The sequence below is a fragment of the Gracilibacillus orientalis genome (assembly GCF_900114645.1).
Classification (GTDB): Bacteria; Bacillota; Bacilli; order Bacillales; family Amphibacillaceae; genus Gracilibacillus; species Gracilibacillus orientalis.
In genome coordinates, this window is sequence record NZ_FOTR01000001.1 from 230,686 (window position 1) to 288,356 (window position 57,671).

Annotated in this window: 35 protein-coding genes and 3 pseudogenes (2 of these 38 only partly in view); 11 read left to right on the top strand and 27 right to left on the bottom strand. The window is 33.6% G+C overall.

Annotated elements, in window-relative coordinates:
- The 3 genes in view from BM121_RS01125 to BM121_RS01130 are tightly spaced (at most 4 nt apart) and all read left to right on the top strand, a layout consistent with a single transcriptional unit that may run on beyond the window.
- Positions 1-85 carry the 3' portion of a sce7726 family protein gene (locus BM121_RS01125; RefSeq protein ID WP_245780719.1) on the top strand. Its footprint begins 206 nt before the window's first position, so only the last 85 of its 291 coding nucleotides appear in the window; its start codon lies beyond the left edge, outside the window; it ends in the stop codon at positions 83-85.
- A gap of 4 nt (positions 86-89) precedes the next feature.
- Positions 90-254 carry a hypothetical protein gene (locus BM121_RS21890; RefSeq protein WP_175495266.1) on the top strand — a complete coding sequence of 55 codons (165 nt, stop codon included), beginning with the start codon at positions 90-92 and terminating at the stop codon, positions 252-254.
- Positions 251-535 carry a hypothetical protein gene (locus BM121_RS01130; RefSeq protein WP_091479912.1) on the top strand — a complete coding sequence of 95 codons (285 nt, stop codon included), beginning with the start codon at positions 251-253 and terminating at the stop codon, positions 533-535. The genes BM121_RS21890 and BM121_RS01130 overlap by 4 nt, the downstream gene beginning before the upstream one ends.
- A gap of 428 nt (positions 536-963) precedes the next feature.
- Here BM121_RS01130 and istB (BM121_RS01135) read toward each other — a convergent pair.
- The 17 genes and pseudogenes from istB (BM121_RS01135) to BM121_RS01210 all read right to left on the bottom strand — a co-directional run.
- Positions 964-1,545: pseudogene (istB, locus tag BM121_RS01135) on the bottom strand (IS21-like element helper ATPase IstB); the annotation flags it as partial.
- A gap of 12 nt (positions 1,546-1,557) precedes the next feature.
- Positions 1,558-1,722 carry a hypothetical protein gene (locus BM121_RS22235; RefSeq protein ID WP_217649289.1) on the bottom strand — a complete coding sequence of 55 codons (165 nt, stop codon included), beginning with the start codon at positions 1,720-1,722 and terminating at the stop codon, positions 1,558-1,560.
- A gap of 161 nt (positions 1,723-1,883) precedes the next feature.
- Positions 1,884-2,207, bottom strand: a complete 324-nt coding sequence (locus tag BM121_RS01140) for a Mu transposase domain-containing protein (protein ID WP_091479917.1) — start codon at positions 2,205-2,207, stop codon at positions 1,884-1,886.
- Positions 2,208-2,923: 716 nt separating this feature from the next.
- A complete protein-coding gene (locus BM121_RS01145; RefSeq protein WP_091479920.1) occupies positions 2,924-3,625 on the bottom strand; it encodes a ParB N-terminal domain-containing protein in 702 nt (233 codons plus the stop codon).
- Between the two features lie 87 nt (positions 3,626-3,712).
- Positions 3,713-4,672 (bottom strand): 2,3-diaminopropionate biosynthesis protein SbnB, encoded by a 960-nt coding sequence (locus tag BM121_RS01150; RefSeq protein WP_091479923.1) that lies wholly within the window; start codon positions 4,670-4,672, stop codon positions 3,713-3,715.
- Between the two features lie 42 nt (positions 4,673-4,714).
- The gene (gene sbnA / locus BM121_RS01155; RefSeq protein ID WP_091479926.1) at positions 4,715-5,671 is read right to left on the bottom strand and encodes a 2,3-diaminopropionate biosynthesis protein SbnA; all 957 of its coding nucleotides are present in this window, start codon (positions 5,669-5,671) and stop codon (positions 4,715-4,717) included.
- A gap of 43 nt (positions 5,672-5,714) precedes the next feature.
- Entirely contained in the window at positions 5,715-8,978 is a 3,264-nt protein-coding gene (locus tag BM121_RS01160; protein ID WP_091479929.1) for a non-ribosomal peptide synthetase, read from the bottom strand.
- A gap of 70 nt (positions 8,979-9,048) precedes the next feature.
- On the bottom strand, positions 9,049-12,135 hold the full coding sequence (locus tag BM121_RS01165) for a cyclic peptide export ABC transporter (RefSeq protein WP_091479933.1): 3,087 nt from the start codon (positions 12,133-12,135) through the stop codon (positions 9,049-9,051).
- Positions 12,136-12,190: 55 nt separating this feature from the next.
- Positions 12,191-16,651 carry a non-ribosomal peptide synthetase gene (locus BM121_RS01170; RefSeq protein WP_175495267.1) on the bottom strand — a complete coding sequence of 1,487 codons (4,461 nt, stop codon included), beginning with the start codon at positions 16,649-16,651 and terminating at the stop codon, positions 12,191-12,193.
- Between the two features lie 24 nt (positions 16,652-16,675).
- Positions 16,676-17,362 (bottom strand): thioesterase II family protein, encoded by a 687-nt coding sequence (locus BM121_RS01175; protein ID WP_091479940.1) that lies wholly within the window; start codon positions 17,360-17,362, stop codon positions 16,676-16,678.
- A gap of 5 nt (positions 17,363-17,367) precedes the next feature.
- The gene (locus BM121_RS01180; RefSeq protein ID WP_175495268.1) at positions 17,368-18,084 is read right to left on the bottom strand and encodes a 4'-phosphopantetheinyl transferase family protein; all 717 of its coding nucleotides are present in this window, start codon (positions 18,082-18,084) and stop codon (positions 17,368-17,370) included.
- A gap of 20 nt (positions 18,085-18,104) precedes the next feature.
- Positions 18,105-18,929, bottom strand: coding sequence for an alpha/beta fold hydrolase (locus BM121_RS01185; protein ID WP_091479947.1), 825 nt, complete (start codon positions 18,927-18,929; stop codon positions 18,105-18,107).
- A 108-nt stretch (positions 18,930-19,037) separates the two neighbouring features.
- On the bottom strand, positions 19,038-28,610 hold the full coding sequence (locus BM121_RS01190) for a non-ribosomal peptide synthetase (protein WP_175495269.1): 9,573 nt from the start codon (positions 28,608-28,610) through the stop codon (positions 19,038-19,040).
- Positions 28,611-28,784: 174 nt separating this feature from the next.
- The gene (locus tag BM121_RS01195; RefSeq protein WP_091479954.1) at positions 28,785-34,178 is read right to left on the bottom strand and encodes a non-ribosomal peptide synthetase; all 5,394 of its coding nucleotides are present in this window, start codon (positions 34,176-34,178) and stop codon (positions 28,785-28,787) included.
- Positions 34,179-34,191: 13 nt separating this feature from the next.
- The gene (locus tag BM121_RS01200) at positions 34,192-35,523 is read right to left on the bottom strand and encodes a serine hydroxymethyltransferase (RefSeq protein ID WP_175495270.1); all 1,332 of its coding nucleotides are present in this window, start codon (positions 35,521-35,523) and stop codon (positions 34,192-34,194) included.
- Positions 35,524-36,121: 598 nt separating this feature from the next.
- A pseudogene (locus BM121_RS01205) lies at positions 36,122-37,279 on the bottom strand (IS3 family transposase).
- A gap of 127 nt (positions 37,280-37,406) precedes the next feature.
- On the bottom strand, positions 37,407-37,586 hold the full coding sequence (locus tag BM121_RS01210) for an MbtH family protein (protein WP_091479960.1): 180 nt from the start codon (positions 37,584-37,586) through the stop codon (positions 37,407-37,409).
- Between the two features lie 349 nt (positions 37,587-37,935).
- On the opposite strand from BM121_RS01210, the gene loaP reads away from it, so the two are divergent.
- Positions 37,936-38,463 carry an antiterminator LoaP gene (gene loaP / locus BM121_RS01215; protein ID WP_091479964.1) on the top strand — a complete coding sequence of 176 codons (528 nt, stop codon included), beginning with the start codon at positions 37,936-37,938 and terminating at the stop codon, positions 38,461-38,463.
- A 235-nt stretch (positions 38,464-38,698) separates the two neighbouring features.
- Here loaP and istB (BM121_RS01220) read toward each other — a convergent pair.
- The 4 genes and pseudogenes from istB (BM121_RS01220) to BM121_RS01235 all read right to left on the bottom strand — a co-directional run bounded on the left by istB (BM121_RS01220) (position 38,699) and on the right by BM121_RS01235 (position 42,909).
- Positions 38,699-39,426: pseudogene (gene istB / locus BM121_RS01220) on the bottom strand (IS21-like element helper ATPase IstB).
- Positions 39,427-39,494: 68 nt separating this feature from the next.
- On the bottom strand, positions 39,495-39,764 hold the full coding sequence (locus BM121_RS01225; protein WP_091479968.1) for a hypothetical protein: 270 nt from the start codon (positions 39,762-39,764) through the stop codon (positions 39,495-39,497).
- A gap of 209 nt (positions 39,765-39,973) precedes the next feature.
- Entirely contained in the window at positions 39,974-41,392 is a 1,419-nt protein-coding gene (locus BM121_RS01230) for an alpha-amylase family glycosyl hydrolase (protein WP_091479972.1), read from the bottom strand.
- A 569-nt stretch (positions 41,393-41,961) separates the two neighbouring features.
- Complete coding sequence (locus tag BM121_RS01235; protein ID WP_091479975.1) at positions 41,962-42,909, bottom strand: zinc-binding dehydrogenase; 948 nt, start codon at positions 42,907-42,909, stop codon at positions 41,962-41,964.
- Positions 42,910-43,047: 138 nt separating this feature from the next.
- Between BM121_RS01235 and BM121_RS01240 the strand changes: the two genes are divergently transcribed.
- Positions 43,048-43,953, top strand: a complete 906-nt coding sequence (locus BM121_RS01240) for a hypothetical protein (RefSeq protein WP_091479978.1) — start codon at positions 43,048-43,050, stop codon at positions 43,951-43,953.
- Between the two features lie 532 nt (positions 43,954-44,485).
- On the opposite strand, the gene BM121_RS01245 is transcribed toward BM121_RS01240, so the two are convergent.
- From BM121_RS01245 to BM121_RS01260, 4 genes are all read right to left on the bottom strand, one after another.
- The gene (locus BM121_RS01245; protein ID WP_091479980.1) at positions 44,486-44,932 is read right to left on the bottom strand and encodes a hypothetical protein; all 447 of its coding nucleotides are present in this window, start codon (positions 44,930-44,932) and stop codon (positions 44,486-44,488) included.
- Positions 44,933-44,970: 38 nt separating this feature from the next.
- Positions 44,971-46,818, bottom strand: coding sequence for an asparagine synthase (glutamine-hydrolyzing) (gene asnB / locus BM121_RS01250; protein ID WP_091479984.1), 1,848 nt, complete (start codon positions 46,816-46,818; stop codon positions 44,971-44,973).
- Between the two features lie 199 nt (positions 46,819-47,017).
- Entirely contained in the window at positions 47,018-47,401 is a 384-nt protein-coding gene (locus BM121_RS01255) for a YisL family protein (RefSeq protein ID WP_091479987.1), read from the bottom strand.
- A gap of 91 nt (positions 47,402-47,492) precedes the next feature.
- A complete protein-coding gene (locus tag BM121_RS01260; protein WP_091479990.1) occupies positions 47,493-48,665 on the bottom strand; it encodes a DUF418 domain-containing protein in 1,173 nt (390 codons plus the stop codon).
- Positions 48,666-48,823: 158 nt separating this feature from the next.
- Here BM121_RS01260 and BM121_RS01265 point away from each other — a divergent pair, with 158 nt between their 5' ends.
- The 6 genes from BM121_RS01265 to BM121_RS01290 are packed head-to-tail and all read left to right on the top strand — an operon-like array spanning position 48,824 to position 50,667.
- Positions 48,824-49,042 (top strand): spore germination protein, encoded by a 219-nt coding sequence (locus BM121_RS01265; RefSeq protein ID WP_091479994.1) that lies wholly within the window; start codon positions 48,824-48,826, stop codon positions 49,040-49,042.
- 11 nt (positions 49,043-49,053) lie between these two features.
- Positions 49,054-49,257 (top strand): spore germination protein GerPB, encoded by a 204-nt coding sequence (locus tag BM121_RS01270; RefSeq protein WP_091479997.1) that lies wholly within the window; start codon positions 49,054-49,056, stop codon positions 49,255-49,257.
- A gap of 24 nt (positions 49,258-49,281) precedes the next feature.
- Positions 49,282-49,818: a spore germination protein GerPC gene (gene gerPC / locus BM121_RS01275; RefSeq protein ID WP_091479999.1), complete on the top strand. Its 537-nt coding sequence runs from the start codon at positions 49,282-49,284 to the stop codon at positions 49,816-49,818.
- A 6-nt stretch (positions 49,819-49,824) separates the two neighbouring features.
- Positions 49,825-50,031 carry a spore gernimation protein GerPD gene (locus BM121_RS01280; RefSeq protein ID WP_091480002.1) on the top strand — a complete coding sequence of 69 codons (207 nt, stop codon included), beginning with the start codon at positions 49,825-49,827 and terminating at the stop codon, positions 50,029-50,031.
- The gene (locus BM121_RS01285; RefSeq protein WP_091480005.1) at positions 50,012-50,395 is read left to right on the top strand and encodes a spore germination protein GerPE; all 384 of its coding nucleotides are present in this window, start codon (positions 50,012-50,014) and stop codon (positions 50,393-50,395) included. Before BM121_RS01280 ends, BM121_RS01285 begins: the two co-directional genes overlap by 20 nt.
- 53 nt (positions 50,396-50,448) lie before the next feature.
- Positions 50,449-50,667, top strand: a complete 219-nt coding sequence (locus tag BM121_RS01290) for a spore germination protein (RefSeq protein WP_091480008.1) — start codon at positions 50,449-50,451, stop codon at positions 50,665-50,667.
- Positions 50,668-50,687: 20 nt separating this feature from the next.
- Here the strand turns inward: BM121_RS01290 and addA are convergent, their stop codons facing one another.
- Complete coding sequence (gene addA / locus BM121_RS01295) at positions 50,688-54,392, bottom strand: helicase-exonuclease AddAB subunit AddA (RefSeq protein WP_091480011.1); 3,705 nt, start codon at positions 54,390-54,392, stop codon at positions 50,688-50,690.
- On the bottom strand, positions 54,392-57,671 hold the 3' portion of the coding sequence (gene addB, locus BM121_RS01300) for a helicase-exonuclease AddAB subunit AddB (protein ID WP_281244806.1). 194 nt of this gene lie beyond the right edge of the window; only the last 3,280 of its 3,474 coding nucleotides appear in the window; the start codon falls outside the window, past its right edge; it ends in the stop codon at positions 54,392-54,394. Before addB ends, addA begins: the two co-directional genes overlap by 1 nt.

A 57,671-nucleotide genomic window follows, 5' to 3' on the forward strand; every position in this document is an offset into this window, starting at 1 on the left:
CTTGACAAAAAGAAATACAATAAGGACACGTAAAGAACCTATCATGTTATATCAGATCCTGGCGAAAAATTTGATGAAGTTTTAAAAAAATGATAGATTGGCAAAAAAATCAAAATATTGATACGTTAGGCATGAAAGAGTTTGTAAAACATTTTGAAAAAGGTACATATCCTGGTTTAGGTACTGTAAAGAATCTTTCAATTATGCATCACGTTGAATTAGTTAGCAAATTTCTCGAGGAGAAAACGCAATGATATGCTGCGAAAAATGCTTTAAGGATCCTGAAATAAAAGGTATTATTAAATGTTTAAAGCAAGAAGGGAATTGTGGAACTTGTCATAGAGTTAATGTTCAAATATACGACACTGAAAAAGGTAGTGATTTAGTAGAAAGCTTTATAAAATTACTAAGTATTTATACACCACGAGATAGTCTTCCTGATGATTTCCCCAAAGAAAGGTTAAGCCTTCTTAAAGATATTTCACATGATAAATGGAACATTTTCAACATAAGTAGCGAACAAATATATAATTAAATTATTAATATTTGCAATGAAAAATATGAAGAATCTCCCGAATTATTTAATGAACCTATAGGTATCTTAGAGATACATGATGAATATCACAACTCAGTCCTTAAAACTTATAAATGGGAAGACTTTGTTATAGAAATAAAAACAAAGAATCGTTTTCACACTAATTATATTATTACTAATGTTTTAGAGATTCTTTGTTCTTATCTGGAAAGACCTTTAAAAAAAGGTAGTAAATTTTTTAGAGCGAGAATTTCTGAAAATGGATATTCATATAAACAGATGGGAGCTCCTCCTGTTGGAAAAGCTTCAGCTGGCAGGGTGAACCCACTTGGTATCAGTTATCTGCGAATGTCAAGAAAATAGTAGGCCACTTCCTCCAAAATATAGGCACCTACACGGTTCTTACGAACCTAGCAGATGCCATTCAATCACTTTCCCTTTTTCGTCTGTATTAACCGAAAAGAGTCATCAACATTCATGTCTAGAATATGTGAACGAAAAGTAATTCGATCAATTAGAGATGCAACCATAATTTCATTTTCAAATAACTCGGTCCATTTAGAGAATTCAAGATTTGTTGTTACAATAATACTTGCACGTTCAGATCGTTCAGAAATGACTTGGAACAGCATTTCTGATTGGTGACGATTAAATGTCAGATAGGATAATTCATCTAAGATTAATAGATCAATTTTGGCCAAGCTCTTTTCTATTTTTGAAAGACTATTATATTGTTGGGCTTCCGCAAGTTCATTAGCGAGATTAGCAGCCGTATAAAATTTCACTTTATATCCTGCTTGACACGCCTTCATTCCAATTCCTATAGAGGTGTGGGTCTTCCCAGAACGTGGATTTCCAATCATTACAATGTTTTGTTTATTATTGATAAAGTCACAGCTTGCTAATTCCCACATAGTTGCACTGGAGACGTTTACCAAACGACTAAAATCAAACTCATCTAACGTTTTTGGATGAGGAAATTTAGCAGCTTTAATTTTTCTTTTTTGTTGGTTTTCTTGTCTTTAAGATACTTCCCTTTTCATCAATTCCATCAGAAAATGTTCATAGCTTTGTTCCTTATCCAACTGACGAATAATGTCCTCATATTCCACCAAAGAGGGAGTTCTTATCTGTTTAGCAAATAGTTTAATAGATTCTTTAGTTGGATTAATTTTACTTGAACTCATATGACAACTCCTTCTTTCATTAACTTGTCGTATTGGCTTAACTCTGGAGTTTTAACCTTCACTTCATCGTTAATTGGAATCGGTTCTACATGAGTAATTGGTACAAGTAGATGCTGTATTAAATCTAAGGAGAGGTCCTGAGAGTTGTTTCCCTATCCTTATCAGTTGAGTGGATACATTGCTTTTAACTGGTTTTGCATTAAAGGCACTACGTGGTCTATGTAATGTTCACGCGAGTATTTGGTTTCTCCACGTCCATAGCAGCGAGGGTAGTTTGCTATTTGTTTTAATTTATAGACAATAATAACTTTATTCCCAAACCCTTTTATACTAACGTCCTTATCAACATAATCCATTGGAACAGAGTAGTAATTATAGTCAAATTTAATCGTCGAGAAGCTGTCCACTTTATAGGTAGTACTCTTGCTTGTGTCAAATTGATAAGAAGGTAAAGCAGTAAATGCAATCTTTTCGTGACCTGCCATTTCTCCTACAAGTACGATCCCTTCGGGCAATTTTGTGTTTTCGATACTTCAAGCATCTTTCAAGGGAGGATTTTATTTAATTCATCAAGGCTGTCAACTTTAGGTATTGGCACCAGTACGTTTCGTCTTATCCAGCCAACAAATCCTTTTTCATGTCCAGCAGCAATATTACAGAATTCTGTTTTAAATACATAGTGTGCAGCTAATGTTTTGTAACGTTCTTGTACTTTAGCGTGCGTTCCAAATCCTTCTTTTACTGCGACCTAAGCGTTATCAAAGATTACTCTTGAAGGGGCAATGTTCAAATCCATTAACATTACCTTCCAAGAAGCTTTCCTCGTTTTGTCTGTGAAATCCTTTTACAAATATATCGACACTATAAACATTGCCGCATACAAAACAAATTGATTTTAACTTTTTTCCCACGAAGATACATCGTTGCTTCTCCCCAATCTATTTGTCCTGCTTCACCAGGTTCATAACTCAGAGGAACAAATACCTTCGCTCGTTTTTGTCGAAGAAATGCCACTACCTGTCGTATCGTAGATTCCCCACCTGTGAATCCATATTCATCGACTAAACGATCATAGATTCTACGATCAGTGTGTTTTTATTTATTAATGTTTTCCTGTATAGATGTTTTTTTCTTCATATCCTAGATAGTCGACGATCAATCTCTAGAGATTAAATATACAAAATTATAGTTATTTTCTCTATTATAGTTCTAATTCATCTAAAAATTCTCTAATCTCTAAATCAGAAGGCCTTTGTAAAATAGATAAAGGAATCTTTAAACCTTCCATTTTATTAAATCCTCCAAATTTAGTTACATTAGAAGGGAACAATTGATGATTTATTGAATTTATATAAATGTCATCCAGTGTAATGCCTTCATAACAAATCCATTGCGTTTTATCTTTAATAAGATCTTCTCTATGAAATTCGCTTTCCTTATACATATTAAAAATGGTTAATACGAATGAGAAAAATTGTGATTTGTCTACGGTAATTTGCTTTCTCGAATTGCCTATCCCAATACTAATTCCAGATCTTTGAGCGGTTGTACTACGATTATGCTTATTAATGTAATTCAATATTTTCTCAAAATTAGCATTGTCCAATGCATGATACCAGTAGTCTAACTTTATTTCAGACTTACCTACGATTTGAATAGGTACTAATTTGCAATTTAAATCAATTAGTGATTTGAGTCTATGGTGACCATCCAAAACAATCAGTCTGTTATTAAGGTTTAAACAATTAATAGGATTATTAATAAAACCGGTTTGCTGTATATCTTTCAGTATATTATTTATATTTTTTGTAACTTGTTCGTGGGGATATAAAGCTTCCGGTTTTACAAATTTTATATTATCAATGGAGTTAGTAATCTGATTCTTTTTTTGTATATAATTCATAACTTCTCCTTATATAAACAGTTAGATTTAATTAATTTTAAGAAAAAGCAAAATAGAGTTTGTTTATTACTACTCGTGCCTATTTGCTTATAGCTCTTGACCTACGTTAAGTTCTTTTGATTTTTTATAATAGTACTCTGCTAAGGCTATATCAAAAACAGCCATTCCCATGGGATTAAACATTACATTATTATTTTGATTGTAATCTTTAAACCCTTCCCTACAAACTATATCGGTGATCGTTTTAACCATATTTTCTTCAAGGCCTTTTTCTAGAGAGAATCTCTCAACATCCGTATCCTCCCTGCAAACTTCCTTCCAATTATCTACAATGATGGTATCTTTAACATACTCATAAACTTCGCTAGTATAATCCCTTAGAGATACATTTAATAAAAGTGCTCCTGCTTTTGGTTTTTCATTGATATATGGTTTATCTGAAACCGTACAAGTCATAACTATATCACTGTTTAAATAAGCCTCTTTCCAATTATTACAAACAATAAATCTATTATCCTTTTTAAGGTTTTCTTTATGAATTTCTTTTAAATCATAGATATAAATCTTCTTGATTTTATCACCAAGTAACGCTGTTACCATTTGATAATGTTGTTGCCCTATAGGACCCCAGCCAATAATACCAATGTTAAGATTAGTGTCATCTTTTTGTTTTAAATAATGCTTCATTATCAACCCGGAAACTGATGCTGTTCTAATAATACTTATTAAAGGAGTATTAATGATTGATTTTACTTCGCCTGTATCTGCATTATTAATTACGACTACACAATTTGCTCTTGGAATATTTTTTTTAATGTTATCTGGAAAACTCGCAATCCACTTAATTCCAGCAGAGTGAATATCTTGGCCTACGTATGCAGGCATAGCTATTATGCGGTTCTTCATATTGTTATACCTTAAATACGGTTTTACAGGTTGAGCATAATCATCCACATCTAATGCTTGTACTGCTGTTTCAATACAGCTAATAGTTTCATTCCAATTAGTGTCCATTTGTCTAAATTCATTATCAGATAAATATTTCATTTTAAGTCTCCTTCAGTTGGTTATAATAGTTTTATGGAAAAGTTATTGATTTACAGAAGTAATAATTTTGCTCATATATTCACTATACAAACTTTCAAAATATCGTTCCCCTCTATCTGCAAACAGGGTTACTACATTTGGCTTAAACCCAATTTTTTTGTTAAGAAAATATTTTTTCACCCCTGCAAATACTGACCCTGAAGATCCTCCAGCAAAAATATTATGTTTCCATAAAAGGTCTTTACACATTTCAACACTTTCTTCTTCACTCACTATAACGACATCATCAATATAAGCTTCTGCTAAAATTGGTGGAATAATACTAGACCCTATTCCTGGTATAGATCTAAAGCTAGGTTTCTCTCCAAAGATAATAGAACCTTTAACATCGACTGCAATAATTTTAGAATTTGGAAAACGTTCTTTTACATATCGAGAAATACCAGTAATTGTCCCCCCTGAACTAACTCCCAGAAATATATAATCAAGTTCAACCTGATCACATATTTCTTTTCCAACAGTCCTCCCATATGCATTTGCATTTTCTGGATTCTCATATTGGTTAATCCAATAGCTATTCTCAATCTCTTGAACTAATTCTTTTACCTTATCAATTCTTGAGATTAAATACCCTCCTGATTCGTCTGCTTTATCAACCTTTACTATCTCACCACCAACGGACTTTATAATAAATTCATTGATCGGTAATATTTTGGGATCTACTACACAGATGAATTTTAACCCATAATAGCTACAATAATTTGCTAGTGCTACACCAAAATTTCCAGACGACGATTCAATAATTGTTGTTGATTCATTTATGTTCCCACTATTCAATAGATGTTTGATCATTTCACTGGCAGCCCTATCCTTAACACTTCCTGTAGGGTTATATCCTTCTAATTTTGCAAATAAATTAATATTTTTCAACTTATCGTCCTTTATTCGAACCATAGGAGTAGCTCCTACGCTTTCCAAAACGTTATTATATACTCTCATTTATATGCACCTCTTTTTTATCTTAATATTATGTTAATTTAGGCTAGTTAGCGTTAAAAGTATTTCTTTTTACTCTCTTAATATTATCAGGAACTAAAATATCGTTATTTTTTTTGTCTTTACTTATATAATCTGCTAAAAGCCTTATTGTTGGTAAATTGAAAAGCTCTCCTAAAGGAATTTGTACGCCGAATTCCTTATATATGTTTGATGCAATCGTTGTAGCTTTAATGGAGTGCCCACCTAAAGTATAGAAATTGTCATTCACACCGATCATATCTCTTTCAAGAACGTTCCGCCAAATAACCTGGAGCTTACTTTCAATCTCATTATTAGGCGCTTCATACTCTGCTCTTAAGTCGTAAAATTGTGGTTCGGGAAGTGCATTAACGTCAATTTTACCGTTTTTGTTTAACGGAAACTTTTCTAGTGTTACATATGATTGAGGCATCATATAATATGGCATTTTCATTTGTAAGTCTTTGTGTAATTCCTCTACATCAATGGCATGTTTTGTAACCAAATATGCACACAACTTTTTATCACCATTGTCACTAATTACGGTTGTAACAAAGGCATTTTTAACTCTTTGAAAGCTCAAAAGCTCCTGTTCAATTTCTCCTAGTTCAATTCTAAAACCTCTTACCTTTACCTGTTTATCTTCTCTGTCAAGAAATTCTATATTCCCATTTGGCAACCATCTTCCATAATCTCCTGTTTTATAGACAATATTCGAGGAACCAAAGTTGGACATATCAATATCTTTGAATTGGTTTTTATTAAATAAATTTTCAGCCACTTTAAAACTCTTTTTAGTCAAGTCTGGTCTGTTTAAGTAACCTTTAATAAGTCCAGCACCTGATACATATATATATCCAGGAACACCAATGGGAACTATTTGCTTATTATTATTTAGTATAAATATGCTTGTATTAGAGATTGGTCTTCCAATAGGAACTGTTTTGAGATTTTCATCCATACAATCCAACTTATAAAATGTTGTGAAAATAGTATTCTCAGTAGGACCATACACATGAAGTATCTTACCTTTTCCCAAAGTATTTAATGCCTTCTCCATATGATTGTAAGATACTCTTTCTCCACCTGTTAAAACCTTTTTGATATTCTTAAGACAATTAACATTTAAATCCACTAATGTATTAAATAATACTGTCGTTATAAAAAATACAGTAATTTCTTCCTTCTCAATGATGTTTGCTAATTTGACAATATTAAATGATGTCTCTTTATCTACTAATACTAATTTAGCTCCATTTAATAGTGATCCAAATATATCAAATGCAGAACCATCAAAAGTATAATTTGATAATTGTAAAAGTGTATCATTATGAGTAATTTCTATATAATTAGTATCTTTAACTGTTCTAATAACATTACGATGACTTGTAAGTGTCCCCTTCGGTCTTCCAGTCGACCCAGATGTATATATTGTATAAATTAAATCATCTGGTAGATTCGTGTCTTCCAGGTTAACCGTTTCTTGTTTATTGATTTGTTGTTCATCAATATCCAAACAGATCTTATAAATATTAGGATTCAATGCACTATTAAATGATGGTAATAACTCTGACTCGGTTATAAGAGCATAGCTTTTAGAATCCTCTAAAATATTCACCAGTCTATCAACTGGACTCTTAGGATCTAAAGGTAAATATGCAGCTCCTGCTTTAATGATCCCCAAAATACCAACAATCATTTCAACAGACGGATTAACTAGTAACCCCACTATATCATTTGTTTTCACGCCTTTTTTTCTTATATAGTGGGCCAACTGATTCGATTTTTCATTCAATTCTTTATAACTAAATTCGTTGCCCTCAAATACTATTGCAGTATTATCTTTGTGGGCATCTACTTGTTCCTCAAACAGCTGTTTTACCGTTTTCTCGACTGAACTAGCTTTGGTGTTATTGAATTCATGAACTATCTCATACCTTTCTTCCTTAGAAAGAATATCTACTTCATCAATCATTTTTAATTTATTATTAACAAGATTATCTAATATTGTATTAAAATGAATACTCATATTATTGATAACCTGAGGATCAAAAGAATGAACATCATATATAAAGTTTGTTTTTATTTGATTAAAGTCTTCAACAGAAAAAGTTAAATCATAATTAGTCATTTCAAAATTAGAGTAATTATTTATTTTAAGGGAACTCTTATCATTACCATCATAGTTTAGGTTTAATGGGTAATTCTCTATTACTACAATAGAATTAAAAATATCTTCATTACCTATTTTTTCACTATGGTTTTTTATTTCATAAAGTGGTGTATGATTGTATACGTCTCTCTCTAGTAACATTTGATTAACGTCCATTAGAATGTTTTCTATCGTCTCTTTTCCTGAAATTTTTACTCGTAAAGGCAAGGTATTGATAAATAACCCTACCGTATTCTCAATATTATCTATATCAACATTTCTTCCTGAGACTGTTGTGCCGAAAAGAATATCTTTTGACGAACTATACTTATGGAGTAACAGTGACCATGCAGTATACATCACTGTAGCAATAGTAAACTTATTTGTTCTAGTAAAGGCCCTAAGTTTAGACTCTAATTCAATAGGTAATAGACGGTTTAAACTTGCTATATTATTTTTTGAAGCATTTCCTTTATTTTTCCTGTAAGTAGGTAGCTCAGTGGCTGACTCAAATCCCTTTAAATATGATTTCCAATAAGTCTGGGCCTGTGTTTCATCTACTTTATTGCATACCTCAATAAACTCGCTAAACTTACCTTTTTTATTCAAACTTATTTCCTTATTTTTAGATAAATTATTATAGAATTCAATAAATTCTTTTAGTATTATCCCGCTGCTCCATCCATCAAATAATATATGGTGATGAGACAAGACAACTTCAAACTCATTACTAGAAAGTTTAATCAAATGAATTCGGAACGGTTCTGAAGAAATATCTATTTTTTTCATCCTATCTTGTTGCTTAAGTTTTTCTAGTTCAGCAAGTGAAATTTCTTTATCAAGTTGAGTAAAATCATAATGTATAATTGGGACAACCGCATCTTTTAAAACTACGCATACCGGTTGGGAAAGTTTTTCCCATCTAAAAACGCTTCGTAAAATTTCGTTCGACCTCACCACTGATTCCCACGTACTTTTAAATATAGAGTTTTCTATATTCCCAGTAATATTTAGAGATACTTGTTCAAAATACTGTTCACTTTCACTATCTTGTAAGTAGTGATATAACAATCCCTTTTGCATAGGTGTCAATTCGAGAATTCTTTCTACATTATTTTTTTCTATTGTTGTATGCAAATCTTTTCCTCCTTGATCATACTGTTGGTAATTATTTTTTTATATGAATATTTAGAATAAAGTAAACAGATCAATTCAATACCATACTCTGATTGTCTAAACTAATCATTTTTCCCATGTCCATTTTAATAACTTTATCCGCATAAGAAAAATATCTATCATCATGTGTAACTGCAATTATACATTTTCCTTTTTTCTGAAGATCAGGTAATAGGTTGCTATAGAAAAACAGTCTAAACTCTGGATCTTGATCAGCGGTCCATTCATCAAACACATATATTGGTCTATCATCTAAGTAAGAAACTAATAAAGCTAATCTCTTCTTTTGACCAGTAGATAACTTAGTGGTACTAAATTTCCCATTAATTATTTCCACTTTTTTATCTAATTGTAATATCTTTAGATAATTTTTAATTTCATTTTCCTTATCCGTATAATCAATGCCATAAAGCTTTTCAAATAAGAAAAAATCATTAAATATTGCTGAATAGTATTCATTTAGAATGTTTGGGGAAACCGTATTACCGTTCAGTATTAAATTTCCGCTTGTCGGAGTATATAATCCCGTTATAAGCTTGGCAAAAGTAGATTTTCCGCTTCCATTACCTCCAGTGATAAAAATAATTTCACCAGAATTAAACTGATAGTTAATCGGGCCTACCTTGAATTTAGTTTCTTCCCCTTGATTATATTCGTACGCAACATCCTTCAATTGTAGTTGAACTTCTGCATAATGTTGAACTTGTTGAGAAGTAACTGAGTTAACCTTCGAAGTTAGTTTATCGATTAACGTTGTAATCCTATTTAGGCTTATTTTTATCTCAATAATATTTGGGATTGTGTCTAATATAGCGTGAATAGGACCAATCATATACAATAAGATAAATACATAACTAGTTATATTTGCTGTTTCAAGATTATTCAATACAACTGGAAAAACTAGTGCTATACATCCGATAGCAAGTGTAAATAACAATTCACCCATTACAAACATATTAGCAAATGCTAAAGCAGATTTCTTTTTTGTATCTTTATATCTATCTGAACTTTCTTCTAAATCATTTTGAAACTCCTGCTTTTTTTTCCTACTAAGAGTTAACTCTTTAAAGCCAGAGACAAGACTAAAAATGTACTTAAAAAATATATTTTCTAGATCTCTCGACTCTTCACCAATTCTATTTGCATATCTGCCAGCTAGATAATAAATACTGGCAATAAATAAAATTATTCCTAGAGATAGTAGGAGCACATAAAAATTTATAAAACTCAAGTATGCAAAGCAACATATTAAAGTGATAGCACTAGTAATTCCACCTACTATTATATTTGTGGCATTGCTAATTGTTTCTGTATCGTTATTTAAAGTAGACTCAATCGTTCCCTTTTCGATATTTTCAAAATGCTCATAGGGAGTACTTAACAACTTCTTAACTATCTGCATCCTCTTGAAATAAACTATTTCATTTGTAATACTTATTACTTTTGCTCTCACAATTTTTTGCCCATATACGTAGATAATGATACCTAAAACGAAATAAACGATTAAATTTATTTTTGTTTTCTCATCACTATTTATAGCTAAGTTAATGGTCAAAATAATGAGCGCATTCCCTAACCCGCTTGCAATACTAACTAACGATAGCATCAACAGTGATTTATCATCTTTCTTTTTTACAAAACTAATTAGCAGAGAGTAAGCGTACACTAACCAAAGACAAGCATATCCCAAATAAAGCGCCCATTTTATACTAGAAGGTAACCATATAAAAGTGAATTTCCAATCTACTCCATCGTAAAAAATGTAAGGAATTAAGTATATGCAATATGATAAAATCATCATAATGATTAAGGAAGCTAAAATCTTTAATATACCCCTTTTACCTTTCTTATCTACATACCTTCTTTTAGCTTTTAACTCTTTTAATACCTTTATAATAAACCCTAAACTTGTAGCAATAATTATTATAGAAACACAAATGATTGCTACGGCTATATAGTCCGTTATCATATTCAAATCTTTTATATTGCTAACATTACCTTCGTCTAATAGGATCTTATTAATCTCATTACCAATATTCTCAACATAAGCTGAGTTAATATTACTTAAAACTGCAATACCAATCTTTTCTTCTGGTCTAAAGAGGATAAAAGATGAATAGTTAGGGTTATTTCCTCCATGGGATATTTCCCCGCCTCCCTTTTGGTATACAAACCATCCACTTGCGTAGGAAGATCCATCTTGTAGTTGTTCAACTCTACGATTTGCTATATGTGACTTTTCAATTAAATTATTGTTAAATTTCGATTCCTTTAAGACGCCAAGTTGAATTTTTAACCATTTTTCCATATCATTAGAATTAGTAATGATATATCCTGCTGGCTTATTCCCCTCATAACTAGGAGCATTATACAATCGAGGCTCCGTAAATAACTGTTTATAACCTTGAGCCATTCTATCTTTTTCAAACTCATTATCATACATATAGGTATTATTTAATCCCATTGGTTCTAATATATTTCTTTTGATAAACTCTTCATATTTAATACCAGTTGTCTTTTCAATTAATAAGCCTAAAATATCATAATTGATAGTGGCGTATTGAAATTTCTCTCCTGGAGTGCTATCTAATTCCACTCCGACTAGCGTCCTTACAGTAGCTTCTATAGCTTTTTCTCCATTAGAAATAGGAATTTCACTTATAGTATTAAATGGAACGCCACTGGTGTGATAAAGTATATCTCTTACTGTAACGGTAGCTTTTTCTCCTTTATACGTCATACTTAACCATGGTATATAGTCTGTTATTGGAGCATTAATATCTACAGTGCCGTTGTCGACTAAAGTAAGAACTCCTAAGGCCGTAAAAGCCTTACTTGTAGATCCTAATTCAAACAAAGTATCAGACGTTACTTCCTTACCGTTATCAATATCTGCATAACCAAATCCGCTCTTATAAACTGTTTTATCTTCATTTACAATAGTTACAGATAAACCTGGTATATCCCCTTTTTCCATTTGCTTTTCTATAAATTCTTCTATTTTCTTTATGTTTTCATTGGACACATTCACCTCGCTAGTTGCAGCACTTATTTCTAAAGAAGAGCTTAACAACAAACTCATAAACATAATAAATGTGAATATTATCTTGATTTGCATAATAATCCCCCTTCAATTTAAAAGATTTTTCATCCAGACCCTATAATGATTGTGACTAATTGAACATAATATCCAAGTCCTCCTGAGTCATACCATTTACTCTGAAATCTGAAGGGGTATATTCTCTTTCCAGCTTAGTAAGACAGTGATCGAAAATCTCTAATAAAACAGTAATATATTTATTAATAAGGTATTCTGCTTTCTCTTTTTTTAGAGTATGTTGATTATAGGTAAAGGATAGTTCTAGCTTTTCGTCAACTAGAATTGCCATTACGTCTAAAAGAGCAGTCATTTCGTTGCTTTCATCACTATCTAGACCGAATTTAACATTAGAAATATTATTTTCTTTATCTTTTAGAAAATCATTAAAATCACCAATATAGTTAAATCGTATATATTTTTTAAAGTCACCATCTATTTCATTTTTTAAATATCTAAGAATACTATAGTTAAATCCTTTATTAGGTACTTGTCTTAACTGTTCTTTGATAGACATCATCTTACTTTCTAGTGAATTCTGATCAACAGTAAAATATGCAGGGAATATGCTAGTAAACCAACCAACAGTCCTTGATACATCCAATGATTCAAGGAAATTCTCACGCCCATGTCTTTCCAACTCTATGATGACCTCATTGCTATCACTAAATTTATTTAACGTCAATACAAGTCCTATTACCAATAATTCATTTACATCGATATTATATATATCATTTGCCTTTTGTATGGGATCAATAATTCTTGTTCTATCCATACTTGTTTTTATGGTAATAGAATTGGCATTTGTACTATTTTCTTTTTCAGCAGAAAGAACTAGAGTATCTAAGTCCTTGTTCAAGATTGATGTCCAATAATCTTTTTCCTCTTTAAACTCTTGTTTACTATACTCTACTAAGTGGTTCGCCCATTTCTTATAAGAATTTGTTTTTAAATATGGAATGATACTTTCATTATTATTAATACCATCGATCACTGCAAAAAAGTCTTCTATGAGAATGCGCCACGAGAAACCATCAACCATTAAATGATGAGCAATAAATAATAAAGCTTGGCCTCTTTCGCCTAAATCAAATACCTTCACTCTAAAATTAAGGTTATTTTCTAAATTAAAATCTGTTTCTAAACTATTTGATATTACTTCATCTTGAGTAACTTGATTTCTTTCACTTAAATCTAAATAATCAACTACATCAATATCTACTAAATTTAAATCCTTATAATATAAGGTTGCTTTTTCTCTGTCATAGTTAACACGTAACATATCATGGTATTCAATTAGGTGATTTACTGTTTCTTTAATTTTGTCTAAATTTAATGCTTTTGAAATTTCCAGTAATACATATTGATTGTAATGATTATCATTCTTAAAATTTTGATTAAAAAACCAATTGGTAATAGGAGTATTAGTGATCTTTCCAGCATATTCGTCTTTATTAATTAGGTTGCTTTTTTGTTTTTTAATTATATATTTGGGAATATCTGCTAATTTATCACTTAAAAGAATATTATTTACCTTAAGTTCCATATCAAGGCTTCTCAATTTTCCAACTATCTGTATAGCTTTTATAGAGTCACCGCCTAATTGAAAAAAGTTATCGTTCATACTAACTTTCTTTAGGTTCAATACATCCCCTATTACTTTGAGTAATTCCTTTTCTAAGTCCGTAACCCCATCTACATAATTTTCATTAAGATTAACTTTAGGTAATAGGGAAAAATCAATTTTCCCATTACTTGTAAGAGGGAATTCATCTATACATATATAATTATTAGGTATCATAAATTGAGGCAGAAATTGAGATAGCCATTTTTTTATCTCTAAATTTTCAAATTGTTTTTCTGCGATTATATATGCTGTAAGAATATTAGGATTATTATTAAGTACAACAACATCTTTGACATACTTATTTTCTAAGATGCAACTCTCAATTTCCGCGATTTCAATTCGATGTCCACGTATTTTCACCTGACTATCTGCTCTACCTAAATATTCGATATTTCCATCAGCTAGGTACGTTCCGATATCACCTGTTTTGTACATTCGTTGTCCATTTATAAAGGGATTAGTTAAAAATCTCTCCTTAGTTAACTCTTCTTGATTTAAGTAACCTTTTGATACTCCATCTCCAGAAATATAGATTTCTCCTGGTATACCATTAGGCAAGACATCTAAATCTTTATTTAGAATATATATCTGAACATTGTCAGCCGGATATCCTATTGGCACTGATTTCCTTAAATATTCTACAGGCTTATACTTATACCACATACAACCAACAACAGTCTCGGTTGGTCCATATTCATTATATATATCAATATTCTTATTAAAGCTTTCATATATTTCGGATGCCAAAGTAGTCTTTAAATCTTCTCCACCTACTACAAATGTTCTAACAGAACTATTCTCATAATTCAGGTCTTTTAATAAGGATAGATGGGATGGTGTTAGTTTAATTAAAGTAGATTTATTTTCTTTAAGAACCTTATAAAGAATAAATTCATTGTCTCCATTATGATAAATTCTAATGGAAGTGCTAGAAATTAAAGGTGTAAAGATTGAAGTAATAGTTAAATCAAATGATATGGAAGAATACAATGCAAAAATTTCCTTATCATCTTTCACATATTTTCTCTTAGCCCAGGATAAATAGTTCATTAATCCCTTTTGTTCGACCAAAACACCCTTAGGCTTTCCAGTGGATCCGGATGTATAGATTATATAAGCAATATCTTCTGGACTCTCCAGCTCGTTTAAGTTGTTTTTGGAATATGACTCTAATGTCATTCCTTTTAAATTTACTATTGATCCTTCAAAATCGACATTTGTAATAACATCAATATCTGCTAATAGAATTCCACTATTGGAATCATTCAGTATATATTCTATTCTTCCACTAGGATAACTTGGATCAATCGGTACATACGTTCCTCCTGATTTTAGTATACCTAGTATACCTATAATTAGTTCAAAAGAATGCGCTGTCATAATTGCAACATTTGAACCTTTATTTACACCGACTTCTTTAAGATAATTGGCCAGTTGGTTAGACTTCTCATTCAACTGTCGATATGTTAAATATTCATTCTCTAAATATAAGGCTATTTTCTCGGGATTACTTTTCACTTGCAATTCAAAAATTTCTTGGACCGTGCTACTACTTGGATAAGTATAGTTAGTCGAATTAAAGGTGAATATCTTTTGGAAACGTTCGTTATCATCTAGTAAGTGTATATCTTTAAAATGAGTGTTCGGTGAGTCGATAACTTGTCTAATAATATTTTGTATACATTCATACATATTAATAATATCTTCTTCTAAATACTCACTCAGCTTATAATCAAAGGAAAATATAATGTCATTTTTCTCTTCTTTAATTACTAGTTGTAAGGGATAATTCTGGTGCCCACTATAATACTCTTCAATCTCCAATTCGATTCCTTCTATATTGGAGGTAAATTCAGAATTATAGCAGTTAACAGACATAGTAAACAAACTATCAAACCCTCTTTTGTTTAATTCTAAGTCCTTTATAAGTAAATCATACGGATATCTCTGATTTCTGTAACAGTTTTTCATTTCCTTCTTAACGGCTATTAATAATTCAGTAAATGGACTCTCATTATTTACTGTAAACCTAAAGGGCATGGTACTAGTAAACATGCCAACTAAACTTTTTTCAGCCTTTCCTAAACGATTAAATATAGGAGTACCAATAGTAATATCATCCTGATTGCTGGTTTTACCTAAATAAATAAGTGCACATGTTAAGATAAAATCATTTAAAGTATAATTATTATCTTTTAAATATTTTTTAAGTTGAATTGAGATGTTTTGTTCAGCAATAAAATTTTTCCTATTTCCCTCGAGTTTTTCTGAAGACTTATACAAAAACTCCGTATTTAAATCACTAAATTTGTGATTCCAATATGTTTTATTTTTAGAATATCTTTCCGAGTTTATATATTCATCTTCACTTTTTATAAAATCTAAATAGGAAGACTTCGAAGTTATTGGTTTATCCGATCGAATCAACTTGTGATAATTTTCACATATTTGTCTTTCAATAAGAGCTATAGACCACCCATCGGCAATTATATGATGAATAGCTAATACAAAGCCGTATTCATTATTACTCTTTTTATATATAGCAAAATAATATAGTTTATTATCTTCCAGTTCAAATCTTTTTTTAAATATCTCTTTTACCCAAGTGCGCAATTCATTTTCTGAATGTTTTATTGTGGTGAAATCAAAAAAGTCTATATCCTCGTAATCATAATTCCTGATGAACTGATAGAGATCCCCTTCCATTTCACGGAAATTTAATCGAAGTCCCTCATTATTTTGAATGGTAATATTAATAGCTCTTTCTAATTTTTCAACCTCAATTGGACCTTTAAAATTTAATGTACCTCCAATAGTATGTAATGGAGAATCAGTGTAAATCTTATCAATGTATCCAATCCTTTTCTGTGGATGTGTTAATCTGTAATATTTATTCTGCTCTTCTCCCATAATAATCATCCTTTCTAACATCATTTATTCTAATAATGTTCTATTTAAGATATCAGAAATTTGTTCTATATTATCGTTAATATAGAAATGATTTCCTTCTAATTCATACACGGTTGATTTACCTTGGGAATGTGATTGCCAATCTAGCATATCTTCAAATTTCAACACCTCTTCATTACCATATAGAAGAGTTATATCACATAAAATTTGGTTAGCCTTTTTGCTATAAGTATAAGAATTTATTAGCTCAAAATCATTTCTTATAATCGGTAAATAGATGTCTAAAAACTCCTCATTTTGTAAAAGCTCTTCTTGAGTCCCCCCAAGGTTTCTAATCCTATTTATTAAGTCCTGGTCAGTTAACTTCTTTATAAGATTATTCCTTTTATTATGAGGTGCTTTATAACTTGAGAAAAAGAGGTGTTTAGGTTTTTTCATGTTTGACTCTTGAATTTTGTAATAGAGTTCATAGGCAATCAGACTTCCCATGCTATGTCCAAAAATGGCATAATCACTATCAGTGTTATCCGATATATAGCCATAAACATCCTCGATTACTTCTTCAAAATTAGAATAGAAAGGCTCATTGAATCGTTTTCCTCTCCCTTTTAATTCTATAGGCTCTAAAACAATCTTATCACTTAAATAATTTTTCCATTTATAATAAGCTGAGGCGCTTCCTCCGGCATATGGTAAACAAAATAATCTCAAGATTATTACCCCTTCTCCTGTTGTAAATAAATATTATTAAAATGGCTAATTAATTCTTTTTGATCAACTGTTATAATATTTGGTTTTACAATATCCTTTCCAGAACAAACAGCAATTTTATATCCAGGTATTACATTATATTGAAACAGACTTTTGTAGTAGTCATTCTGGTAGTTCCCATTAACTACAGAAATATTGCCTTCTAAAGATATATTTATAGAGAAATCTTTTAAGGAGAGCGATAATCCTAACCCGCAACATTTAATATAACTCTCCTTCAAAGTCCATATTTCATAAAATTTATCTAATCTATTATTTGAATCACTATTAATATACTTACATTCTTCATTTGTAAAAAAGGCAGTTGATATTTCTTCAACATTTAAAGGTTTAATCTCCTCAATATCACAACCAACATCATTATCATTAATTGCGCACATTACATAATTCCCGGAATGGGAGATATTAAAATGAAAAGAAGGAAAGCCCTTAAGAGAAGGCTTTCCATACAGATTTTTTTCAAAATAAATTTCTTTATTTTCTATCCCTATTTTTCCCATGATAAGATACCTGATGAGAACTTCTCCAACTGTTGTACGTAATTTGTCCTCAGATTTAATAAACCTTTGAACTCTTTTACTTTTTTCAGAGTCCATTAGTGGATAAAGATTTGAAAGTTCCCCATCAGCTAAACTGGTGATTTTGACTAAGTATATATCCATAATGCTATTGAATAACATTTTTATGAATTTTTTGAGTTATCGAAAAAGAATTCCGAAATCATTTTAAAAAAAAGCTCTGGAGATTCCAGGTTAGCTAAATGTGCAGCATCAGGTATTGTAATCCTTTTAACAGAAGGAAGTTCTTTACTCATTAGCTCAGATATATCATGAAAATCTTGAACATCATACTTACCATTAATAATTAGTACAGGGACTCGAATATCTTTTATCTGTAAGATGTTATCTTCCGTTTCTATTTCTTCGCAAGGATGATCTGGTTCAGGCTTAGTTAAAGATTTTATCTGCATATCAATAACTAATTGTTTCACATCTGAATTGATAAGTTCAGGGTCCCTATTTCTTAGTATCCATGTTTCATAGTTAAACTGTGCTGTTTCTTCTATTTTACCTTCTTGTAATAATTTTTCTTCTCCTTCTTCATATTCTTGGAGGTAAGACGAGTCTTCCCATCCACTTAAAGCTGGAGACAAAAGTGCTAAACTCAGACATTTTTCTGGGTTCTCTAGATAAAAATCAATAGCTATTTTCCCACCAAATGAAGCTGCTAAAATATGAGTATGGTTAATGTCTAGGTGTGTAAGAAGTTCATTAATAATATTACTATAAGAGTAATTTACTCCAGTGAAATCACTTGATCCATAGCCAGGAAGATCAAGCCTAACTACCCGATATTTTTCTGATAATAAGTGAAATTCTTTATCCCACATACGTGAATCTGCAATTCCAGCATGAAGTAATAATAAATTTTCACCAGTACCTTTTGAGTGAAAATAAATATTAGCTCCCGTAGCATTAAGAATCCCTTTTACTTCATTTGTTTGCATAGTATACTAACCTCCACTTTATATTTATAAATAAATAATGAGCAATACTTAAAACATGAATAAGGTAAGGCTATCTCTATATAAGAAACGACCTCACATATAACTTGCTTATAATTTCAGTCTTTTTAATATACTCTCAGCACTTTCTCCCTTTTCCATCCTATTTAATAATTCAATAGCTTCATTTTCGTCTAACAATTCAATAGCAGCTATTAAATTATCCTTTGCTTCAATATCTTTCATAATAAACCTAGCTACTGACTCAACTGTTGGATTCTCAAAAAAGTCTCTAAATCCTAATGTGTAACTAAATTCTCTCTCAATTTCAATAATTAATTTATTAACAAGTAAAGAATGGCCACCTATATCAAAAAAGTTATTATTCAATCCAACTTTGGATACCTCTAACAGTTTACCCATGATAGTAGATACTTGTTTTTCAATATCAGTTTTAGGTGCTACATATTCTAAATCCTGATTTAAATTATCTATACTATCATTTGGTTTAGGTAATGCTGCACGATTAATTTTACCATTTGGAGTAAGAGGTAGTTTATCCATCCTTATAAAAAATGATGGAACCATATAACTAGGTAACAGTTTCATAAGATAATCTTTAAATTGAATGTTTTCCATTTTTTCTTCGCTTACATAGTAACATACCAAACGATCTTGATTATTATGGTTGTTAGGAACCACCACACAATCACTAATGTTTTTATGTTTTCGTATTGCAAACTCAATTTCTGAAATTTCTATTCTAAATCCTCTTATTTTAACTTGATGATCCAGTCTACCAAGGAACTGTATGCTTCCATCAGGTAAATATCTACATAAGTCACCAGATTTATAAAGCCTACCTCCTTTTTCACTAGAGAAAGGATCTGGTATAAATGACTTTGCTGTTTCTCGCGGATTATCAATGTATCCTCTGCCAACACTTATACCACCTATAAACAATTCACCTTTTACTCCGATTGGTACAGGTCTTAGAAAATCATCAAGAATATAAATTTTTATATTTGATAAGCGAAATCCTATTGGCAATGGAATAGGTTCTTGATCTATCCTTGTTGGAACAAAATAATGTGTAACATCATCTGAACACTCTGTTGGCCCATATGCGTTAATAATAGGTATATGAGGAAAATTCTTATACCATTTTTCACAAATATCGTTAGGCAAGGCTTCCCCAGTAACTATTAAAAATCTTAAATTTGAAATCAAAACAGACTCATTTAAATCCAACACAGCTCTTAACAAAGAGGGAACCACTTCTAAAATGGTAGCATTAACTTTATTTGCTTCAGAGAATAAAGTTAATGGGTTCATTGCCACATCTTGGTTTACTATATGAACGTTTCCACCTGTTAAAAGACAAATAAGATTTTGCCAAACAGAAATATCAAAAGATTGCGACGAATTTTGAATGATTGTATCCTTTTCAATATTTAGGTCTCTAATTTTAGCAAATAGATGATTTATCATACCCTTTTGCTCAATCATAACTCCTTTTGGTTGGCCAGTAGAACCTGAAGTAAATATAACATAAGATAAGTCTGATTCTTTACCTAGATGGATTCTTTGTTCAACTAATGATGTATCAATACATTTAGTTTCTAACAAATCCTCAATATAAAGTATAGGTATTCCATTACTAATTTTTTCAACATCTTTAGCTAGAGATTTTTCTGCAATAATAATGTCAGATTTACTTTGATCTAAAATCTGAGAAGCTCTAGCCTTAAGATAGTTAGGATCTATTGGTACATAAGCTGCTCTTGAATGAAAGACACCAATCATAGACACTAAGAAATTTGTAGAGCGCTCTAAATATAAAGATACATGGCTTCCAACATTAATGTTATTTGCTATCAACTCAGCAGCTACTATACATGAGCGATTCCAAACTTCACTATAAGTTAGACTTTTTTCGTGATCGGACGCGCAAATTTTTTCTGAATGTTTAATAGCTGCGTTTTTAAGAAGTTGCGAGTATGTTTTGTCTGTAGGGAATTTATCTTCCGTTTGATTCCAATTCGTCACTACCTTTGCATAGGAGTTTCTATCCAACACGTCTATTTCAGATAATAATAAATTTTGATCGTAAGTAATGTCTTCTATAACTTTTTTGTAACTGTTGAAAAGGTTATTTATTGTACTTTCTTTATATAGACTGCTATCAAATTCAATATTTACAACATAACCATCATCTCGTTCTTCTAATACAAACATCAAATCAAATTTGGCTGTATTGTTATGAATAGGCAGAGTCCTTACTTCCACATCAGGTAAGTCAATTTCTTTCATATTCATATTATTGAGAACAAACATAACCTGAAATAAAGGGTTTTGCTCCATATTTCTAACTGGGTGTAATGCTTCAACAACCTTTTCAAACGGTACGTCTTGATTATTTAATGAATCTACAGTATCTTCTTTTACTCTTCTCAAAAACTCTTTAAAACTTGGGTTATCTCTGCCATCTAGTTTCATAACCACCGTATTAACAAAATAACCAATTAATTCTTCGATAGCAGCATTCTTTCTTCCTAATACCGGTGAACCCACTGTTACAGCTTTCATTCCTGAATACTTTTGAAGTAAAACACCAAAGGCACTTAACAGAAATACATATGGTGTCACACTATTTTCTTTACAAATTTCTTTAATAGTATCCTTAGAAATCTCAGTCATTTTATAAGAAATATTCTTCCCTATATTTGACCAATCAAGCTTTCTTGGGAAATCACTTGGAATTTCTAGAGTCTCATTAAAGTCCTCTAGTTTTTCTTTCCAATAAGTTAACTGGTTGTTAAGCACCCCTGAACCAAGTAACCGTTTATGCCAATTGGCATAATCAGCAAATTGGAACTCTAATTTTGGAAGAGCATCCTGAGTCTTAAATGATTTATAATAGTAAGATACTTCTTCCATCAAAATTTTAATAGACCATTCATCTGAGATAATATGGTGCATAACAACCATTAACTTGTAATGATTATCTGCCACTTCTAATAAAGTTAACTTAAATAAAGGCCCTTTATCAAAATTAAAACGCCTTCTTCCTTCTTCTAGCACTATATCAGACCACGATTTATTCTCTACAATTTCTAAAGGGGTAGGTACTGAATTAAGTACCTTTTGATAGAATTCTCCTTCTTCTTCATAGAAAACGGTTCTAAGTACTTCATGTCTCGTTATGATTTGAGATATAGCACTTTGAAATGCCTCAATGTTTATGTTTCCGATAAACTCCATAGCACCAGAAACATTATAAGAATAATCATCTGGCATGATTTTATTTATAAGTAATAGTTGCTGTTGTCCATAGGATGCTGGAATTCTCACGTTCCTATTAACCTTACTAATTTTAACCTGGGAACTAGTACTATATTCATTTTTTATACTTTTTGCTAAATCTTTAATCGTAGGTTTCTCAAATATAATACGAATTGGAACAGAAAGATTTTTACATTGATTAATTTTATTTATTACTTGAGTTGCAGTTAGCGAATAGCCCCCTATTTCAAAGAAATTAGATGTAGTACTTATATTATCAATATTAAGCACTTCACTTATAATTTTAGAAATCTCTATCTCTAATGGTGTAGTAGGAGCGACATATTTATCTGCTGTGTGAATAGTTGTTTTTGGATAAGGCAACAGCTTGTAGTCTATTTTCCCATTTAAAGACAAAGGTATCTTATCTATTTTTATGAAATTTGAAGGAACCATATAACCTGGTATTTTGTCACTTAGGATTGCTTTGAAATAATCTATATCTACCTCATTTTTTGATAGATAATAAGCAACTAGTCTTGTATGAGACTCTTGTTCATATGTCCAAACTACGCAATCATTTATCTCTTCCATTTGCATAATTGCCTGCTCAACCTCACCTAACTCAATTCGAAAACCACGAACCTTCACTTGCCTATCTTTTCGATTAATAAATTGATAAACACCGTTTCCAATATGACGACACAAATCTCCTGTTTTGTATAATCTCGAAGCGAGTCCATCAGAATATGAGTTTGGAATAAAACTAATTGCAGTCTGTTTAGGATTATTATAATATCCCCTACCTACTCCCTCACCACTAATATAAAGTTCTCCAGGAACCCCATCAGGAACCAAATTAAGATGTTTATCCAATATATATATATTAGTATTTATTATTTTTTTACCAATAGGAACTGAAATTAAGTTCTCTGATTGATTTACAGGGACAAAATAATGAGTAACATCATCAGAACATTCCGTTGGACCATAAGCATTTACCAATTTAACATCAGGGAATTTTCGATAAAATCTATTAGCTAAGTTAACAGGCAATACCTCTCCTGTTACAAGGAGATACTTTAATGCATTAGTATTAATACTAATATCCATATCTAATGCTACTCTTAGAAAAGAAGGTACAACTTCTAAAATATCGATCTCTTTATCAGCTTGATATTGAAACAATTTGATTGGGTTTGTAGATACCTCTTGATTAGTAATGTATACGCTTCCTCCTGTCAAAAGAGAAACTAAATTCTGCCATACAGAGATATCAAAACTTTGGGAAGCATTTTGTATAATTTTATCGTCTTTTAATTCTAAATCTTCAATCTTAGAATAAAGATGATTTATCATGCCTTTTTGCTCCACCATAGCTCCTTTTGGTGTTCCTGTTGAACCAGAAGTAAATATAATATAGCTTAAATCCCTGGGTTTTCCTTCCTTAATAAACTGTAAAATCTCTAGATCAAATAACCCATCGGGTGTTGGAAGATCTTCATAGTAAATTACTTTAATATCAGAATCAACTTGTTTGAAAATATCCGAAAACTTTCTTTCAGAAAGTACAACTTTGCATTTAATCTGACTTAATATATTGTTTATTCTACTTATAGGATAGTAAGGATCAATTGGGACGTATGCTCCACGTATATTGAAAGTACCTATTATTGAACTTAAAAAGCGACTTGACCTATCCATAATAATGGGTAATATATCGCCTTGTTTTAGATCATTATCTAAAAGATATTTTGACACTTTTGCAGACTCATTCCATAAGTCTGTATATGTTAATATTCTTTCATCATCTTCAACTGCCATTTTATCTGCATGAATATTGGTTTTTTTGTAGAACAACTGAGAAAATGTTTGATCTAAAGGGATACTATCTAGTCTTGTGAAACTTTCCTGTAACAGGTATGATTTCTGTTTTTCAGGAATGACTGATATGGTATTAAGCTGATTATGTGGTTCTGATATACACGAATTAATGATTTGCTCAAAAACCTCAGACATTGATACGATGGTTTCTGTTTTAAATAAATTTGTATCATATTCAAAGTTTGCAATTAAGTTTCCATTTGCTTGTTCTTCTACAATAACCATTAAATCAAACTTAGTAGAATAACTTTCTATATCTAAAGATTTAACCAATATATTTGGTAATTCTACTTCTTTAGTTGGTGTATTTTGTAGGACAAACATTACCTGAAATAAACTACTATTATTGATATTTCTCTCGGGATTAATTGCTTGAACTACTTTCTCAAAAGGAACCTCTTGATTAGACATACTTTCGCTAATATCTTGTTTATTTTTTTCTAAATACTCATTAAAAGTTGGGTTATTTGAACCATCTAAAGAGATAGAAATGGTATTTACAAAATACCCAATTAAATCTTCAAGTGTAGATGCATTTCTATTAGCAACAGGAGTCCCAACTATAATTTTTTCATTCCCTGAGTATCGCTGTAACATTAGCCCAAAACAGGATATCAATAAAGAAAACATGGATGATTCTGATTTAAATGCATAGTCTTTCAATTTGGTAACAGTATCTTGATGTAAGGCAGTTATATGATGTAATCCCTTTCTATCTCTACTAAACCCTCTAGGATAATCAGTAGGTAACTCCAGTGTTTTTGATGCTTTTTTAAATTTATTCACCCAGTATTTTATTTGATTATTGAATAGTTCACTGCTTTCTTGTTTCTTTTGCCATGCAGCATAGTCTCGATATTGAATATCCAAAGGTGCAAGACTATTTTTGTAGCTTTTTTCATCATACTGCTGATAATATTCAAGAAAATCTTTAATTAATAGGTGAACCGACCAGCCATCGAAAATAATATGGTGAATGACAAAGAGCAATCTATGTTTATTTTTATTTAACTTCACTAACGAAATATGAAATAAAGGTGCAGTTTCTAAATTGAATATTCTATGTGTTTCAGTCTTACATATTTCTTCCCAGCCCTTGAGGGGATTTTCATCTTGAGATAGGTCAATATACGTAAACGGCAACTCAATATCATCCGAAATTAATTGATAAGCAGAGTTATCTTCCTTTATAAACTGAGTTCTTAGAATTTCATGTCTAAGTATTACTTGTTCCCATGCTCTTTTCATTGCAAGAAGGTTAATATCTCCTATAAATTCAAAACCACCGGGTATATTGTATCCATGAGATTCTGGATTTATTTCATTAATTAAAAGTATTTGATCTTGACCAAAAGAAGCTACTGCGGGATTATCACTAATTTTTGATATTAACTTGCTATTAGCAGTAGGCTCTAATGAATCAATTGTCTCAGCTATATCTCTAATAGTAGGAGACTTAAGAAATGCTTTTAGTGAAAGATCTATAGAGAAAGATTCTTTTATTCTACTTATAACACTCATTACCATTAGTGAATGACCACCATAATGGAAAAAACTTTTTTCTACATTAATTTTATTAATATTTAAGACATCGCAGAAAATATTTAATAGCTTTTTTTCTGTTTCAGTTTTTGGATAAGAATCGTCCTCTAAAATTTCCTGATTAAAATCAGGATAAGGTAACTTCTTTTTATCTAATTTGCCATTCGAAGTAAGAGGAATACTATCAAGTTTTATAAATAAATTAGGAATCATATATTTAGGTAAAACATTCAAAAGTTTTTTATATATTTTTTCAGAACTTAACTCAGAATCCGAAGTGTAATAGCAGAGTAATTGGTTGTGATCTTTTGAAGCAATCACTGCAACCCTTTTTACTTCTTTAAATTGGATTTTTACTGTGTTTTCAACTTCTCCAGTTTCTATTCTGTATCCTCTAATTTTTACCTGCTCATCTTTTCTGCCAATATACTCAATTTTTCCATCGTAATTTAATCGGCATATATCCCCCGAACGATAAAGGCGTTTTGATGGAATGTCAGATAAGTGGTCAGGAATAAACAACTGAGAAGTGGTTTTAGGATTTTGATGATAACCGTTAGAAACGCTATCTCCTCCAATATACAATTCACCTGGGAACCCTGGCGGTAAGACATTTAAGTTTTCATCGAGTATATACAACGAAACATTAGGAATTTCTCTGCCTATGGTTATATTTTTTTTATTAAAAGGGTACCGTATCTCCTCAATTGAACAACCTACTGTACTCTCTGTAGGACCATACTCATTGAATATAACCATATCCTGATTTTCTATCTTTTGAATATGATGATTATAAAGTTGTTCTCCGCCTACAATTAAGCAAGAAACATGATTATACCAAGAATTTAAATCCTGATTTATTATGTCTAAATGTGAAGGAGTCAGCTTAATGAATCGAAATTTATTCTTTGAACAAATAACTCTATTTAATTCATTTATCTCGTCATCTTTCTTAATTAATATAGTAAGGTTAGAGAAAAGTGGTAAAAACACGCTAGTAAGTGTTAAATCAAAAGAAATAGAAGAATGTAATAAAGCATATTCCCCTTCAAAAGGAATTATATATGTGTTTTCCGCAAAATTAAGATAGTTTAAAAACTGCCTTTGGTTGACAATAACACCTTTTGGTAACCCTGTAGATCCAGATGTATATATCATATAAAGAGGATTATTAATATTCTCTTTTGGAATTAGAGATTCATCATACTCCATTTCTTTTATACCAGAAGTAATAATTATTTTACCTTTAAAATCAAAATCTAGGATTTCTTCTGTAATTAAATAGCTTACATTATCTCTCTTTAACATTGACTCAACTCTTTGTTTTGGTAGACTTTTATCAAGTAAAATTGCACAAGCTCCAGCCTTAATTACAGAAAGAAATTGGATGATAAATTCAGAAGATCTAGACATATATATTCCTACAAAATCTCCTTCTTTTACTCCCTTATTTAGTAAATGGATTGTCGATTGATTAACTTTATTACTTACAGTTAGATAATCTAAAGTTATCTCTCCATCTTCTATACAGGGTTTACTAGGATTTTGTATAACATTTTGTTCAAATCGCTTTATTATTGATTCCATTGGGTATTCGATATTATTTTGTTCCTTACCAATACTATGGTTCGTGTGAAAATTACTATCGAATATATTAATATCAGACAAGAGGTTTTCAGGGTTCTTAATAAACTCACACAAAATTTTTGTGTATGCGTAAATCAAACTAGAAACTGTTTCAACATGCCATAGGTTTTTCTTATATTCAAAATTAATATTAAGAATATCATTCTCCTCAGAAATAAACATAGTCATATCAAATTTGGCTTGCTTTGCATTAATTTCTGAGGCATTTATTTTCAGATCGTTCAAACTAAGTGAACTTTTTGGCATATTTTGCATAACAAACATAATGTTAGTTAGTGGATTGGCTTCGTATGTTCGTTCTGGAGCTATTGCTTTAACTATTTCACTAAAAGGTAAATTTTGATTAGTGAAACTTAATGAGATTTCATCTTTAGCTTCATTTATATAATTAGATACACTTGAATTTGAATCTATGTTGAACACTATTGGAAGTGTATTCACAAAATTTCCAATAACACCTTCAAGTTCTTTAAAAGGTCTATTTGCAACTGGTGTTCCTATAATAATATTACTTTTTCTTGAAAATTTATTTATAAGAAATGCAAAAGCTGACATTAAAAACATGTAAGGTGTAATTTGGTGTTTTTCACAAAAAATCCTTATGTTATTATACAATTGCCTATCAATAATAGAAGTCAAATTTCCAGATTCATCTGGGTTAATTGCGTCTGTTTTATAATCTTTTGGTAGATCAAGTCGCTCAATTGGCGCATTAAACTTTCCCTTCCAATAAGAAATAGCTTGATCAAACTTATTTTTATGGAAATTTTGATCTTGCCATGCTGCATAATCTGCAAATTGAATATCTAATTCATCAAGGTTACTCTTGCCTTCAGTAAGTAAAGAATTATAGGCCTTTGTCAGATCATCAATTAGTACTTTTACTGACCAACCATCTGCAATAATATGGTGCATAACTATAATTAATCGATGATGGTTATTACTAAATTTGACTAAAGTAAAATGTATGAGAGGTTCATTTTCTAAATCGAATACCTTTATTGATTCTTGATGAACTAACTTGTCCCATTCTTTCTCTGCCGGTTTGTTCATTTCTACATTGACAAAGTTTATAGGAACCTTAAGTTCAGAACGAATAATTTGTTGAATGGATCCCTCAATAAAATTAAGATTAGTTCTTAGAGACTCATGTTTCTTTATAATTGCCTGTACACTTTCTTCTAGAATCGTTACATCTAAATTACCATCAAATTCTAGTACTCCTGCTATATTATATGCATTTGATTCTTGTTTCATTTGATGTATTAGCCATAATCCCATTTGTTCTCGAGATGCTGGCATTTTGTACTTTTCGCTCATCTTCATATGTTTACACACCCTTTCCATAAAACAAATCATGTAAAAAAAACACTACTATTTCCCTTTCCTTACTTGTCTATAAGAACTTAGTTTTTTTCATAAAGTAAAAATGTACAATATAAAAACCACACCTACAAATTGTAGGTGTGATTTTTATTTCTAATAGGAGCTCACTCTCTATTAATTAGTCAAAGTAGTTAAGCACTTGTTAAGGGATTGAGAAAACTGCTCAAATACTTGGCGTATAGTATTTTCTGATAATTTATTTTCATACCAAGACATTATTATTTGAGTATTACCATCTAACCAAATATCTACACGAAGCGGGAATTCAGTCTGAGCTATGCTTAAATTCATGTCCGCAAATGGATTGGAACTTATGAAATTATTATCATTCATAAGGTTAACACCTACTGGGTAATTATCAAATACGAGTATCGTATCATACAAGTCCTCTTTATTCTCTCTACCTATCATTCGTTTTATCTGATCTAAACCTACCTGTTCTCTTCCATCTGATTCTGTTAAATCATTACGTAGGCTATAAAATATCTCCTCTGTAGTTCTCTCTAGAGATAAGTCCATATAAATAGGTAATGTGTTAATAAACTGCCCTGGTACGTTTTCTAGATCAGCTAGCCCAAGGGACCTTCCTGACATTGTTACACCAAACATCACTTTATCTTCTTTATAGATGTCTTGCATTGTTTTTCCCCATGCAAATGAAATTAGTTCTGTTTTCGTTATACCTTCTTTACGAGAGAGTTCGGTTAGTTTTTCATTTATAGATTTATCCAACTGAAAAGATTCTTGTTTAAAACTTACTTTAGATGATACTTTTAATGACTTTTCCTCATTAAAAGTGTTCTTTCCAACAGTAGTTTTAATTTTCTCTTCCCAGTAATTTATTTTCTTATCTTTATCTAAATCGTTAATAATTTGGCAGCAATCTGAGAAACTTAAATCTTGGCATTTAACAGACAGTGGGCTACCTTCGCTAAAACTTTGATATGCTCTAAAAAGTTCACGTCTGATTATATTCATAGACCATCCATCTAACAAAGCATAACAATTAAAGTGTAAAAATAATGTAAGTTCTTCGCTGATTTCTATTAGGAAAATTCTCCAAATCGGTGCTTTACTTAGATCCATCTTTGAATGCCTGATCTCTTGAGACAATTTATTTATTTCTAATCTAATTCTGTGCTCAGAGTAATTACTCCAATCTAACTCAGATAGGGGCAGTTCTATTTCAGAGCGGAAGGATATTTTTATATTATTTTTATTCTTAGTGTTGAAATATGCTCTTAAAATTTCATATTTATCTATGAGATATGCATATGATTTAATAAAAGCTTCTTTGTTAAAATATCCTGGAATAAAGAACCCCGATTGGATATTATATAACCCATTTAAAGGTTGCTCTTCCAATTGTTTAATTATGTGATTTTGCATTGGTAGTACAGGATATTCAATATCAGTTAGTGGCTCATTAAAGGTAGCTAGACTATTCAAAATATCTGCTACTAATTTTTCATTTTTATCTTCATCTAAAACATAGAAACTTAATGTTGATGAAAGATCATCAGCATTTAATATTACAAATAGTTCAGGCTTCTCTTCTTTATTTAATTGTTCAAACTGCCCACGGCACCCTATTTTTAATGTTTTGTCGTTTTTATTACTTGTTCTATCTAAAAAAGATATATTCCAAGGTAGATTAGTATCATTAAAGAATTTACTTATCTTATTAACAGGTAGCTTTGTTTCTTGTTCAAATTTTATTCCCCGCTTAAAGTAACTAAATGTCTCCTTCTCATCGGGAGATTTTATATAACTTGCCCAATTAGCAAAGACCCTTTCGCTATTCTCTAGTACAAGAGTGTTACTTATATAACCTTCTATCAATTTCTTCATAGTAAACATAGAAGTTCGATCGGCTACCATTTGCGATATAGTTATATATAGCTTACTTTCTTCATTGTTGTTCTTAGAGCCGACATATAATGCATGTACTGGAAATGGCTTATTTAAATTCATTAAGTCTTTTATATGTTGGAATTGTTCTTTTTCTGGTAAGGAAGCTTGTTCAGAAAAAACCAACTCTGCAGAGGTCTCATGATAGTACTGCGCAAAAAAGTTATCTTTCCTTATTATAAATAACTTAAATACATCCACTTTTGAAATGATTTCATTTAATATCTTCTTCATTTTATCTTGACTCATAGAAGATGCTAATGGAACCTCAATAGTGTTTGTTGAATTCCATTGATTGGTTGCTAGTAAATATAATTGTTCTCCCGTAAATGATACGGAATTCACATTACTATTATCTACAATTACCTTAGCTAATTCATTAATTGTGGGATACTTAATAATATCTTTTAATTCTATTACAAATCTTGATCTCCTAAGTTCATTAACAACTTGAATGGCCTTGATAGAATCTCCACCCAATTCAAAGAAGCTTTTATTAACTTCTGCAACGTTACAATCCAATACTTCAGACCATACATCACAAAGTAAAAACTCATTTTTTGTTTTTGGTGGAATGCTTAGTTCTTTATTCTCTTCCTTATTCACTACTAATGTAGGTAGACCTTTTCTATTAACTTTGCCATTTGGAGATAATGGCATTTGTTCTAGCTCAACAAAGTACATTGGCACCATATAATATGGTAACTTATCTGCTAAATATCTTCTTAATTCATTATTATTAATATCAGATTCTGAGGATTTCGTGTAATATGCTACAAGCTTTTGTTTTCCGTTTGGTTCTTTATAGACAGAAACGACTGCTGCATCTATCCCTGAAAATTGCTTTATTAAAGATTCAATCTCACCAGATTCGATTCTATATCCATCAATCTTAATTTGAAAATCCATTCTGCCTAATAATTCAAGAGTACCGTCTGAATTAAAACGAGCTAAATCACCTGTTCTATACATGCGAGCTCCAGGAATCCAATAAGGATCTGGAATAAATTTATCTGCCGTTAAAGCGGGTTGGTTTAAATACCCATATCCAACTCCTATTCCTCCGAGGCAAAGTTCTCCTGAAACTCCAACTGGTACAGGAAATCCATAATCGTCTATAATATATGCTCTTTGATTTGCCATTGGTTTTCCATAAGGAATACTATTCCAATGACTTTCTGTTTTCTCTACTTCGTAAATAGTGGAATCCATAGAAACTTCAGTAGCTCCGCCTAAACTAATATATTGCATCTCCTTATTAAATTTACTTAATCTTTCTTGTAAATCTAATGGAATCCAATCTCCGCCTAGTAGGATTAATCTCATATTTAAATGGATATTATCGCCACTTGATTCTAATTTTTCTATTAACAGTTTAAGTAACGCTGGGGCAGAATGCCATATAGAAATATTATATTTCTCGATGAGGTCAAGCCAAATTTCTGGATTTCTTTCCTCACTCTTACTTGGGAGTACGATTGCAGAACCAGCAGCTAGGACTCCAAATATATCAAATGCTGTCATATCAAAGCTAAGAGCAGAAATGGAAAGGAGTTTATCATTTTCGCCAATATTAAATTGATTAATAAAATCGAAAAAATTATTAATTCTTCCTCTATGATTTAAAATAACTCCTTTTGGTTTACCTGAAGTACCTGATGTATATATCACATAAAATAAATCATCTGGAGAAACATCTATAACTGGATTTTCAGTAGATAATTCCCAGGCAAACTCATCTATATTTAATATTTGAGCATTTGTATTCTTAAATTTCTCTAAATACTCCGTAGAGGTAATGACAACTGGCACTTGAGAATCATTGATCATATAATCTATCCTGTCATCTGGCAAAATAGGATCAATGGGTAGGTAAGCAGATCCAGATTTTACTATACCTAGTAAAGAACTAACCAAATTAACGGATCGATTTAAACAGACTCCTATTGGTTTTCTAGATAAATGCATATCTATTAACCACCAAGCAATTTGATTTGCTTTTTTCAAAAGCTCTGCACGAGAAACTTTTCCGTTACTAAGTAAAATCGCATCAGCGTTTGGATCTTTCTTTACCCATTTCTCTATAAATTTATGAATTGGCCATTCTGACTTAGAAAAGTCAACTTCTGTTGTATTCCAAAGAGTAGTAATTTTTGTTCTTTCTTCTTGCTCAAGGATATCAATATTACTTACTTTCTTATTTAGTAAGTTTTCTTCTGTAATGACATTTAAATAACAGTTAAGGAAATTCTTAATTGTTTCTTTTTTAAATAGCTCAGTATCATATTCAAAAGAAATAATTAACTCATCCTGCGATTCAACAATAGAGATGTCTAAATCAAATTTGGAGGTTCCATTGTGGAATTCAAGAGGTGTTATCTCACCATCTCCAAATTGTAATGCTTCAAAATTAGAAACTTGATAAACTAACATAACTTGAAAGAGCGGATTCAGACTAAGATTTCTTTTAAGTCCTTTCATCTCTACTATTTTTTCAAAAGGTACATTTTGATGAGTAAATGCATCAAGAACTGTCTCACTACTTCTTTGTACTAACTCACTAAAAGAATCATTCTCTTTAATTGGAGTTTTTAACACTACCGTATTTGCAAAATATCCAGCAATCTCATCAAAAACACTAAGTTTTCTATTTCCAACTTGAGTGCCAATAATAATTTCACTATTGCCAGTCAATTTATGAAGCAACAAATTCAAACAAGTATATAAAACCGCAAATTTTGTAGTTTTAAAATCACGAGCAATGTTATTAATACCTTTAAGACTTTCTGATGGAATAGTCTTTAAAACCCTATCTCCTATACGATTACTCTCGTTCTTTCTAGCGTAATCTTTAGGTAAATCGATAGGGTCTATCTCACCTTCCAATTGTTGTCTCCAATAGTTGAGTGAATTTTTATATTCTTCAGAAGCAAAATAATCTGTCTCCCAAATAGCGAAATCAATATAGTTATATTCATCAGCAGTTTCCAGAGTGTACTCATTAGATTTCATTTCGTAAAGGTTTTTCAAATCATTAATTAGTATTTCAGTCGTTCTTCCGTCAATCATAATATGATGCGAAATAAAAAGAAAAACATGTTTATCCTCACCACTCTTCAGAAGAAAAAAACGAACTGGTGGCTTCTCTAGTTCTAGAGGCTTATGAGTCTCTTCAAGTATAAAATTAATTATCCTATTATCAACGTCATGCATATTTGTATCTTTGTTAAAATCCACATACTTGTAGTCAATTTCAGTTGACTTATTAATTCTTTGAATTAGTTTTGAGTCTTGTGTTTCGTGATAAGAAGTACGTAGTATTTTATGTTTGTTAATCAGCAAATGTAAGCATGCTTCAAATCTTTGCGGATCAATCTTAGCATTAATTTCTATCGCAGTAGGAACATTATAAAAACCACTATTAGGATTAAGCTTTTGCATATAATATAATCTTTGCTGTGTTGAGGATAAAATTCCTTCACTTAAATTTTGGGGTTGGATATCATTAGAAACATTGTTATTTCTAGCTGATAGTTTCTTCAACAATGCCTCCTTTGCACTTGATAACCCCTTATTAGATACAATACTATTAGACATAAAAATCCCTCCCTTAGTACCCTGGTATAGGATGTTGAGCAGTCAATTCTCTTACTTCTTTTTTAATGGATTGAACAAAACTCTCTGAAATAGAGAACTCTTTTTCTGAAACCGGAATAATTTCATTGATTACTCTATCAAAAATATCAATAATTTTTTCAATGTTATGTTCAGTAAATTGTCTATATGAAATAGTATTAGTTCCTAATCTTATTCCCCTTGATACAAATGCTGCTGTAGTATCACCTGGCACTCTATTTTTATTAACTATAATGTCACACCTTTCAAGAGCTTTTTCAGTTACATATCCTGACATCTTTTTATTAATTAAATCGATTAAAACAATATGTGTATCGGTACCATCAGATACAACTTTATATCCTTTTTTCTTCAAACCATCAGCTAGAGTTCTTGCATTTCTTTGAATATTTGTAGCTAAATTTTTGAATTCTTCTGTACTATTAAACTTTAAAGAATGTGCCAATGCTGAAATTCTATTCATGACTGGAGCACCTTGGAAGTGAGGAAAAATTGCCCTTTGTATTAACCTTTCTAATGACATGTCGCCGTTTGGTGATTTAGCAGCCTCTGTCAACTTACCTCCTAAAATAAGTGCCCCACGTGGTCCATATAATTGTTTATGAGTACAAGTAGTTGTGAAATGTGCCAAATCAATTGGACTTGGATGTTTTCCAGCAATAATAAGACCTGCAATATGTGAAATATCCGCCAATAAATATGCTCCTACTTCCATCGCAATCTCATTAAATTTCTCAAAATTAACTTGACGCGCATAAGCGGTAGTTCCACAAATAATTAATTTCGGTTTATGTTTTCTCGCTAAGGAAAAAACTTCTTCATAGTCAATTATTCCATCTGCATTAGTATGATAAGAAATGGAGTTATAGCCCTTTCCTGAAAATGAAGCTGGAGCTCCATGAGTAAGATGGCCACCACTGCTTAAATCCATACCTAACAATGTATCTCCAGGCTGCAGAATAGCACTAATTAGGCTAAGATTAGCAGTTGATGCAGCATGTGCTTGAACATTTGCAAAAGTTGCATTGAATACAGATTTTGCTCTTTCAATAGCAATTCTTTCAATTTTATCGACGTTGATACATCCAGCATGATATCTCGCTCCTGGATAGCCTTCGGCAGTTGTGTTAATAGCTGCTGTACATTGACTAAACAACACATTAGGATTAGCGACACTGGATGATGCTACTAGTACAAGTTGTTCTTTTTGTCTATTTTGTTCATTAAGAAGAGCACTAGCAAGTTCAGGATCATAATCCTCCATTAACTTTAAACCAGATTTTAAAACCGTTGACATATTTTCCATTGAAATCACTCTCTTTAAATTATTTAGTATTAACAAAATGCATAACATCATATACTTACATTACTTTATATAGCATGACGAATTATAATATTAAGTACACACCTGAAATTTTCCTAAATAGCCTTTAACGACATAGTATAAATTGTAGATAACCATATAAACACTACACAGAGAACGGGTATGAATTATAGTCATCTTTTCACATTGGAAAGAGCACAAAAGACGCTAGAGCGAACCGCTAGCTCCATGGAACATGCTATCAAAACGCTTATTAAGCAAGATACCAAAATACTGACAGCAACGTGTATTTTATGAACCCTTATTCTTCTTGTCAACGTTGTAGCAACGAGAATGAGAATGACATTTTTAAAAAATCTTTCCTTAGAAAACGGATTCAGGAAATGGTGAGTTAGAAGAAGCTCAATCATTTAATTAACAATAGACCAAAAAATGTTTAAATTGAAAAACTACACACGAAGCGTTTTAGGAAAAACTAGTGATAATTTTTTTAAAAAACTAACCTTTATTAATAGCTAAAGAAATAATCACAGTTTTAATCTGCACCGCCCCCTGTAAGTAGACAACTAAAAAAAGTAATTTATGCTGCGGCTTTTTCCCGATATTCTGTCGGGGAAAGATCGCTATGTTTTTCCTGTAACCTTTCGGTGTTATAAAAATTGATGTATTTTTTAATCATTCGTTCGGCTTGCTCATATGTTTTTGGGTGCTCCAAATACAGCTTCTCCGTTTTCAAATGAGAAAAGAAGCTCTCTATGCATGCATTGTCGTAACAGTTGCCTCGTCTGGAATGGCTTCCGTTCAAACGCATTCTCTTCAAACGTTTCGCATAAGCGTTTGAAGTGTATTGAAATCCCTGGTCAGAGTGAAACAGGGTCCCCTTGTAAAGCGGTTGAGACGCCAAGTTTGCCAATGTATCCAGCACTAAATTCAGGTCGTTCCGTTCTGAAAGCTGCCAGGCCACAATTTCATTATTATGCAGGTCCAAAACTGCAGAAAGATAGACAAACCGGTCATTTATGCGAACATACGTAATAGCGGTCACAAGCTTCTGATATATTTTTTCTACGTAGAAATTCTGTTTCAGTACGTTTTTGAAAAGTACAGATCCTCTTCTGCCGTAGAAAGGACGTTTCTTACGAATGACAGAACGAATCCCCAAATCTCGCATCAGTCTTCTTGTACGCTTATGATTCACAAGTAGCCCTTCTTTGCGCAAAACTCGTGTGACACGCTTGTACCCATAATACGGGCGCTCCTTATGAATTGCCAGAATATGTTCTTTGAAGAGCGCTTCTTCCTGGCGCTGCACCTGTGGTGGACGGCACAGAATCCATTTATAGTAACCAGCTTTCGATACTTCCGCTATTTTAAACAGCAATTTTAATGGATGTTTGGAACGGATTTGATGGATTAATTCGAACCTTTTGGTCTTTACGACTTCTCCTTCCCGTGAAGATTTGGATTTTGCTGTTTTAGATAATCCACCTGCGCTGTCAAATACGCGTTTTCTTCTTCCAGACTGGAGAATTTCTTTCGATTCCAGTGCCCTCGCTGATCCTCGAATGAAACTCCCGATTGCGCTTTTTTAATCCACTCCGCAATTTGTGCATCGCTTTTCACGCCGAATCTTTCTCAAAGTTGACTATATGATCAACCTTCTTCCAGTTTCCAACCGAACAACTTCCCGTTTTAGTTCAGGTGTGTATTGTGTAAAATGTAGCCCTTTTTTTGCCATAGAAAAATCCCCTCCAAGTAAGACTGTTAAGAACATCATAGCACGTTCTCTTTTTTTATCAGTCTACTTAAAGGGGATAATACCAATCTTTAAGAAGAGGTTTAGTTTTTAATATTGTTAATTAATTTTACCTAATGCTCTTGGGGCGCATATCAACCCATTGCTCTTCAATATAATCTAAGCAATCGGCTTTATTTCCAGTAAAACTAGCACTTTTCCAACCTACTGGAATTTCCCTATTAATCGGCCAAATTGAATATTGTTCTTCATTATTAACAACCACGATAAATTCTAGTAATTCATTCATCTAAACCATCCTTACTAAACTAATTTTTTTATTTATTCTTAACCATATAATCTTCCATATAAAATGCATCACTCTATACTCTCCTTCAATAGAAGCAGAGTTTAATATGTTTCTAACATATTAATATGTTCCCAAAATCTAACTTAACGTGCCGAAACAACGATTAAGTATATTTGGTGCATGATTTTAGAATATTTTTACTATGTTAATTATTGTAATATGATTTTTTTTGAAAAGCAAGTTTTTTAAATATTTTACTATCCTTTAAAAAAATGTAATAATTTAGCATGTGAAACATCACTTATTACCAAAATATAAATTAATTTGTAAAAAAGGGTGGTTTTAATTAATGACTTGGCATGCACTTTTTGTAGAAAGTGGTAAAGAAGAATTAGTACAAACATATTTAGAGCTTAACTTTAAAAAATCTAATTTATTGTCAATAATACCTAAAAGAAAGGTTCCTGAAAAAAAAGGTGGAGTTATAAAACATGTTAAAAAGAAGTTATTTCCTGGTTATATCCTCATTCAAACTAATATGGACAGATATACATATAATAAGATCCGTAACATACCAAAAATACATCGAGTATTAAATACTGGAGTTACTTATTCTACTCAACAAGGGTTTTATATTACTAAACTAGAAGATAATGAAATAAATTTTATTTCAGAACTTTTAAATGAGGATGGAATAATAGAATATTCACAAGTTTGCATAAATAACTCCATAGTAGATGTTATATCCGGTCCACTATTTGGTATGGAACATTTAATAAGAAAGGTGGATAAACGGAAAAACAGAGCAAAACTTCAATTTGATATTAGAGGAAAAGAGATGAAATTTGAAGTTGGGATAGAAATAAGTAATAATTAGATTTTCTGTAATTAAGGTAACTAGAATTAGTTTCCCTTCACTACTGTATATTTATTTATACAAAGAATAAAATCTAATATATGTTCGTAATTGTAACGTAATACTAAACTAATAGATGATTCCATCTATACAAAAAAGCACGTAACACCGACAATATTTAATCTTTGTATTTTGCAAGTGAAAAGTTGAGAAGAATGCAAAGAAAAGTTTAGAACTTTGCCAGCCCTATTTTGCTTTATGATTGCTGATTTGATAGTGCATGTTTCACACGGTAACAGTCTCCAGTAAAACTCAAGATATGGGTGTGATGAATCACACGGTCCACTAAGGCGGCTGTTAGCCGTGCATCTTCAAATATACGGTTCCATTGACTAAACTCTAAATTAGAAGTGATCATGAGGCTACACTGTTCATACCAATCAGAAATCAGTTGAAACAATAGTTCTGCTCCATCCTTGCTAAAAGGCACATACCCCATTTCATCTAGGATAATCATATCTACCTTCTTAAACTTGTTGCGTAATGGTTTAAAGCGTCCTTCCCTCCACGATTTTTCAAGTAAATCTACTAAATCAGCCCCCGGTAGAAACGGACTTCATATCCATTTCGACAAGCTTTTCTACCTAATCAGGTTACGAGATGCGATTTACCGGTACCAGGAGCTCCTGTCAAAGTGACATTCTCTTTCTTTTCTATAAAATGAAGAGATTCGAGCCCTTGCCTATCAAGTTGTGGAGGAAATCGTATATGGTCACTCCAGTGATAATTGGTAAGTTTTTTTTCATTCATAAATTCAGCTTTCTTCATCAACCGTTCTCCTTTTGCAGCCTCTCTAAGCTCCAATTCCTGTCGGAATAATTCCGTTACATATTGCTCCGGGTTCTCAAAAGGAATCTTTTCGTAAATATCAGCGACATATGCTAAACGTAGCGATTTACATTTTTCTTTGATTAAATTAGACATTTTACACTTCCTCCTTTACTGGGGAAGCTTTTAAAGGCTGAAGCGAGTCGTAGATGTTCCAATTTACATCATAGGGGTGTTTGAAATGATTCTCTTTCGGCTTTCTCCATCGGTAATAATTCATAAAACCGTTCATCTATTTCCTGGATATCATACTTTATAATGAGGTTTATTAACCATTGAACACGTTCTTTTCTTAACTTCAATGATTCAATATGCAAGTAATGGGCGATTCTACCAGGAAGATAAGGAAAATATCGAGAGTACACAATAGATCGCGGCTTCTTCATCCAATTTTTTAATATTGATTGCCATGGAATTTCTCTCGTTTTATTCATATAGGGCCTTGGGCCTTTTTAAAGGGTATTGAATACCGCTATAATATATTGGATGAATAAGTTATAATATACAATGAACCATGCTTCATAAGCATGGTTCATTTTTACACTTCTTTAACGACTAGTCTACGCAATTATATCGCATTACATTTGCTATATGATTACAAGGTTTGTCCACCATATAGTTCCGCTCGGCTATACACTTTTCATTATGCTTGCTGACGCATTTTACGATTCTTCACACCATTTGCCACAATAAACGCTATGAAACCACCAATAATTACGACAATCATGGTAATAAAGATCCAGTTAAATCCACTGTCTTCTTCTAAGATAAAAATATTGCTGGTTTCACGTTCTAAAATTACTTTATGTGTACCATCATCTTGTTTTCTAACAATGTTATCTTCCAGCAATCCATTCAGTTGCATATCCTCACTAATTCCTTCCAGCGAGGCAACCTGTGTTTCACTGTCATTATTAATTGCAATATACATTGTTTGATTTTGATCACTTCTTTTATAAACAGACATAGCACCTGTCTGAGAAACTAATTCCATATCTCCCTGCTTTAATGCAGTTGAATCTTGACGGATAGTTGCTAGTTTTTCCAAATGCTGAGTAATTTCTTCGTCCTCTTTATTTAATTCAGCCATATTGTGATCTGGTTCATCTATACCATTATCCATTGGAACTTCTACTCCCTGATAAACAAAAGAAGATCCTGGTAGTGTATAAAGTAATGTAGATGCTAGTTTCCATCTTGTGACAGGATGAAATCCTTCCTTCACTGTTGCATGCGTAAAGCGTAGAGTGAGAGCAGATTCTAAGTAATGTACGCCACTCATCTCTTGTGTTAATAGTGGTTCAAGAGACTCTCCAGTTTGTTTCAGGATATCAACCGCTTCACTCTGAAAGTCGTGATCCATTGAATTCTCGTCTTCTATTCCATCCACTATTAAAAACGCATCTTCCTTCTCGCCTTGTATACGTTGCCGTAGCTCTTCGATAAACGAAGAAGGTACTTGTTCATCTACATAAACATGAAATCCATCAATTCCCGCGGTCTTCATCCAATAAACCGCTGTTTCTAGAAAATATTGCTGTACGTCTTCATTTTCCAAATTGACTGTTGGCAACTCTTCGTTTAATTGATTCACAGAAGGTTCAGAAACCCAATCAGACTGTTCATTTACCCAATTATGATCCTTCCCAACATGTGTTAGTGCAAAATCTAAAATAACATTCATATCATTATCATCTGCTTCAGCTACTAGATTTTGCAATTCAGCTATATCCCCAAAGTGTGGATCAACACTTTGAGCATCTAAAAGATCAAATCCATGATAGGAAGCCGCCGTCATGACTGGGCTTAAATTGAGCGTGGTTATCCCTAATTTACTTAACTGAGGAATTTTATCGATAATGCCTTGCAAGTCGCCACCATGATATGCCGAAGGATCATCAATATTAATCTCTAAATCATTGCTACTGTCACCATTTACAAATCTGTCTACTAAAATATAATAGATTCTCTCTCCTGTTTGTTCTTCTGCCATTACGGTTAAGGTCGGGAATAAACATAGGAATAGAACCATAATTAATAATACTTTTCTTATGTAGTGCATAATGGTCCCCTTTTCTTTAAATTACTTCATCACCTATTATCCTAGACAATTATAGAAAGTCAAATCCCTAAATAGAAAATAAGATGAAACTTTTGTGACTAAAAAAACAAACAATCGCCTTATTTATTATCTGATGCTAAGTAAGTAAAAACTGCGAACCAATGAAAATACTGTTTAGTGTAGCTTTCTTCCATTTTTCTGAAGTTGAGTGATTACGGCCTTAAGATTTCACCACCCTTGCCATGTTATTTACCAGTGATCGCCAAGGATTTTACCGCACGTTAAACCATTTACCAATGAACGCAAAAAACCTACAGATTACTAGTTTCATAAACTGTAGGACTCTTTTTTAATTATTAGTTAGTTGAATTGTTGTTATAGTAATCCATGATTATTTTTCTTGTCCCTTCGGAATGTTTGTTCCACAAACAACTTATGATTATCAGGCATATGATCACGAATGGTAGATGGTTGACCAAATTTACGTATAATCGTTTTTGGGAAGCAACCCTCATATGATTAAAAAAGATCTCAACGAGAGCTTCTGTTAGTTTAACGCCCTAATATAGTTATCCTCCATTGATCAAAAGTACAGCCTTTCCTGAAAACTTCCGCTCTATTAATTGTTGGGCGATCGTTCCGATATTCTCCCATGGTGCTTCTACTGCTATACGAGGTTTCAACTGACCCTTTGCAACCAAGTCTCCTAAAATCTTCAGACCTTCTTTTGGTGAAAAACGATTGACCTCTTCTCCTAGAAAAAACCTATACAAGCTTACTCCACCTACATATGCAAGCTTAGAAAGATCAAAGGTAGCAATTGGTGATGCAGAATAACCTACAGACACAATTACCCCTCCTGGTATCAGTTGAGATAGTAGAGGTGGCAATGTTTCACCACCTACCGAATCTACTACGAGATGATACGGACCAAATTTTTCCACCGGTTTCGTAATGGATTCACCTATAATTACCTCATTGGCCCCTGCCTCTATTACCATGTTAGCTTTCTCTTCAGTTCGTGCTATACCAACATTGAATGCCCCACTCAGGGATGCAAGTTGATGAGCAAAAAGTCCAACCCCACCAGTCGAACCGGTTATAAGTATTCGTTTACCTAGAAGCATTCCACCTTTTCTAAGTGTATAAAGGGCTGACAAGCCTGCTACTGGCAAAGTTGCAGCTTGAGCATAGGACACTGTATCAGGAATTTCAGCTATGAAGCTTACAGGGACAGCAACTTTCTCTGCCCACGCGCCTGATGGTAAAAGTCCAACAACTCGACTTCCTTTTCGTGGGCCTTCTCCATTTCTTGCTTGTTCGATAACAATACCGGTAAAATCCCATCCAGGTCTAATTTGTTCTTCCTGAGTCTTCGCATTGGTAATTTCTCCTCGATTAAGAGAAAATGCTCTAACTTCAACAATCGCTTCCCATAGTTTGGCTTGAGGTGCAACAACCTTCTGTATTGTTAAGTGTCCTGAAGCAAATTTATCTGTTACAACTGCACGAATCATATTAATACCCCCTTAGCTTTATTTTAGCTATGATAATAAATGAAGTGATGTTTCCTAAAGTAGTATACTTGTTGATAATACTTTAACCAAGTGTATAACTACACCTAATCACTGAATAAAGGTCAGAAGGAGGATTCCATGCAAGAAGAATTAAATGTTCAACATTACAAATTAAAAAAATTATTAGTTGAAATCGAAACGATTCGGATAAAGCGTCAGCAAGAATATTCTAATCCACAAACTCACCCGTTAATAAAACGGTTTACCCAACAGGAGCTTAACGATGTGGCTTATACGACATATAAAAATTTACTGGTCGGACGTTCCTCGAGAATGCCTAATCGTCAGGCCCTAATAAATATTGCTGACTATCTAGAATGTACTAATGTTGAGCGTAATGATCTCCTTATTACCGCGGCTTACCTACCAGTTCAAAATCACCTAGGAGAACAAACGCATGATTTTGCATTAGATCAAGCTCGTGAAATCATGAATACTATTCCTTTTCCGGGGATGATCGTAAATTACGACTTGGAAGTTAAAGCAATGAATAGGCCATTTCACTATTTATTTGACATCCCTCTAGACATTAATATTAACAGCAAGATAAATATGGTAGACTTACATTTCAATCAAGAACTACCTATACGATCCCGATCTGCTTTTGATACAATATCCTATCATCAATGGGAGTTACATGCTATATCTGGTATACAAGCATTTAAAATAAATAATATGCTATTTCACAATGACGACTGGTATCAGTCCTTAACTCAAGATTTTCGGCAAAATTATGATGTGAATAAATATTGGAAAATGTCTACAAAAGACTTGGACAACAAAGCTATTAAAACAAGACAAATTTTAGCAAACACCGGAACATCAAGGGGTCTATTTCCTATTCGTTATCGAGAAATTCATATTGCTGTAAGTAATCGTAAGTACCCTGAAATCGTGGTTTACTTACCTGTCGATGCATCAGCTCGCCAGGCTTTCGAACATATAGGCTGTCCAACTGACTGTCTTTCACCAAATAATAACTAATCTAAGCTATATTACCCCCCAAAAGTTAAATTTTTAGTCTAGCTTTTGGGGACAGTACGTTACGGCTATTGCGATTCTCGGTGAAATTGGTATAGATATGTCTGTGTTTCTTTCTCACAAATGGCAAAGGTGGTACATTTCAGTGGCTGTAATCAAGTTGAGTGGTAATTAGTCGCTACGGATATATACTCCCTTTCGCGTAAGTCCCCCCATGAGTTTCGCATTTTTCTGCAGCTTAGTGTGTATTTCTTATCAAGCAAGAAAAAATACATTGAACATAATTCCCATAAGTTCTCTTCTTTCGATAATCAGAACACTGCGCTTAGCGTAGGCAAGATACGTAGACTCCTACGGGAACAGCGCGAGCCGAAGATCCCGCAAGAAAACGCACTTTGTTTTCTGAGGAAGCTAAGGCCGTGCCCGAGGAAAGCGCAGTATCTTGCCGTAGCGTTTCCAAACACTCATCAAAATGCAGAATGGAAGAAAACAAATCGCAAAAAAGTTTCCTACTAACGATAAAAAACTCTCTATCTTATCTTGATAGAGAGGTTTGATAGTTTTTCTTCACTTTTTCTCGTATACGATAAATGATAATTAGTCCAGTTAAAAATAGGATTGGTGTCAGATAATAGATAATGTTGCGCCAGTGAAGAGGAACACGGTGGGTAAATTCTGCTTTAACATAAACACCTTGTTCTTCCACTGCAATTGCATCACCAATGTCTGTGTCTTCCATTTTAAAATACTCTGTGCCTACAGGATAATGATTCGATGCATTGCCATAATACATGCCGGTATGGTCTTCTGCCTGAGTGGTTACTTTTCCAACCGATTGTCCGATATGAGATGAGTCGATTTGCTGATCGGTTACCTCATATACACGGCCATCTAATCCAACAAACGGGTACACCTCAGAGAGTGCATCTAATGTGGTAGGAATAAGAAAAAGAAGCAACATACTGATACATATTTTCTTCATAACCGTCACTACTTTCATTCATTTTCGATACTATAGCATCATATATCAATAATCACATTATTTTCTTGTAGCCAGTATTCAATTTGTGCAATATGAGCCAACAACTGTGGTCCTGTCATTAATTGACCAAACCATGGTGTACTAATATTTGCCGCCTTTTGGTCGACCAGTTCTTTTACTTTTGTGCGATCTAATACTTCAAATATGCGCGCATCCTTGTCATTTATAATCTCATTCATCCAATTGATTACTGCTTGCGTATAAGCCGGGTGGTGTGTTTTTGGATACGGACTTTTCTTGCGGTAAAGAATTTCTTCTGGCAGGATTCCTTCTAACGCTTTTCTTAGAATACCTTTCTCATGATCGCCATATGTTTTTATTTCCCAGGGAATATTCCATACATACTCAACAAGATGATGATCACTGAATGGTACACGTGCTTCAAAGCTTGCACCCATACTCATGCGATCTTTACGGTCTAACAATGTAGGCATAAACCACTGCATATTCAGATAAAACATTTGTCTTCTTGCTTTTGCTTCTTCTCCTTCGCCATCTAATATAGGAGCTTCCTTTATGGTATCTTCATATCTTTTTTTCGTATATGCTTCCAAATTTAATTGTTGGCTGACATCTGACCGTAATAGATTTTGTCTAACTTCTGAAGAACGAATCCACGGAAAACCTTCACGATTAAGATCATCCTCACGATAAAACCAAGGATAACCACCAAAAATTTCATCAGCACATTCACCGGACAGTGCTACCGTCACTTGTTTTTTTGTCTGTTCACAAAACCATAACAAAGAAGAATCGACATCGGCCATTCCTGGCAGATCACGGTATCGTACTGCATCTTTTAACAAATCTACTAATGTATGATTATCAATCACATATGTGTGATGCTGAGTGTCCAGTGTCTGAACCATTTTTTCAATGTATGTTTTGTCCTGATTGGGCTGGAAGCTGCTTTTCTTAAAATATTTGTCGTTATCCTCATAATCGATAGAAAAGGTTTGAAGAGCATCCTTTTGATTGTTTTCTAGATATTTTGCTGCTATAGCCGTGATTGCACTAGAATCTACTCCCCCTGATAAAAAAGTGCCCAATGGAACATCAGATACAAGCTGTCTCTCTACGGCATCCACTAATAGGTTGCGAACTTTTTCAGCGGTTTCCTCTACAGAATCTTCGTGTGGTTTACTTTCCACATTCCAATAACGTCTTGTTTTCCAACCATAGCGATTGAATATGCCAACATGTGCTGCACGTAGTTCCTTCATTCCATCAAATACACCATGCCCTGGAGTACGTGATGGACCAAGCGCAAAAATTTCGGATAAACCTTCTTCTTTAATAACAGGATCTACAGCATCATGTGCAAGAAGAGCTTTTATCTCAGAGCCAAACAGTAGTCCATTTTGATGTTCCTTATAAAATAAAGGTTTCACACCGAGACGGTCGCGAGCGAGAAATAATTGCTGCTTTGATTGATCCCATATAGCATATGCAAAAATTCCGTTTAATTTCTCAACATGCGCCTCTCCCCACTCGATATAGCTTTTTAACAGGACTTCCGTATCCGAGTGAGAATTGAATCGCCATCCTCGTGTCAGCAATTCACTGCGAATATCTTCTGTATTATAAAGTTCACCATTATACACTAATACGTATCGATGTTGGTCTTCTGTATGGATCATTGGTTGCTTGCCACCAGCTGGGTCAACGACGATTAGACGCTGATGACCGAAGCCGACATGTGTCTCAAAATAAAAATCAGTTTCATCTGGTCCCCGATGGCTAATCTTATTTGCCATACGCTGTACTTGTTCTCGCTCATTCTCAATATTTCGGGTAAAGTCGATCCAACCTGTAATCCCACACATACTGTATTGACACACCTTTCCCTATCATAGTAGCTTTTATTAATATATGCAGCAGTAGTGCGAAAATGAACAAGTGATTGGGTTTTATAGAAGTGATCGTTATTTTAGAGATAAAGTGAGACTATGATCAGTGGGGATCTTACAAACGGTTAGTACCATAAAAAAAAGGACACGGAACATTTGCCCGTGACCCATTTTTTTAGCCGAAAAATTGAAATCCGATTGGTAGTCTTCCAAGTCCTAGAACTAGTGCGATTAGCAAGGCGATGATGAGTTGTGTCCAAGCACCTTTGGCTGGCTTGGATTTGCTTGTTTTTCCTAGCAACATTTCCATTGCTCCAACTACCCAGAACCCTGCAATCATTTTCACGATTACTTCTCCAAGTGTGCCTCCACCTGAGTTTGTGTAAGCAGCCAAATTGTTTATAAAGAGAATGACACCCGTGATAATAATAAATAAGTAGTCTAATCGTAAAATCATATGTACGATTTTACCTGCTTTACTTCCGTTTTTGTACATCGCATACGATACAAATAGTAGAATTAATCCCACTACCCATGCTGTTATGTGTAAATGAGTCATCTTTTGTGCACCCCCAATTGTTTTAAATTAATCATATCATGGATTATGATAGATTTCATTTTTTATCTATTTCTTACGTTATACGATTTTCCTACTCGCTCCGTCTGTTTGTCAGTTTCTTTTTATAGAGAAGACTTCTCCATAGCCATTCTATAGGTCCACGTTTATATTTTTTTAGCCACAAATAACTGAGAAAAATTTGCACTGGATATACGATCAGTCCAACTAACATTATTTGAAAAGGCGTCAACTTACCATATAATCCAAACCCGATCGAATAGAATATCGTGACACCGATAATCGACTGCAAAATATAATTAGATAGTGCCATTTTGCCGACATAACCAATAAGTCTGAATAATTGCTTCCCTTTACCATAAAGAAAGGCAATGGTTATCGTATAAAAAATGGCAGACGAAATACCGCCAACAGCATCTTGTAAGTTTGAAAACCAAATTGGATTACCAAAAGCATAGGGTCCTGCCTTAAATAGCACAAACAAAATAAGTGATCCAACCCACCACTTCTGCAAAGTTTTTTTGTGTAATTGTAAGTCATGTAGCCATTTATTTTTGGCAAAAAGTAAACCAATTAAAAATATTGGCAAGATATTAAAGGTTGTAAAGACGAAGTTAATCAATTGATTACTGTTTAACCAGTCATTGGCATTTTGAGATAGGATATCACCCCAACTACCCGCCCCATAGTGCTGATTGGCATTTTCAATAGCAGTCCTATTCGCTAGATTGCTAATATCATCTCTAATTATAAATAGTACTCCTGAATACAAAAGAGTTGGTATTAGTAAAATACAGATACTCCAAACAACTAATGTGACATTGTTACGATTTAAAAATAACAGTAACAAAAATCCAATAACTGCATATGTAATGAGAATATCACCATGCCAAATCAAAAAAGCGTGAATTAGTCCAAAACCAAGCAAAACCCATAATCGTCGCACCATCCATTTACGAGGGGCTTCCACATTTTTAGTGAGTAAATTTTTATAAATAATTTGCATCCCGAATCCAAATAAAAAAGAAAATAACGAATAAAAACTAGCTTGAAAAAAAATATCAATGATCACTTGCCAAAATCCTGGTTCTCCTGTCCCCCAAAAGTTGGTACCATTACCATACATAAAATATGGCCCATGTAATGACAGTAAATTCACCATAAAAATTCCAAAAATCGCAAATCCTCGTGCGGTATCAATCCATGGTAATCTTTTTGAATCTGCTAATGGTGAAGGATTATTCACAGTTTTTCACTCTCCCTAATCTTTATCTGCCTTCATTTTATCTTATTTAGTTGGTGGAAACTAGTATGATTAGGAAAACTCAGCACGCTATTTTCACAAACTTATGATGAATTCATAAAATAAATATGGAATGATGTATCAACGTAAGGATGATGTCTATGCCAGCAATGGTTGGTGCTGTAAAAGTAATCAACATTGGTTCCTCCAGCGTTTTTCATATTGGTGATGTCTACAAAATACAGCCATATACGCAAGCTAAAACTTTCGCTGGTGGCGGTTCCTTTAATACAGGGGATGGAATACGTGTACACCTGGAAAATGCGCAGACAACAATGGTCGACAATGACGAGTTTGATCAAAATTTAACTGGTATATAGTAGGTGATAGTGTGAATGTAACAATTAATCAATCGATCTACATTCATTTTTTAAAAGTCGGAGGTATCTCGAATTCGTCCGTTTTACAAATTGGCAGTACAGGGAAAATGCAGGCAGTCTCTCAATTGTATAATACAGGGGAGTATGAAGCCCCAGCAGAAGAAGCCACACCACAAGGCGGACCAGAACCATTAGTTCCTTTATCACCGTTTTAACATTCTCATAAGGAGTGAGTTTTGATGGATTATCAGATGATGGTTTATTATATTACCCAATTACAACAGCAAGTCCAACAACTATATAATCAAATCAACTCCTTAGAGAATCGTATTCAGCAACTAGAGCAACAACAACATGCACCTAAAACAACGATTGAAAGTTTAGAGTATCATTTTGATCAATTAAAAATTCAACGATTAGATGGAACGCTTCATATCGGGGTTACACCCGAGGATTTGCAAACGATGGATGAATTTTCTATACCTGATCAAAACGGCGGACCGTTACCTCCTGTACATCAAGCATTAGGACAGTATGTTGATCAAGAATTACCCGGCTATGTAGAATCCTTAGAACAGCAGTATCGTTTCCCACTAGATCCAGGTTACCGACAAACATTATTAGATGATGTCAAACAACAACTTCCAAGTAGAATTGCTCACTATCAACAAGCCAATATTCCACCTGAACAAATGAATCAGCATATCCTGTCTAATGTAAAAAAAGAATTACAGATAGGTCTTCAAAAATGGTTCGAAAAACAGCAAAAGGAGTAAAATGTCATGCATTATAAAGTAAATAATTGGAATTTAGGCGTTGGAAACATTTCAATTGCCGCTGTTTCAAGTTCCTCTCTTTTTATTGTCGGAGATAGTCATGAAATACGATTATCTTCATTATTTGATACACCACCTGAATCTTATATTGTTGGTGAAAACAGTACCTACAGAAATGATGAGCTGATCGATCATGACTCCCAGAACGACTAGAGTGAAGCAAATAAAAATGGACAGTTTATCCTATAGTTCCTTATTTCAAATTGGCGATGCAAATGAAATAGAACCTAACGCAGATGTTCTTGCGGTGCAAAAGGAGGGTGGTATCTCCTCTGACAAAGGATTTGAATTAAATCAATATCCAATCTTCAATAGAACAATTCAAACCATTCCTGATACCGAAGTTGTAGTGGGTGAGCATTGCCACCATGAAAAAAATATCTCTGTATCTACAATTGATATCATGGCAGTATCTACATCGTCTGTTGTTCAATTAGGTTGCAATAAAAAAATTGACTCGCTTGCTCGCCAAAAACATATTCGGATATTAAAAGATGAAGAGGAAGACAATAGATAGCTGTATTTCATCAACTAAAGAATACAGCACTAAACAGAAAGGTTGTGATAGTTTTGCCTTCGATTGTAGGTCCAATCAAAATCAACAGTGTTGGTGGTGGAGTAATCAACTTTGGTGACAGCTTTTATTTATCACCAAAAAGTGCTTCTAAATCTGCATCTGGTGCAGGTGCCAATAATAATGGGGATTTCTCAAATACCAATACCGGCTTTAATATTACCAATTCAGTTGACCCGGACGCTGTAGATCAAGTTGTAGGTGGAAATGCATAAGGAGTATTCCACTCCTTATGCTACACCTTCACAAGTAAACTTTTATCAAAGAAATATAAATATTTTTCCATGACCGGTTGCTTCCAAATTTGTTCTAATGCTTTAGCATAGAGATCCATTTGGACCTGATATCGGTTTTTTAACTTTTCCTCTGCTTCCTGACTTACTTCTTCTTCGATCTGATCCGTTTTATAATCCAATAACACCACACCTTGATCCGTTTTGATGACACAGTCAATGACACCCTGCAAGAAGATTCGTTCCTGATGATCTTCCTGCCACTTTGGATATACTTCCTGTGCCGGCAAGGTTAAACTAAACGGAATTTCCCGTTCTACTTGTTCTGCTTCGACTAACCGCCTACCGAAATTCGTTTCAAAAAAGGATAATATCGCCTGTATATCAATCACATTTGCTTCGTCAGCTGTGATCATTTCTTCTGCTTCTAATTTGGCGATAAATTCTAGTAACGCTGCTTCATGCCAATCACTTGTCAGCGGTAAATGCTGCATGACCGTATGCATCGCCGTACCAATCTCGGCACGTGTCAGTTTTTGATCTGTTTGCATAAAACGAGGTCTTTTTCGAATGGGTGCACGAAAGGGTTCAATGATTTGCTGATCACTATAACTATCTTTCACTTCATGCTGCCGTTTCATTTCGGTAACGGTTTGTTTCGCTCGGTAAAAAATCGAATCTTGGTATGGATATTGATATTCTAATTGATCGGCTACTTTTTCTTTTAAGACTTTATCCTCCAGCTCTATACCTTCCCACTGATAAATAGCTGTTTCTAATGCTTCTATCTGTTCACGATTACTTTCATCAATGGTTTGGTATTCACTTTGATGGACGCGATCCACCTTCCAGACGGAAACATCTTCTGCTATTTCAATTGGGGTAGTTAACGGTTGATCTTCCTCTCTTAGAATCTCACCTTTTTGATGACGAACTAAACTGGCACCAACCCAGTCTAAATAAGATAAAGATTCTAATCGATAATAAGAAGGAAGAACCCAATCTTGATGGGTAATAATACTTGCCCATTTCTTTTTCTTCTTTTCTAAAGATCCTACCGTACCAATTAAAACAACTTTTTCTTTCGCTCTCGTTAACGCAACATAAAGAACTCGCATCTCTTCTGCCAGCATTTCCCGTTGCATTTCTTTCTTAATACCGTGATAAATTAACGTTGGGTACATGATACGTTTGACAGGATCAATATATTTGGTAGCAAAGCCTAATTCTTTGTGCAACAAATATTTTGCCCGTAAATCTTGTTGGTTAAATTGCTTATTCATCGCACCTACAATCACTAATGGGAATTCCAGCCCCTTACTCTTATGAATCGTCATGATCCGGACAACATCTTCCTGCTCTCCTAATGCTTTCGCCGCACCTAGATCATCACCTTTCTCTTCCATACGCTCAATAAAACGCAAGAAACGGAATAGCCCTCGGAAAGAAGTTGACTCATAGCTTTTAGCACGATCATATAACGCTCTTAAATTCGCTTGACGTTGGCGACCACCAGGAATACCACCCACAAAGTCATAATATCCTGTCTCCTGATAAATATCCCAGATCAAATGAGATAACGCACCTTGTCTGGCTTCTCTCCGCCATAGTTTCAATTGTTTCATAAAGTGATCGAGTGTCTCATTATCCGTTGTTTTAACATATTCTTTTAGGGCCTCATAATAGGTTGCCCCTTTTTTAGCTAGACGGATTTTTGCTAGTTGATCTTCGTTTAATCCGACAATTGGGGATTTTAATACCGAAGCAAGCGGAATATCTTGCCTTGGATTATCGATTACCTTGAGCAAGCTGGTCATCACTTGGATTTCAATTGCGGCCAGGTAACCTGTTGAAAGCTCTGCATAAACTGGTATCCCCTGCTTCTTAAACTCTTCCATAATGGTTGGTGCCCAAGTCATCGACCTTAAAAGAATGACAATATCTCGATATTCCACTTTACGGGGCTGACCTGTTTTTTTATCCATAATTTCTGTAGGCTCATCGTCACCTAAACCAATCCACTGCTTGATTTTTGTCGCATATGCACGAGCTTCAAGTTGAGCTTTCTCCAAATCTTCCTCATTCTCGATGTCTTCATCTGACTGGTCATTTTGATTGGTTTCCTGATCGATGATGAGCAGTTCGGTATCAACGTCAGGGAAAGGAACATTTTCATAATCTTTGTTTCCATAGATTAATTCTGCATCCTCATCATAGTCAATATCTCCGACTTTTTGATCAAATAACTGTCTAAAAATATAGTTCGCTGCCGTTAGTACCTGTTCACGACTACGGAAATTTCGCGCCAGGTCAATTCGGTAACCAGGATCGTCCTTTGCAGCAAATCGCTTATATTTTTCAATAAAGAGGGTTGGTTCAGCATGACGGAAGCGGTAAATACTTTGTTTCACGTCGCCAACCATAAACATATTGCCACCGTCCTGTTGGTTCGACACCAGTGATAAAATCGTTTCCTGCACAATATTGGTATCTTGGTACTCATCTATCATTACCTCAGTGAATCTCCGCTGCATGTCTAACGCAATGGACGATGGCGATCCGCTTTCTTTATTGTCTAACAAAATATCTAAGACAAAATGTTCTAAGTCAGCAAAATCGACAAGACCTTTTTCTTTCTTCGCTTCCTGAAAAGCCACTTTAAATTGCTTAATCATGTTAGTTAATTGGACGATGGTTGGATGAATCTCTTGCATATCACGAATATGGTCGGCTAAACTTCTCGTAAACCAATCCTTCGCAATATTGCCCCACCTTTTCTTGATTTGATCACGTATTGCTTTGACCTTATCTTTTTTATCTTCTGCACATTCTACTTTTTTACGAGATAATGCTTTAAATTTCCCTTCCGCAAAAACGGTACGTGCTTCTTCCCAGGATATTTGAATGGCTCCTTTTGCCTGCTGGATCATTTCCTTATCAATGTCGATCGCTTCTGCATAATGATAAGGGCCATCACTTTCCCTAGTTACATCAAGTGCTTCTTCTGCTAATGTTTCCATCACTTCCAGTTGATCGATTACTTCCTGTCTCAATAACTGTAGCCACGGAATCTCATCCTCCGCCATTTCTTTATCCACTTGGTAGATCGTAGCCATCTGATCGAGCCAATAATCGGGATTCGGGTGCTGTATGGCGAATTCATACATTTTTAAGATTAAAGATTCTACTTCTAAATCATTACGATCATTACTGAAACGATCGACAACAGCGAAAAAAGCTTCCTGCTCTGTTTCGTTCTCATCTCCATACCATACTTCAAACAATTGCTCTAACACATCTTGGCGAATTAAATCCGCTTCAATACTGTCTGCGATCCGGAAATTCGGATCAATATCGATTTGATAAGCATATTTGCGTACTAATTCCATACAAAATGCGTGGAGAGTGGAAATCGACGCATTTTGTAATAATGACAATTGCTTTTTCAGGTGATTAGAGGTTGGATTATTCTCTAATGCCGTTTCAATTGCTGCTCCAACCCGATTTCGCATTTCCTGTGCCGCTGCATTGGTAAAGGTTACGACAAGCAAGCTGTCGATATCGATTGGCTGTTCTTTATTTAATAATTTTTGAATGATTCGTTCGACAAGGACAGCAGTTTTACCTGATCCTGCCGCTGCTGCAACTAGTATATTTTGACCTGATTGATAGATCGCTTCTTCCTGTTCTTTTGTCCATTGCGGCATTATCCTTCACCCCGCTTGATTGCTTCGATTACTTCTTCATCTTTCATCTCTTTCAGTCTGCGATAATTATTTTCCGCCAACGTTGGATCAAATTGACAGACCGAACGGAATTCACAGAATGTACAAGCAGTTGACTGTTGTTGCTGAAATGGATTGAGATCTACTTTTCCTTCTGTTATTGCTAACCCTGCGTTTTCCATTAATTGATGGATATATCCTTGCAGCTGGTCAAAAATTTCACGCTCGGCAACATTGGAGCCTTTATAGAAGGAACCACTTTTGCTAAATCCTGCTGGAATGATGTCACTTCTTCCCGACTCCAACGAGGTATCCATCATCTGGACTACCTCTTCTTGATCAACAAGTAGGCCTTTCATTTTGAACTTTTTAAATATTTCCTGTTCAATTTTATCTTCTGTTAGAAAGTCACTCGCTGAGACCATTGGATTATGGACGTGGAAATATAGAACGCCAGCGGGTGATGCCTGCTGCCCGAGCCAGTTTTCCGCATTTTGCAGGACTACATCTAAGTAAGCTAGCATTTGAAGTGCCAGTCCATAATAAACCTCTGTCAAGTTCAATCCTTTTGAGCTCGATTTATAATCAATAATTCGTAAATATAATTGCTCGTTTTCGATTGCCTGATCGACACGGTCAATCCGTCCTCTTAACAATAATGTATAATCATTTGGTAAATGGACTTTCAATGATTCTAATTGATCCGGATAGCCAAATCCAACTTCTAAACCGACAGGCGCAAAATGTGTTTTTCGTGCCTGTTCACTTAAAACATACGTCGCCCTTGCAATGACATGTTCCAACTTTCGTTGAATGTATTGATAACGATTGGAACTATGCAAAATTTGATGCTGTAATACTGGTGCTAACTCTCCTACAGCACGATGGGCATACTTCTTCGCTTCTTGATCATAAATATCAGCAAACCCACGACCGTCTTTTTGAATCCATTCGGTAATTTGCTTTAACGCCTCGTGGAACAACTGGCCGATATCTGGTGCATCGAGTTTATAGGTCGGTCGATCCTGTAGCCCTAAGCTATATTTGGCAAAATGCTGATACGAGCAGCGATGATACATTTCCAGCCTTGAAACACTGGCTTGGATTTCTTTCTGATATAACTCATCGACCGTCTCATTTGCTAAGTCTGTCGGCTTATTTTGATAAAAGAGACTCTTTAATACACGTTGGTTAATCTGTTGATGATCGGATTTTTCAATATACCAGTTTAATACATATTCCCACATATCATCGATTGGATAACCTCTTAACTTTCGTGCTAATTGTGCTGTTAATGCACCTCTTGTCTTATTCGGAGTCGTCACAAAACGGCTCGCCTCTGTCATTTCTTCCGGGTCTTGTAAAAACAAGCTCTCTTCCTGCATCGGAAAGATTTCTTCCATCCTTTTGATTAAAGGGGAAGCAACTTTTTGTTTTCCTTCCTCATTACTGATCGGATAGCTCACCCATAAATAATCAGACGGCAGCGTAAAAGCTAAATACACATAAAACCAGTCATCCAGTAACTGACGTTTACTTCCCTCAGCTAATTGCAAACCATGTGTTTGCAATAGGGAACGTTCTTCTTCTGAGATCAAGCCATCTCCACCAGGCTTCATCGGCCAAGTTCCTTCATTCACCCCTAACAAAAAGGCAGCCTTAATACCATGCATCCGTGAACGATCGATGGAACCAACGACAACATGGTCAATACTTGGCGGGACGTGTGAAAATCTTAGTGAATCAAAGCCAGACTCCAACACATTACGGAATGTCTTCAGGTCCATCCTTTCTTCGCCAGCAACTTCCGTAATCTCTTCTAACAATTGAATGACCGCATCCCACACCTGGTCTTGCTCACGTCCTTTTTCGACTCGTCCTTCTTCATCATATAGTTCCCTCATTTGTTCCAATCGTCCAGGTGCTCCAATTGCCTCTAGCCATTCAAACAGGGCAATTGCTTTTTCTTTAATCGTCGGTAATTCCCGCAGTTGTTGATCAATATCTGCAAGTGCTGCTGTTACTTTTTTCCGATAAGCATTAATCCGCTCTTGTGTTCCTAGTTCACGATCGGTTTGTGCCGACTGATCAAAGCCTTTAAAGCGTTGAAATATCCAAGGCTTATCGCTTAACCATCTACTTCTGCCACGCACTCCATATTCTAAAACATAATTTTCTAACTCATCGATTGCCTCTTGATCTAAGCGATGCTTTCCTTCCCCTTTAGGAATAAAGCCTGCCTTCAACAAGCGAAAGACTGCATCATAACGCCAGTTCCCTTCGAGGACATCCAGCAGTGACCTTATCGTTTCAATCAATGGATGGTTTAACATGGTTCTTTTTTCGTCAACAAATGTTGGAATATGATAATCATCAAAAACAGTTGTAATCAAATCGTGATAGACATCCTGTTCACGAATAAGAATAGCGAGATCCCGATAGCGATACCCTTTATCTCTTACTAAACGAACAATCTCCTGTGCTGTTCCTTCGACCTCCGCACGTGGGTGCACCGCTTCTGCAATGCGAATCGGAGCTTGTTCCGGAAAGCTTTGAACAGGGCGACTGTCAAAATGCTGATCTAAATGAACAAAGGGTGCTATCGTATTTTCGTTTGCTGTTATTTGATTGATTTCTGTTTTAATCATCGTCTGTTCTGCTAATTGCTTTAATTGATAATAGGTTTCCTTTGTTTGATAGAACAGATCTAACGGTACAACCTCAGGATCATATACATCATCAATTGTTAGTGTCACTGTTACATTTTTTGCTTTTTTCAGCATAGCACCGATGACTAACAATTCCTGTGGTGTGAATTGGTGAAAGCCATCTATGTAAACCGTTGTGTCTTCTAAAAAGTTAGACATTTCTAATTTTTCCACTAACTGCTGTAATTGATCCTCGCTATCCATATAGTGACCTTCTAAGCTACTTGTTAGCTGTTGATAAATATAGACTAAATCATCTAATTTACTTTGTAACGCTACTTCGCTAATGGTTTTGTGCTGGAATCGATTCATTTCTTCAAGCTGTGTGTTAATCAATTCCGGTGTGACACAATAGCGTTTGAATTCTGTGATCATTTCCTCCAGTTGTTCGATAAATCCTTGCTTTTCGACTGCTTTCTGGAATACCTTCCACTCATCGGTTTTCTCTTCGACGATTTTGCGAAGCATCATTTGCATCCCTGTCGATGTAATGTGTTTCTTTGTTGCCCCGCCTGTCAGCTGCATCACACGCCACGCTAACCGGGAAAAACTG

What these genes read in the sequence shown, in the direction of transcription:
- BM121_RS01140 (WP_091479917.1), bottom strand. Translation starts at nt 2,207, where the DNA reads ATGGCAGGTCACGAAAAGATTGCATTTACTGCTTTACCTTCTTATCAA.
- BM121_RS01255 (WP_091479987.1), bottom strand. Translation starts at nt 47,401, where the DNA reads ATGACTCATTTACACATAACAGCATGGGTAGTGGGATTAATTCTACTA.
- addA (WP_091480011.1), bottom strand. Translation starts at nt 54,392, where the DNA reads ATGCCGCAATGGACAAAAGAACAGGAAGAAGCGATCTATCAATCAGGT.
- BM121_RS21890 (WP_175495266.1), top strand. Translation starts at nt 90, where the DNA reads ATGATAGATTGGCAAAAAAATCAAAATATTGATACGTTAGGCATGAAA.
- BM121_RS01285 (WP_091480005.1), top strand. Translation starts at nt 50,012, where the DNA reads ATGACTCCCAGAACGACTAGAGTGAAGCAAATAAAAATGGACAGTTTA.
- BM121_RS01210 (WP_091479960.1), bottom strand. Translation starts at nt 37,586, where the DNA reads ATGAATGAATTACTAGAATTTATCGTGGTTGTTAATAATGAAGAACAA.
- BM121_RS01235 (WP_091479975.1), bottom strand. Translation starts at nt 42,909, where the DNA reads ATGATTCGTGCAGTTGTAACAGATAAATTTGCTTCAGGACACTTAACA.
- BM121_RS01240 (WP_091479978.1), top strand. Translation starts at nt 43,048, where the DNA reads ATGCAAGAAGAATTAAATGTTCAACATTACAAATTAAAAAAATTATTA.
- BM121_RS01245 (WP_091479980.1), bottom strand. Translation starts at nt 44,932, where the DNA reads ATGAAGAAAATATGTATCAGTATGTTGCTTCTTTTTCTTATTCCTACC.
- BM121_RS01195 (WP_091479954.1), bottom strand. Translation starts at nt 34,178, where the DNA reads ATGTCTAATAGTATTGTATCTAATAAGGGGTTATCAAGTGCAAAGGAG.
- BM121_RS01180 (WP_175495268.1), bottom strand. Translation starts at nt 18,084, where the DNA reads ATGGATATATACTTAGTCAAAATCACCAGTTTAGCTGATGGGGAACTT.
- BM121_RS01225 (WP_091479968.1), bottom strand. Translation starts at nt 39,764, where the DNA reads ATGAATAAAACGAGAGAAATTCCATGGCAATCAATATTAAAAAATTGG.
- sbnA (WP_091479926.1), bottom strand. Translation starts at nt 5,671, where the DNA reads ATGAGAGTATATAATAACGTTTTGGAAAGCGTAGGAGCTACTCCTATG.
- BM121_RS01185 (WP_091479947.1), bottom strand. Translation starts at nt 18,929, where the DNA reads ATGCAAACAAATGAAGTAAAAGGGATTCTTAATGCTACGGGAGCTAAT.
- BM121_RS01150 (WP_091479923.1), bottom strand. Translation starts at nt 4,672, where the DNA reads ATGAAATATTTATCTGATAATGAATTTAGACAAATGGACACTAATTGG.
- BM121_RS01265 (WP_091479994.1), top strand. Translation starts at nt 48,824, where the DNA reads ATGCCAGCAATGGTTGGTGCTGTAAAAGTAATCAACATTGGTTCCTCC.
- BM121_RS01165 (WP_091479933.1), bottom strand. Translation starts at nt 12,135, where the DNA reads ATGCAAATCAAGATAATATTCACATTTATTATGTTTATGAGTTTGTTG.
- BM121_RS01130 (WP_091479912.1), top strand. Translation starts at nt 251, where the DNA reads ATGATATGCTGCGAAAAATGCTTTAAGGATCCTGAAATAAAAGGTATT.
- asnB (WP_091479984.1), bottom strand. Translation starts at nt 46,818, where the DNA reads ATGTGTGGGATTACAGGTTGGATCGACTTTACCCGAAATATTGAGAAT.
- BM121_RS22235 (WP_217649289.1), bottom strand. Translation starts at nt 1,722, where the DNA reads ATGAGTTCAAGTAAAATTAATCCAACTAAAGAATCTATTAAACTATTT.
- BM121_RS01170 (WP_175495267.1), bottom strand. Translation starts at nt 16,651, where the DNA reads ATGGGAGAAGAGCAGAATAAATATTACAGATTAACACATCCACAGAAA.
- BM121_RS01230 (WP_091479972.1), bottom strand. Translation starts at nt 41,392, where the DNA reads ATGCACTACATAAGAAAAGTATTATTAATTATGGTTCTATTCCTATGT.
- BM121_RS01280 (WP_091480002.1), top strand. Translation starts at nt 49,825, where the DNA reads ATGCATTATAAAGTAAATAATTGGAATTTAGGCGTTGGAAACATTTCA.
- BM121_RS01200 (WP_175495270.1), bottom strand. Translation starts at nt 35,523, where the DNA reads ATGGAAAATATGTCAACGGTTTTAAAATCTGGTTTAAAGTTAATGGAG.
- BM121_RS01190 (WP_175495269.1), bottom strand. Translation starts at nt 28,610, where the DNA reads ATGAAGATGAGCGAAAAGTACAAAATGCCAGCATCTCGAGAACAAATG.
- BM121_RS01145 (WP_091479920.1), bottom strand. Translation starts at nt 3,625, where the DNA reads ATGAATTATATACAAAAAAAGAATCAGATTACTAACTCCATTGATAAT.
- gerPC (WP_091479999.1), top strand. Translation starts at nt 49,282, where the DNA reads ATGGATTATCAGATGATGGTTTATTATATTACCCAATTACAACAGCAA.
- loaP (WP_091479964.1), top strand. Translation starts at nt 37,936, where the DNA reads ATGACTTGGCATGCACTTTTTGTAGAAAGTGGTAAAGAAGAATTAGTA.